This is a genomic window from Comamonas odontotermitis, from assembly GCF_014207855.1.
In the GTDB taxonomy this organism is placed as follows: Bacteria; Pseudomonadota; Gammaproteobacteria; order Burkholderiales; family Burkholderiaceae_C; genus Comamonas; species Comamonas odontotermitis_A.
In genome coordinates this window covers 226,012-278,727 of the sequence record NZ_JACHKZ010000002.1, presented here as the reverse complement: position 1 = coordinate 278,727, position 52,716 = coordinate 226,012, and the positions used below count along the sequence as shown (strand labels likewise).

Sequence of the window (52,716 nt, the reverse complement as noted above, 5' to 3'; positions counted from 1 at the left end):
GTCACGCAGCCTGAGGGCTGCGTGCTGCGCAGTTCCTTATCGACGCTATGAGGTGGGTTGAGAGGGGTCTAACACGGTCGGTCTGCGCCAACAGCCGATAGCGGCTCTGGTCCCTCACCCCGACACCTGTAAACATACAAGCGGCTCTATGCGCTAGATGCTATTAATTTTGTAGTAATTCAGGCGACCTTGCCCATCTGCTGCGCCAGCTGTGCGGCGGTGCCGAAGGCCAGGGTGAACCCGAGCGCGCCATGGCCGGTGTTGAGCCAGAGGTTGCTGGCACCGGCCTGTTTTGCAATGGGAACTGCCGTGGGCGTTGCAGGACGCAGGCCAGCCCAGGGGGCCACCGCGGCGAAATCGCTGCAGCCCGGGAAGACGGCCTGCGTGGAATCACACAGGCTTTGAATCTTGTCTTGCGGAATGCGCAGGTCGTTACCCACCAGCTCCACCATGCCTGCCACGCGCAGGCGATCACCAAGACGGGCAAAGACGACTTTGCGTGCGCTGTCGGTGATGCTGACGCGCGGCGCCTTGTCGCTGGCGGCAGCGACGTTCAAGGTCAGGCTATAGCCTTTGAGCGGATACACCGGCAGATCGATGCCCAGTGGCTTGCACAACGCCACGCTGTCAAAGGCGAGGGCGACCATGTAGTGGTCGGCGGTGATATCGCCCTGGCTTGTGCGTACGGCTACGATCTTGCCGCCTTCGCGGCGCAGGTTTTGAACAGCGGTGTTCATCACAAACTTCACCCCGTTGCGCTGCAGCCAGGCCTGCAGCTGCTGGGCCACCTGGTAGCAATCGGCAGCGCATTCGCTGGGCGTGTGCACGGCGCCTGCAAATTGCGGCTGGTAGGCGGCAAGGGCGGGCTCCAGCGCCACGGCCTCGTCGGGCGATACGATGAGCTGCGGCGCGCTGCCCAGCGTGCTTTGCACATCGAGCTGGCGGCGGGCCGATTCCACGGCTGCATGGGTGGGGTAGAGCACCAGCTTGCCAGTTGTGGAGTAATCCCAATCGCCTTGCACACGCTGCTGCATGGCTTCAAAGTGCTGGCGGCTGGTGGCGGCCAGCTGCAGCAGCTCGCGCGTGCTGATGGCCGAGCGCTCGGCATTGCAGGCAGCCAGAAACTGCAGGCCCCATTTCCACTGGTGTGGATCGGCCTGCAGGCGAAACTTGAGCGGCGAGTCTTCATTGAACAGCAGCTTGGGCAGCTGCTTCCAGATCGAGGGGTCGGCCAGGGGCTGCACGTAGCTGTAGCTCAGCTGCGCACCATTGCCCATGCTGGTGCCCATGCCAGCGTGCGGTGCCTTGTCGATGACGGTGACTTCGTGTCCCGCTTGTTGCAGCTCATACGCCGCTGCCAAACCCACAATACCCGCGCCGAGAATGCAAACGTGCATAGCCACCCCCTGAAAACCCTTAAATATAGGCGCTTGCATTGCGGCTGAGACATAGCAATATACGCATCAGGCATACCGTTTGCTTATAGGGGGTACGGGTACGCACAATCCCTGTGCACCTGGTGCCATAACCGGGCGTTATAGGTTTGTCCCAAAAAGGCATTGTTGGGACAAATCATCGGTTTCTACACTGTCAACATCGATTGATTCAAGGAGGTTTCGATATGAAGTTTGTTACGTCGCTGGTCTGTGCTGCCGCCGCCATTGCCTGCCTGCCTGCCGCGCACGCCGATGTGCTGGCCAAGGCCAAGGAATCGGGCGAGATCACCTTCGCCTACCGCGAATCGTCGGTGCCATTCAGCTACCTGGCCGGTGGCCAGAACGCCATTGGCTTCTCGGTCGATATCTCCAACGCCGTAGCCGATGTCGTGCGCAAGGAAATCGGCAAGCCCGACCTGAAGGTGAAGTGGCAGCCTGTCACCTCGGCCAATCGCATCCCTCTGATCCAGAACGGTACCGTGGCGCTGGAGTGCGGCTCTACCACCAACAACTCCGCACGCAACAAGGATGTGGATTTCGCCATCAACTATTTCTACACCGGTACCCGCGTGGCAGTGAAGAAGAGCTCTGGCATCAAGAACTGGGCTGACCTGAAGGGCAAGACGCTGGCGATCACCACCGGAACGACCAACCTGCCTGTGGTGCGCAAGTACAGCGCCGACCAGAAGCTGGACATCAACATCACCTTGGCCAAGGACCATGCGGACGGCTTCCTGCTGATGGAAAACGACCGTGCATCGGGCTTTGCAATGGATGACATTCTGCTGTTCGGCCTGAAGGCCAACTCCAAGGATCCTGCGGCCTACGATGTGGTGGCCGATGCTCTGCAAGTGGAGCCCTATGCCTGCATGCTGCCCAAGGGCGATGCGGCATTCAAGAAGATCGTCGATGGTGTGATCGGCGGCATGATGAAATCGGGAGAATTCACCAAGCTGTACGACAAGTGGTTCATGCAACCCATTCCGCCCAAGAACCAGGCGTTGGGCCTGCCCATGAACCAGGAGCTGAAGGATAATCTGGGCGCGCAAAGCGACAAGCCAGCTATTTAAAACATAGCTATCTGCGCTTTGGCATGGCCCGGAAACGGGCCATTTTCTATTGCTGCTGCGGTTTCCAGGGCGAAGGGGGCCGGCGCTGGCAGCGCCAGGTACACAATGTCCAGGCAAAGTTTTTTAAATCGGGAAATGGGTAATGAGCACGAAAACCGTAGGCATTCTGGGCGGCATGGGGCCGGCAGCAGGCGCTGATTTTGCACGCCTGTTTGTGCAGGCCTGTGCCGAGCAACTCAAGGCCAGCGGTGCGGTCGTGACCGACCAGGCCTACCCTGAGCACTGGCTGGCGCAACTGCCCATTGCTGATCGCAGTGCGGCATTGCTGGCACCAGAAGCTGCCGAGGATCCCTTTGCGATGATGTGCACCGGAATGGACAAATTGCAGGCCTTGGGCGCCACCGCCGTGGCCATGGCCTGCAATACCGCCCATGCCTGGCACGAGCGCCTGCAACAAGCCTACCCGCGCCTGCAGCTGCTCCACATTGCCCGCGTAGTGGCCGAGAGCCTGCAACAGCAAGGCCACCGCGCCTGCATGCTGCTGGCCACGCAAGGAACCTACCGCATTGGCCTGTACGACGAGGCGCTTGCTGCCTGCGGCATCACCGTGCACTTGCCGCAGGATGCCGAGCGCGAGTTGCTGATGCAAGGCATCTACCAGGGGGTGAAAGCGGACAGACTGAATTTGGCACGCACCTGTTTCTCTCAGGTGGCGCGCGCCATGCGGCTGCGCCATGGCGATGTACCGCTGATCATGGGATGCACCGAAATTCCGCTGGCACTGCCGGGCGCCCCGGAGGTGGAAGGTCTGCCCCTCGTGGATCCCGCTTGGGAGTTGGCCCGTGCTTTGGCGCGGGTGGCGTACAGCCAGTAAATGGAGAGAATAGACCACCAGCGCACGACCATCATGCGTTGATAGATTAAAAACAATAGCGTTTGAGCGTTGATCAGGGGAGTCAGGGCATCTTGTCCATGATCAGCAGACAGGCTTCACCCACCACCCTGCTGCGATGGGACATGCCAGGTTCTACACGATAGAACATCCCCGGTGTGAGTGTGACAGGGCCTGCCTCGGTATCCACCACCACTTCGCCGCTGAGCACAAGAAAGCACTCTGGCGAATCGTCATGCACATGAAAGGATGCAATGGTGTCGCGCATCACTCGGTAACGCAGGTTCACGCCATCGATGGAAGTCAGCGTCTGCGCGAACCATGGTTGCGGATGTGCGACCTTGATCGCGTTGGTATCTAATGCTTTGGGTGGAGTCATTGATGCGATGGAATGACGGATTGGAGAGGCTCAGCCTTCCTGCAGCATCGCCATGGTGATGCGCGACACGCAGGTCAGCTTGCCTTCGTCGTTCACCATGTCGATCTGCCAGACCTGGGTGGTGCGGCCTATATGCACCGGGCGCGCCGTGCCGGTGACCCAGCCGCTTTTCACGCCGCGGATATGGTTGGCGTTGATGTCAAGGCCCACGCAGCGCCAGTCGGGCGGTGAGGAGAACATGGCCCCCACGGAGCCCAGGGTTTCGGCCAGCACCACGCTCACGCCGCCATGCAGCAAGCCATAGGGCTGGTGGGTGCGGTGGTCTACAGGCACACGGCCTACGAGGTAGTCGTCACCAATTTCCAGGTATTCGATGCCCAGGTGCTCGATGGCGGTGTTGCGCGCAGCTGCACGCAGGGCGTCCAATGAGAAGGGCTTTTTCCAGATGGCAGTCATGGCAGGGCTTTCAGCGTTCATGCGAGGGATGAGGCACAGCATAGCGACGGCCAGCTGAGCTGGCTATCGCTTGCAGCACTGTGTTTTGATGGCTCACGCGCTTGCGACCAGATTGGCAGCTTTGGCAACGCGCAGGCATGATCTTCCCAGCGTGCCGCCATGATGCGCCGTCAGTTGCTGATGGGTATGTCGCTATCCGCGCCATCGGCATCGTCGGCCGCAGTGCCGTCTTCAACCAGCAGCTCCACCAGTTCACGGGCAAATGAGGGCAGCGATTCGAGGTTGCGCACCACAATCTGCATTTCGCGGTTGGACCATTCGTCGGACAGCTGGATGATGCGAATGTCCATGATCTTGGCGTGGCGCCGCGCGGCCGATTCCGGCAGGATGCCAATGCCCACGCCGGCTTCGATCATGCGGCAGGCCGCTTCAAAATTACCCACCTGGATGCGCTGCTTGATCGGGCGATGCAGCAAGTCGCTGTGCTGGCGCAGGAAGGCATGAATGGCGCTGGACTCATGCAGGCCCACGTAGTCGAAATCCAGCGTGTCGCCAAAGGCGACGGATTTTCGCTTGGCCAGCGGATGCTCGGGGTTGACGACGAGGATCAGGTGATCGCGGCGATAGGGCATGGAGACCAGGCTTTCGGTGCGCACCTGACCGGCCACGATGCCAATGTCGGTTTGGCCTTCGCCCACGGCACGGATGATGTCGTTGGACAGGCGCTCGCGCAGGTCGATATCCACATCCGGGTGCTTGCGCAGATAGGTGCGCAGCACCGGTGGCAAAAATTCGCCCAGCGCCGTGGTGTTGGCAAACACCCGCACATGGCCTTTGATGCCGCGCGCGTATTCCTGCATGTCGCCGCGCAGGTGCTCAATCTGGCCGAGCACGGTGCGGGCATGCTGCACAAAGGCCTGGCCGGGCAGGGTCAGGGTCACGCCCTGGCTGGTGCGGTAGAGCAGCTTCACGCCCATGCTCTCTTCGAGGTTCTTGATGCGGGTGCTGGCAGCGGGCAGGGAGATGAACGACAGCTCGGCCCCCCGCGTCATGCTGTTCGCGTCTGCCACGTGCACCATCAGGCGCAGGTCTACCAAATCAAAATGCATTGCCATGGCGGGGATTGTAGAGGGAAGGCTGCTTGCACATGGGCGCGGTGGCTCAGCACTCGACGATGTGCACGGCTAGCCCGCCCAGTGATGTTTCCTTGTACTTGCTCATCATGTCGGCGCCGGTGGCTCGCATGGTTTCGATCACCTTGTCCAGGCTCACCACATGCGATCCGTCACCGCGCAGCGCCATGCGGGCGGCGTTGATGGCCTTGACTGCGGCCAGTGCATTGCGCTCGATGCAGGGTACCTGCACCAGGCCTGCCACGGGGTCACAGGTCAGGCCCAGATGGTGCTCCATGCCAATCTCAGCGGCGTTTTCCACCTGTGCAGGGGTGCCGCCCAGCACCGCGCACAGGCCCGCAGCCGCCATGGAGCAGGCGACGCCCACCTCGCCCTGGCAGCCCACTTCGGCGCCGGAAATGGAAGCATTTTCCTTGTACAGAATGCCAATCGCTCCCGCCGTCAGCAGGAAGTCGACGATGCCCGCTTCGGTCGCGCCCGGCACGAAGCGCCAGTAGTAGTGCAGCACGGCGGGCACGATACCGGCCGCACCATTGGTGGGCGCAGTCACCACCCGCCCGCCTGCGGCGTTTTCTTCGTTGACGGCCAGTGCAAACAGGTTCACCCAGTCAATCACCTGCAGCGGATCGGTGCTGGGGCTGTCCGCATGCTGGGTGAGGCCCTCGTAGAAACCAGCGGCACGGCGTTTGACATTCAGGCCCCCCGGCAAGCGGCCTTGTGTGGTGCAGCCGCGTTGCACGCAGTCTTGCATGGCCTGCCAGATCTTGAGCAGGCCACTGTCTATTTCAGCATCGCTGCGCCAATGGCGCTCGTTGGTGCGCATGATCTGCGCAATGGGCTGCTGATGCTCCTGCGCCTGTTGCAAGAGTTGTGCTGCGCTGTGAAAGGGCAGGGGCAGCACCTCGGTGTCGGGTGCGATTGCCTGCTGGCGCTCGGTATCGTGGGCCGCCTCTTCGCTGACTATGAAGCCGCCGCCCACCGAGTAATAGGCTTGCGCGTCGAGCAGGTCATGCTGCGCATTCCAGGCTTCAAACCGCATGCCATTGGGGTGGAACGGCAGGCTCACATCGCCAATCAGCAGCAGGTCGGTAGCGGGCTCAAACACAATGGTGTGTTCACCATTCAGCAGTAGCTGGTGTGTATCGCGCACCTGGTTGATGATGGCATCAACGGCGTTCACATCCACCGTATCGGGCGCGTGGCCTGCCAGACCCAGCATGACTGCGCGGTCGCTGGCATGGCCAATACCGGTGGCTCCTAACGAGCCAAACAGCTGGCAGCGCAGGCGCGCCACTTGCACCAGCACGCCCTGCCGCTGCAGGCGTTGCACAAAGGCATGTGCAGCGCGCATCGGCCCCACGGTGTGCGAGCTACTGGGCCCGATACCGATCTTGAACAAATCAAACACGCTGACTGCCATGGCTGCCTCCCATTCATTCCTGCAAATGCAAACTGGCGCCGAGGATAGCGGCGATCTGTGCTTTGGCAAGGGGAGAAGCACCAACCACGCCCAGGCAGCCGTCCGGGCCGAGGCGGCTGGTCACAAAGGCATCGGCGCGGGTAGTGTCCGCATACCGCCGCATGAGACCCGCCTGTACCACCAGCACGAGTTGCTGCACCCATTGGCGCGCCTGCGCTTGCTGCGCCCAGGCGTCATGCTCGAAGGCTTGCCACTGCCGTTGCAGACGCTGCAAGGCCTGTTGAATTGGTGTATCGCCCGCCGCCATGGTCTGCAATGCATTCCATAGCGCATCGTGCAGATCGGGTTCCCGCTGCATGGCTTTGAGCACGTCCAGACACATCACATTGCCGGAGCCTTCCCAGATGGAATTGACCGGTGCTTCGCGGTAGAGCCGTGCCAGCGCGGAGCTTTCGATATAGCCATTGCCCCCCAGTACTTCCATGGCCTCTGCGCTGCAGGTGATGGCGCGCTTGCAGACCCAGAATTTGGCCGCTGGCGTCATGATGCGCTGCCAGGCCTGCGCGGCCAGCTTGTCGGGGGCGCTGCTGTCTTCAAATGCCTGCGCCAGTTGCATGGCCAGCAGCAGCGCGGCTTCGCTCTCCAGTGCCAGGTCTGCCAGCACCGATTGCATCAGCGGCTGCTCGATCAGCGCCGCGCCGAATGCCTGCCTGTGCCGGGCGGACCACAGCGCCTGTACGGTGGCCTGGCGCAGCAGAGCACTGCTGCCCAGAACGCAGCACAGGCGTGTGATGGTGGCCATCTCCATGATGGTGGCAATGCCGCGGCCCTCTTCGCCCACCAGTACTCCGTAGGCGTCGTCAAACACCACTTCGCTGCTTGCATTGCTGCGGTTGCCTACCTTGTCCTTGAGGCGTTGCACCAGCACGGTGTTGCGTGTGCCATCGGGCCGCCAGCGTGGTACCCAAAAGCAGGCCAGCGGCGCATGCAGTGCGTTCGCGTCGCCCGCTCTGCCCGCCATGCGCGCCACCACCAGATGCGCATCTGCCGTGGGTACCGAATAAAACCATTTGTGGCCTTGCAGCCGGTATGCTGTGCCACGCCCGCCGTGCCCTGAATCGCCCATGGGATAGGCCACCGTGGTGTTGCTGCGCACGTCCGACCCGCCTTGCTTTTCGGTCATGCCCATGCCCACCCACAGCGCGGTCTTGTCGGCCAGTGGCGCGTCGCGTTCATCATGGCGGGTGCTGGTGATGCCGTGCTCAATCTGCGCCCATAGCGCCGGTTCCTTGCGCAGCACGGGAATGGCGGCTGTCGTCATCGTGGCGGGGCACAGGCTGCCAGCCTCCGCTTGGCCCTGCAGGTAAAAACCGGCAGCCCAGGCGCTCCAGCGGCCGCGCGGCGCATCTGCGGACGACGCGCCGGAAAACGGCATATCGATCAGCCGCTGCGAGCGGTAGTGAGCCAGCACATGGTGCCACGCAGGGTGAAACTCCACCTGATCGATGCGTCGACCGCGTGCATCCCACTGCAGCAATTGCGGAGTATGGCGATTGGCCTGATCAGCCAATTGTGCAAACGCCGCGCTGCCCACGGTGCGTGCGTGCTGCTGCAGGCCTGGCAGCCAGGCCTGTGCTTGAGCGCGCGCCAGAGCCGCCTGCAAGGCTGGATCGCTGCCCAGCGGGTCGTAGCCGACCAACTCATCCACCAGGTTGTCCCTGTCGCGCTGTGCCATGGCTGCTCTCCAGATGCGATGGCTCCATTTTAGGAACCCCGTCGCCCTATGGCAAAGTGCAAAGCCAGTCAGGCGTTGGGGTGCAGGCGGTCCAGGCGCAGGCGCTGGCGGTCATCGCCCAGAGCGCGCGTGGCAATCAGCACGCTCCCGGCGGCAGCCAGACCGCCCGCAAAGGTCAGCAGAAACAGAAGCAAGATCTGGTACTTGGCGGCTTCCAGCGGGTCCATGCCGCCCAGGATCTGGCCCGTCATGATGCCAGGCAAGGTGATCAGGCCAGCAGCCGTCATCTGGTTGATGATGGGAATCAGCCCCCGGCGGATGGCAGCACGGGTATGTTGCGCCATGGCCCGGCGGAAAGGCACGCCCAGCGCGAGTTGCGCTTCAATGGCGGCACGGCCCTGGCGCACGCCATCGAAAAAGCTGTCCAGCCCCAGACTTGCCGCATTGAGTACGCTGCCCAGCACAATGCCCATCAGCGGAATGGCATAGCGCGCATCGAACCAGGGCTCGGGCCGCACGGCCGTGAGCAGCGCGAGGATGACGGTGGACAGGCTGGACAACGCCACCACAAGCCCGGCAATCTGGTAGTTGCCGCCTTCGGCCAGGCGCTGGTGCGGCCGCACTGCCACTTCACGCGCCGCTGCGGCAATCATCACGCAGACCACCACCAAGGTTGCAGCAGGCGATGCGTGCTGAAACACCAGGCGCAGCACGTAGCCCACCAGCAGCAATTGCACCACCATGCGCAGCGAGGCCCACAGCACCTGGCGCTGCAGTTGCAGCCGCATGGCCCAGGATGCACCGGCGGCCAGCAGCACCAGTAACGCGCCCACCAGCAGATCGGGGGCCTGCAAGTGGATAGCCTGGTTCATTGCGCAGCCTCCATGGGCGTCAGCTGCCGTTCGTGCAGTCGCAGGCATCGGCTTGCCACCCGTGACGCCTGGGGATGCGAATGGGTCACCCATAACAGGCTCAGGCCTTGCTGCTGGCGGCTGCGCAGCAGCTGCTCAACGGCGGAGACGGAGTCCTCGTCGAGCGCTGCCGTGGGCTCATCCAGCAGCAGCACCTGCGGTTTGCGCAGCAGACCACGCAGCAACGCCAGTCTTTGGCGTTCGCCGGTCGAGAGCTGCGCAACGGGAATGTCGATGAATCCGCTGCGCAGGCCGAGCTGCTCCCCCAGCTGCAGCAATTCTGACCTGGTATCTGGCAGAAAATGCGCCATCACTGAATCTGCCCACCAGGCCGGTTCTGCTGCCAGATACATCACCTGCTGGCGCCAAGCGGGCCCACTGAACTGGCTGCGAGGCCGGCCATTGAGCAGCACCTGCCCGCTACCAGGGTCCAGATCGGCAATCAGCCGCAGCAGGACGGACTTGCCAGCGCCCGAAGCACCCATGATGGCGACGCATTCTCCGGCCTGCAAATCCAGTGTGCAGGGGCCTGCAATGGGGCTTTGCAGACCTTTGATGGATAGGCGAGTCGGAACAGTGGGACGCATCGCTCTCAGTGTAATCCTGGGCCATCAGCGATAGTTGGTTGATGCCGATATGCTTTGCGCGCAAGCGCGGCGGATAATAAAAAATCCGGCAGTCCCATCCATTTTTGGGATCTGCCGGATATTGGCGGATGGTTTTCTTACTGGGCAATCTGCTCGAAAGCCTTGCGCAGCGCAGCAGGACTGGCGGGCTCTTGCGTGTCAGCGTTTTTCAGCACCACACCAGTTCCATCGTCGCTGCTGTTGGTCAGTCGGCGCACGATCAGCATGTCATCGATCGTGGTAGAAGTCACTCCAGTGAAGCCTTCTCCATCATTGACCGCATACTTGAAGAAATAACCGCGAGCAAGCTGGTTGGATGCATTCAGTTTTACGCACATGACCCAACCCGCATTCGGGCCGCGCACCAGGTTGTCGCAGCCAAAGCGGTTGTCCTTGGTTGCAACCATGCCATTACCGTACTCACTGGGTCCCAACTCTTCGACCAGATCCACGAAATCGGATTGGGGCGCACTGGAGATCAAGGGGGTCAGAAGCCACAGGCCCTTGAGGCTTTGCGGATTAGGGCCGTAGGCAAAATTGAAGCGGGTGATTTCCTTTTCCTGTTCACCCGGAAATTTCACATAACCCTTGGTACCTGATTCGAAGCGCATTGACACCGTGCCATCGTTGCCGTTGTCCTGTCCAGTCAGGTCACCGCTTCCCAAGTAGCGTCCTCCGCGATATTTATTGAGAGTGCCCGAATATTGGTTGTTGCTGAAGGTGCCGCTGGTCAGATAAAAGGTTGCATTGCCACTGGCGTCGTAGGCATACATTTGCATAACCAGGGTCTTGTCCTGCACATCAATGGCCAGACCTCGACCAGGTTTGCCATTGAGTTCAGAGGTCACTACCCAGGTACCAGATTGCGGGGCGAATGCGTGTGCTACCCCAACTGCTGCCAATAAACCCAATGCAGCCCATTTCTTGAACATATATTTTCTCCTGATGAATTTTTTGTTTAATAGTTTTTATTAAACTTGTAAATTAGAACACAGGCTCACAAAACAGAAACGCCAATTCTTGGTTGTTTGCACTGAATCAAGAGCTATTAATGCATCAGTTGTATTTAGACGGCACAGATCTTCAAAACGTCCTCACCATACGCCTCCAGTTTTTTCACGCCGATGCCGCTGATGCCCTGCAGTTCATCAAGGGATTGTGGGTTGCGCTGGGCGATGGCAGCCAAGGTGGCGTCAGCAAAGACGACGTAGGCCGGAACATTGTGTTCTTTGGCGATTTCAGTGCGCCAGGCTTTGAGATTGATGAAGCGGACCTGTTCATCTGGCCCCAGGTTCTGGGCTGCAGCGGCGGGTTTGTTGTTGCGCACGCGGCTTCGGCTGGTTTTGGCGGCACTGGCTTCGCGCAGTTGCACGGCTTGCTCGCCCCGCAGCACGGCGCGTGAGCCGTCGCACAGGGTCAGTGTTTCAAAGCTGTAGCCGGCTTCGGTGTGCACCTTCTGGGTGGCGAGGGCACCAACGGCCAGCAATTGGCGCAGCACACCCCGCAGCTGGCTTTCGCTGTACATGTCGCCCAGACCGTAGGTCGACAGTTTGTCGTGGCCGAACTGGCGCACCTTGTCGGTGTCCTTGCCACGCACGATGTCGATGATATGGCTCGTGCCGAAGGTGATGTCGCTGGCCTCGTGCGCGCGGTAGATGGTGGACAGGAGCTTGCGTGCGGCGTCGGTGCCGTCCCAGGTCTTGGGCGGATGGATGCAGTTGTCGCAGCTGCCGCATTGGTAACGCGGCGCCTTGCCGGCGGCTGCAGCGGCCAGCTCAGGGTGAGCGGAATCACGGTCACCGCCGGTGCCGTACTGTTCTCCAAAATAGGCGAGCAGGCGTACGCGGCGGCAGTCAGTGGCTTCGGCCAGTGCGAGCAGGGCATCAAGCTTGCCGCGCATTACCTGTTTGAAGGTGTCGTCCGCTGGGCTTTCGTCGATCATGCGGCGCTGGTTGACTACATCCTGCAGGCCATAGGCCATCCAGGCGTCGGCGGGCAGACCGTCACGGCCACCGCGACCGGTTTCCTGGTAATAGCTTTCGATGTTCTTGGGCATGTCCACGTGCGCCACAAAACGCACATCGGGTTTGTTGATGCCCATGCCGAAGGCGATGGTCGCCACCATGACGATGCTTTCTTCACGCAGAAAGCGGTTCTGGTGCAGTTGGCGAACCTCGGGCGGCAGGCCCGCGTGGTAAGGCAGGGCGCTGATGCCCGCCTGGTTCAATGCGTCCGCGAGCTCTTCGACCTTGCGGCGCGACTGGCAGTACACCACGCCGGCTTCTCCGTCATGCTCATGCTCGATGAAGCGCAGCAACTGCGTTGTCGCGTCCTTTTTTTCGACGATGGTGTAGCGGATGTTGGGCCGGTCAAAGCTGCTGATGAACTGCCGTGCGTCTTCGAGCTGCAGGCGCTCGACGATATCGGCACGCGTCAGCGCATCGGCAGTGGCGGTGAGGGCGATGCGTGGCACGCCGGCGTAGCGTTCGTGCAGTACGGTGAGTTCGCGGTATTCGGGGCGAAAGTCGTGGCCCCACTGGCTCACGCAATGCGCTTCGTCAATCGCAAACAGCGCGAGCTTGCCCATGGCGTGCAGCTCGTCCAGCAGTCCCAGGAAGCGCGGCGTGTTCAGGCGCTCGGGTGCGACGTACAGCAAGGTGTAGCCGCCCGACAGCAACTGCATCTCGACATCGCGTGTCTGGTCATAGTCGAGTGTGGAATTGAGGAAGGCAGCTTCCACACCCACTTCGTGCATGCTGCTGACCTGGTCTTGCATCAGAGCGATCAGCGGGGAGATGACGATGGTCGTGCCCTGGTCCTGTTGTTGGCGCACGATGGCCGGAATCTGGTAGCACAGGCTTTTGCCGCCGCCGGTGGGCATCAGCACCAGCGCATCGCCGCCACCGATCACATGCTCGACGATGGCCTGTTGTGATCCACGGAAATGCTCATAACCAAAGGCGTCCTGCAGGACGGTGTGGGCAAGGGACAAGGTATTCTCAAAAATGATAGCTAGTAGCGCTTGCCAGTTGCGCTCAAAGTGCTAAAAAGAGTCAAACTCTGGCACTCGGGCCAGCCACCGGCATTGTAGGTGCTTGGGCGTGGTGGCCTGCGGCGCGAGAAGGCCAACCGTACAATTGCCACCATGCAACAGCCTGCCTACACCCGCGCAAAAGAACTGCCCGCCACCCTTGCCAAGCGCCTTGTCATCCTTGACGGCGCTATGGGTACCATGATCCAGCGCTTCAAGCTTGGAGAAGCCCAATACCGGGGCGAAGGCTATCGCGGAGCGGATGGCGCAGGCGAGCGTTTCAAGGACTTTGCCCACGATGTGAAGGGCAACAACGAGTTGCTGTCGATCACCCGCCCCGATGTGATCCGCGATATCCATGAGAAGTACCTGGCCGCAGGCGCAGACCTGATCGAGACGAACACCTTTGGAGCCACCACGATTGCGCAAGAGGATTACCACATGGCCGATTTGGCCCATGAGATGAACCTCAAGAGCGCGCAACTGGCGCGAGCTGCCTGCGACAAATACAGCACGCCAGACCATCCGCGCTATGTGGCTGGCGCCCTGGGCCCCACGCCCAAGACCGCATCGATCAGCCCCGATGTGAACGACCCTGGTGCGCGCAACGTCACCTTTGAAGCCCTGCGCCAGGCATATCTTGAGCAGACGCTGGCGCTGATCGAGGGTGGTGCCGATGTGATTCTGGTGGAGACGATTTTCGACACCCTGAACGCCAAGGCCGCGCTGTTTGCGGTGGACGAGGCATTCGAGCAGACCGGCGAGCGCCTGCCCATCATGATCAGCGGTACGGTGACCGATGCATCGGGCCGCATCCTGTCGGGGCAGACCGTGACGGCCTTCTGGCACAGCGTGCGCCACGCCAATCCGCTCTCGGTGGGTCTGAACTGCGCATTGGGCGCCACCTTGATGCGCCCTTACGTGCAAGAGCTAGCCAAGGCAGCGCCTGATACCTTCATCAGCTGCTACCCCAATGCAGGCCTGCCCAACCCGATGAGCGATACCGGCTTTGATGAAACGCCGGAGATCACGAGCCGCCTGGTGCACGAGTTTGCCGCCGAAGGCCTGGTCAACATCGTGGGCGGCTGCTGCGGCACCACGCCCGACCACATTGGTGCCATTGCCAAGGCGGTACAGGCAACGGCCACGCGCCGCCTGTTCTACCCCGCAGAAGCCTGATCAGCGTGCGCTGTTCTTGATGGGGGTGTACTCCGCTGGTACCCAGCGGTAGGCCTTGCCTTCACGGCCCACGTGTCCCATTCCGGGAAAAGGCAGGTGCGCACCTGCCAGCCACCAGTGATGTGAGGCAGCCTGCTCCAGCAACTGGCGGCGGGTGCGCACGGACTGCGCGTAATTCTGGTCAGGCTCGTAAGTGGCCTTGGGATCGGCGAATTGCACCGCATGGTAGTGCATCACATCTCCCCACAGCAGCAGTTGCAGGCGAGGATCGGCTTCGCCGTTGGCGTTGCCATCCACCAAAAATGCACTGTGCCCTATGGTGTGGCCAGCAGCAGGCAGATAACGTACACCATCGGGCAGTGCATCGCTGCTGCCAAAGGGGTGGATGCGGCCCGCCTGCTGGTATGGTGCCAGCGCGCGATGCGCCATGCCGAACAAGGGTTTGAAGAAGTCCGTGGCTTTGGCCTCAACCGCAGGATCCTGCCAGTAGGCCAGTTCTTCCTGCTGGATCCAGACCCGGGCATTGGGGTAGGCCATCTGGCCATCGGCATCCAACAGACCGCACAGGTGGTCGGGGTGCGCATGCGTCAGCAGAACGTCTTGCACCGCAGCGGGAGAGACGCCTGCAGCTTTCAAATGGGTCAGCACCTGGCCCAGTTGAGGCCCGAAGCATTGCGCGGTGCCGGTATCTACCAGCAAGGTTTGCGTGCCGCGTTGCACAAGATAGGCGTTGACGGCAGTCTGCAGGCCTTCGGGGGTTTGTGGCACATAGTGCTGCTGCAGCAAGCGGTTCGCCCGCGCCGGCGCAATCTGCTTGAGTTGCTGCTGGGGCAGCGAGACGACCCCGTCGAACAGCGCCAGCACCTGCATCTGGCCGATGTTCTGCACATAGTAGCCCGGTGCCTGTGCAAGAGGCGATGCGGCCTGGGCCCATGCACAGACGCTGCTACCGGCCAAGGCAGCCCATAGAGCGGCGCTGCGCATGGAGCGAGAAATGAGAGAAGGGTTTGGCATCAATGGCTCCTGATAAGCCTTGATGGTGCCTGGGGCGGCGTATTTCAGGCGCTCAAGCTGTGGCGTATGGCGCTCACACCGATCAGTCTTGGAAAGCCTCTGCAGAGCGTGCTTGGGTAAGCCAAGCGCTTACAACACCTCAGTGGTTGCCGATATCGGCGGGGCGCAGCTGGTAGCGTGCCTCAAATTGGCGGTTGAAGCTTTGCACGGACTGGTAGCCCGCGCGCGCCGCCACGGCTTTGATGGGCAAGGCTGTGGTGTAGAGCAACTCCAATGCATGGCCCATGCGTGCATCGCGCAGTACCTGCGACAGCGAGGTTCCTTCGGCTGCCAGATGGCGGCGCAGGCTGGCGCCGCTGAGGTGAAGCGCGGCCTCCACGTCTCTGGAGAGCCAGGGGCGAGCTGGAGCCGCAGCGATCAGCTGTCGCACGCTATCGGCCAGGCGAGGCGGTGGTGGTGCCAGCAACGCATGGTGGCCCTGACGGCACAGCCAGATCACCATCTGCACCAGGGCGGCGCGGGCCTGTTCATAGTGGCCCTGTAGAAGCGCGCTGCTCCATGTATGCAGCGCATCAGCGAGCGAGCCCGCTGGCAGCGCAATCAGCTGTGTATCGTCTGGCAGCAAAGGCTGTGCCCACAGAATACGGGCCGCGTGCAGCACCTCGTCGCACAGGTTCAAGGTGATGGCCAGATAGCGCTGGCTGACCGGGTCTGGTGCATTATGGGCATCGATGTGGCAGCGGCCCGTCACCAGAAACACATCGCCAGCGCGCAATTGCACAGCTTGCTGGCCGGTTGACAGGCGCTTGGTGCCGTGCAGTACCAGCCCGAAGAGGGGGCGCTCAACCTGCACGGATTTCACCGTGTGTGGCAACTGGGCTTTGATATGCAGGCATTCACCGGCGAGCGGGCAGTCGGCCAAAGCCTCCAACTGAGCCATCAGGGCGGTAGACGCTGCTGCGCTATCCATGATGGGCTTACAGTTCCATCCCTGCGTCGCTCATGCGCCGTGCATACACGCTCAGCACCACGCGCTCGGAATGGGTGAGGTAGTCGTGCATCATTTCAGCGGCCCGTTTCATATCACCAGCTTCAAAGCGCTCCAGCATGGAGGCGTTCATGTCGATGTAGGGGGCGTGCAGAAACTCGGCATCGCTCAGCATGCCGAAAGCCAGGCGCAGCTCCACCAGCAGGTGCGAGAACAGTGTGTTGAGCCGCTCGCTGTCGGCAAGGGCCACCACGCCTTTGTGAAAGCGCATGTTTGCAGTGCCTACCTCCACCCACTTGCCCGCGGCGCGCAGCGCGCGCTGTGCATCCACCGCCTCGCGCATTTCCTTGCGTGCCGGGTGCTGCGGAATCGCCTGTGCCAATGCCTGGCATTCGATCATGCGGCGCACGCGGTAAATGTCCATGATCGATGCCATGGAGGGAATGGCCACGAACACGCCCCGGTTGGGCACGTGGCGCAGCAGCCCTTCCTTGCTCAGCAGGCGGAAGACTTCGCGCAAGGTATTGCGCGAGATGTCCAGGCTTTCGCTCAGCGCCACCTCGGACAGTCTGGCGCCGGGCTGGAACTCGCCACGCACGATGCGTTCGCGGATCTGGTCCGCAACGCGGTCGTTGAGCGACAGGGTGGGCGCAGCAGTAGTCATGGCAGGGTGTGGGTTGGTAGAAGTCGTTGCCGACGATGATAGCGGGGCCACGGTCGGCGCAACGGCTGGCAAGGAACTGCGTTGATCGGTACTGACCGCCACCGTCGAGTGAAAGCCATGCCCGATGCCCCTTGTTTGTCACACAAAGATACGGGTTTACCCGGTCATTGATCTGCGTTTTGTTTGGCTAAACTTTTAAATTGTTCAACAAACATAAATTTGACACTGTCCTTATCCATTGGTTGTTGAACAAAAAAGTGGTGCTCACCCGATGCTTTGGGTGACGTGCCGAACACATAACAAACCTGTGGGTTCTCTATGGACAGCACTATCGTCAACCTTTGGCCCCTTGTCGGGGTGGCCGTCATCATCGTGGGATTCATCCTGCGGTTCAATCCCTTTGTCGTGGTCGTGGTGACCGCGCTGGTCACGGCCGCAGTGGCCGGATTTCCAGTGCAGAAAATCCTGGCGGCACTGGGTTCGGGTTTCGTCAAAACCCGCAATCTGCCGCTCATTCTGGTGTTGCCGCTGGCGGTGATCGGTCTGCTGGAACGCCATGGCCTGCGCCAACACGCGCAGAACTGGATCAGCCGCATCAAGTCGGCCACTGCAGGCCGACTGCTGATCGTCTACCTGGCTGCGCGTGAATTGACGGCTGCCGCAGGTTTGACAAGCCTGGGCGGACACCCGCAGATGGTGCGCCCGTTGCTGGCGCCTATGGCTGAAGGCGCAACCGAGACGCGCTATGGCAAGCTGCCCGAAACCCTGCGCCACCGTTTGCGCGCCTTCAGCGCGGCGACGGACAACGTCGGGCTGTTCTTCGGCGAAGACATTTTCGTGGCCTTTGGCGCGATCGTGCTGATGACCACGTTCCTCCATGAAGCCGGTATCGATGTGGAGCCCATCCACGTGGCGCTGTGGGGCATTCCTACCGCCATCTGCGCATTCATCATCCACTCCTACCGTCTGTACCGTCTGGATCATTCGATTGCCAAGGAAATGGCCGGTGCAGATGCTGCCCAGACTGGCAAAGCCCAGTCGCAAGGAGGTGCAGCATGATTTTCAGCATCACCCAGGTGTACTGGCTGGCAGGCCTCATCATGGCCTGCGCCGCTGTCTTCAATTTTCTCGATGCCACCAACCCCAAGCGCTGGACGACAGGTCTGTTCTGGGGCGTGTATGCCATCATGTTCCTGCTGGGCGACAAGATGCCGCCCGAGGTGGTGGGCGTTGGCGTGATCGTGCTGGCGCTGATCGTGCTGGTCAAGGGCGTGGGCGGCGGCAAGCCGCAGATGCGCACCGAGGCGCAGAACCAGGAAAGCGCATTGCGTCTGGGCAACAAGCTTTTTGTTCCGGCCCTGGCAATCCCTATCGTCACGGTGATCGGCAGTGTGCTGCTCAAGGACTTCAAGATCGCCGGTGATTTTCTGATTGATCCCAAAAACGCCACGCTGGTGAGCCTGGCGCTGGGCTGCATCATCGGCCTGGCGCTGGTGTGCTGGATGACGCGGGAGACGCCTGCCCAGGGCCTGCGCGAATCGCGGCGCCTGATCGACGCCATGGGCTGGGCTCTGGTGCTGCCGCAGATGCTGGGCATGTTGGGCCTGGTGTTCTCTGACGCAGGCGTGGGCAAGGCCGTGGCACATGTCACCACCACCTACATCAACATGGATCTGCGCTTTGTGGCCGTGGCGGTGTACGTGCTGGGCATGGCCTTGTTCACCATCATCATGGGCAACGGATTTGCCGCCTTCCCGGTGATGACAGGAGGCGTTGGCGTTCCGATCCTGGTGAACGTGTACCACGGTGATCCTGCCGTGATGGCGGCCATCGGCATGTTCTCGGGCTACTGCGGCACCTTGATGACGCCAATGGCAGCCAACTTCAACATCGTGCCTGCTGCGCTGCTGGAGCTGCCCGATCGTAATGCCGTGATCAAGGCCCAAATTCCTACCGCCTTGGGCATTCTGATTTGCAACGTCTTCTTGCTCAATTTCCTGATGTTCCGTTAAAAGAGCATGGTTTTACAGAACCTGGCGCATGATCCCCACGAGGAGCACCTGCAGCTCGGCGCCGGTTCACCTTCTACAAAAGACTGAAAGGAAACGCGATGTCCCTGACCATGGATTTGAACAGTGACCTGGGAGAGAGCCTTGGCGCCTGGACCATGGGCGACGATGCCGCCATGCTCTCCATTGTCAGCAGTGCCAATGTGGCCTGTGGTTTTCATGCAGGCGATGCCGCCGGCATTCTGGAAACCCTGAAAAAGGCCAAGGCCAACAACGTGGTGGTGGGTGCGCATGTTGCCTACCGCGACCTGGTCGGCTTTGGCCGCCGCAACATGGATGTGGCCCATGCCGATCTGGTGGCAGATGTGATCTACCAGATTGGCGCCCTGCAAGGCATGGCAGCCGCCGCAGGCACCACGGTGCGCTACGTCAAGCCCCACGGCGCGCTCTACAACACCATTGCGCAGGACAGGAAGCAGGCTGCAGCCGTCATCGAAGCCATGCAAGCCGTCGGCGGTCATCTGGCGCTGGTGGTACTGGCGGGATCGCCCCTGACACAGTGGGCGCAGGACGCTGGGCTGACCACCATTGCCGAAGCCTTCGCCGACCGTGGCTATACGCCGCAAGGCACCCTGGTGTCTCGCCGCGAACCGGGCGCAGTGCTGCACGACCCTGAGCTGGTGGCGCAACGCATGCTGCAATTGGTGCAGCAAGGCACTGTGCAGGCCAACGATGGCTCGGTGGTGCGGGTGCAGGCGGATTCGATCTGTGTGCATGGCGACAGCCCGGGCGCGGTGGCCATGGCGCGCGCGGTGCGCGAGCGCCTGGAGGCTTCCGGCGTGCAGATTCGCTCCTTCATGGACAAGGCGGCCGCATGAGCGTGGCCGCCTCTACAACGCGCAGTATGCGCTTTCTGCCGGTGAGCGACCAGAGCCTGCTGGTGGAGTTGCAGGATCTGGCGCACACCCTTGATCTGCTGTCAGCGCTGCAGGCCCAGGTGCCAGCGGGTGTGCGCGAGCTGGTGCCCGCGGCACGTACCATCCTGATCGAATTCGACCGTTGGCAGACCAGCGCCGCTGCGCTGCGCCGCCATATCGATGCGCTCCAGCTGGGCCAGCAGGATCTGGTGGCGGGCCAGCGCGTTGAAATCCCCGTGCATTACGACGGTGAAGACCTCACCGAAGTCGCCCAATTGCTGGGCATTGACGTGCCCGAGCTGATTCGCCGCCACAGCGGTGAAGACTACAGCGTGGCCTTTTGCGGTTTTGCCCCCGGCTTTGCCTACCTGACGGGTGGCGATGCGAGCCTTCAGGTTCCGCGCCGCAGCACGCCCCGCACCAAGGTGCCTGCAGGCTCGGTGGCCATTGCGGGCACGTTCAGCGCCGTCTATCCCAACGACACACCAGGCGGCTGGCAATTGCTGGGCCGCACCGATGTGCCCATGTGGGATTTGCAGCGCGATCCACCCGCGCTTCTCCAGCCGGGCATGCGTGTGCGCTTTGTCGATGCTGCGGCACAAAAAGAAATCGCTGGTGCCCGATCCGCAAACAACGCAGACAAATGCCCTTCTGAGATTGGCGCGGGCAAAGCACCAGCCACCAGCAAAACCAACGTTGCCATGCAGGTGCGCGCAGCAGGGTTGCAGACCCTGGTGCAAGATGCGGGCCGCGCTGGCCAGGCGGGCCAGGGCGTGTCGGCCGCAGGTGCTCTGGACCAGGGGGCAATGCGCCGTGCCAACCGCTTGCTGGGCAACGATGCCCGCTTGCCCGTGCTCGAATCCGTGGCCGGGGGCCTGCAGCTGCAGAGCGTAGGCGCCACCGTGGTAGCCGTAACGGGTGCCACCGGCCCGCTCACCGTCAAGACCAGCGACGGCTCGGCATGGCAGGCTGCGCGCAATGCGGCCATTGCATTGAACGATGGCGATCTGATCCAACTGGGCGAGCCCGAGACCGGCTTGCGCAGTTACGTTGCCGTGCGCGGCGGCTGGCTGGTGGAGCAGGTGCTGGGCAGTGCCAGTACAGACACCCTGGCCCGTATTGGCCCACCCGCGCTGGTCCCCGGCATGCAACTGGCCATTGGCGATGCGCAGCACAACGGCGCTGTGCAGGCTCCAGATATGGCGCCTCCCGTGCTGCCCAGGGGTGGCGACACCGTGGTGCTGGATGTGGTGATGGGCCCGCGTACCGACTGGTTCACCTCCGAGTCGGTAGCGCGCTTTGCAGCGCAACGCTGGCAGGTCACACCGCAGTCCAACCGCGTGGGTCTGCGTTTAGCTGGCGATGAAGCATTGGCCCGCAGCATCACGCAGGAGCTGCCCAGCGAAGGCACGGCACTCGGTGCCATCCAGGTACCCGCCAGCGGCCAGCCGGTGCTGTTTCTGGCAGACCACCCGCTGACGGGCGGCTACCCCGTGATCGCCTGCGTTGCCTCGCACCACCTCGACCTGGCAGGCCAGGTGCCTGTGGGCGCATGGCTGCAGTTCAATGTGCTGCAGCCTTTTGCAGATATTCAAGGATAGAAGCCATGAAAAAAGTTTTGATTGCCAACCGTAGCGAAATCGCCGTCCGCATCATCCGTGCCTGTGCCGACCATGGCCTGCAGAGTGTGGCCGTGTATGCCGACGACGATATCGACGCGCTGCATGTACGCATGGCTGATGAGGCCTATGCGCTGCAGGGCCAGCGCCCGGCCGATACCTACCTCGACATCGCCAAGCTCATCGCCGTGGCGCGCCAAAGCGGGGCAGACGCGGTACATCCTGGCTATGGCTTTCTGTCCGAAAACGCCAGCTTTGCCCGCGCTGTGATCGACGCGGGCCTGACCTGGGTGGGCCCACCCCCTTCGGCCATCGAGCAGTTGGGCGACAAGGTGCAAGCCCGCAAGCTGGCGCTCAGCGTGGGCGCTCCTCTGGTGGCCGGCACGCCGGAGCCCGTCAAGGATGTGGCTGAAGTCCATGCCTTTGCGCGCGAACACGGCTTGCCGATAGCCATCAAGGCTGCTTTTGGCGGCGGTGGCCGAGGCCTCAAGGTGGTGTGGAAGGCCGACGATATTGATGAGCTGTACGGCGCTGCCGTGCGTGAGGCGGTCACCGCTTTTGGCCGTGGCGAATGCTTTGTCGAGCAGTTTCTCGACAAGCCGCGCCATATCGAAGCGCAGGTGATGGCCGATCAGCATGGCAATGTGCGGGTGCTGGGTACGCGCGATTGCTCGCTGCAGCGCCGCAACCAGAAGCTGGTGGAAGAGGCGCCTGCGCCGTTTCTGACCGATGTGCAACGTGAGCGCATCCACCAGTCAGCACGCGAGATCTGCCAGGCCGCAGGTTATGTGGGCGCGGGCACGGTGGAATACCTGCTCAGCCAGAGCGGCGCCATCTCCTTCCTCGAAGTCAACACCCGACTGCAGGTGGAGCACCCCGTGACGGAGGAGACCACCGGCACCGATCTGGTGCGCCTGCAATTCCGCGTGGCTGAAGGCGAGGTGCTGGCGGACACGAGCGTGCCCGCTCCCTATGGCCATGCGTTTGAGTTCCGCATCAACGCTGAAGACGTGGGCCGTGGCTTCTTGCCTGCGCCTGGCCTGGTGACGCGCTTTGATGCGCCGTCAGGCCCCGGGGTGCGGGTGGACAGTGGTGTGCAAAGCGGATCGATGGTGGCAGGCCAGTTTGATTCGATGCTGGCCAAGCTCATTGTCTGGGGGCCGACGCGCGAAGTGGCCGTACAGCGTGCGCGCCGCGCGCTCAAGGAGTTCAAGATCGAGGGCGTGCCCACAGTGCTGCCTTTCCATGAGGCGGTGATGGCGCACGACGATTTCGTGAACGGTCTGCACATGGGCGTGCACACCCGCTGGATTGAAACCCAGCTGATGCCACAGTGGGATGCCCAGCCCGAGAACCGTCCGCAGCCCGTGCAAAGCAGCGGCCTGCAACGCATGGCGATTGAGCTGGATGGTCGCCGCGTGATGCTGGGGCTGCCCGCATCGCTGTTGTCGGGCCTGTCTGTTGCTGGCCATGCCGCAGCCGCCTATGCGGCCCCACAGGAAGAGGCGGATGCCAATGCAGTGACCGCCGTATCGGCAGGCACCTTGACCGCCTGGAAGGTAACCGATGGAGCCACCGTGCAGCAAGGCGATCTGATCGCCGTGATGGAGGCCATGAAGATGGAAATGCAGGTCAACGCGCCTCGCGCGGGCCGCATCAGCTTCAAGGCCGAGGCTGGAAGCTACCAGGCGGCAGGCGCGGTGATTGCACGTATCGACTGAGCCTTGTCTGGGCCGACGGGCCTGTTCACGCAGAACGTGTGAACAGGCCCTTGCTTTTGCTTTTGGAAAGTGCCTGCGGCAGACGTGTTGAAGGGCGCAGCGCGCATTGCTATCTCATGAGGAATGCCCGGTTGGCAAGATCGACGCGCTGTCGTTTGGTAAGAATGGCTGCACCCTTATCGTAAACGCTGTAGCAGCTGTGCCTTGACGGAGGAGGTGTAGGTGCGACCCACCCGCACCATGGCGCCATCGGAAAGCACGATGGTCAGCGATGAAAATGCGCCCACTCCCACGCGGGTGACCGCATCCACGCGCACCAAGGTGCTGCGGTGAACGCGGATGAATTCCTGCTGCGGCAATTCGCGCTCCAGCTCGGACAGGCTGGCGTTGTACAGAAACTCCCGCCCATCCGCATGGATGCGAGCGTAGTCGCGTTCGGCCTGTACGCGCAGAATGCTGGCAACTGCAATCCGCACATACTGCCCCTGGGTTTTGACCCACAGTTCGGTCAGGCCCGGCAGGGGCGGGGTCGCCGCACGGCGGAGATTGGCGACGACCTCTTCGAGTTCTGCAATCCTCTGCGCGCTGCTGCGCAATTCGCTCGCCGAGCGGGCGCGCTCCATCGCGAGGAGAAAGCGCCCTGGCTCAATGGGTTTGGTGATGTAGTCGACTGCGCTGGCGTCAAAGGCGCGGCGTGCCTGGTCGTCAAAGGCGGTGACAAAGACAACCGCTGGCAGTGGCTCGGTCTCGGGCAACTGCCGCAGCAGGTCGAACCCACTGCCGCCCGGCATCTGGATGTCGAGCAGCAAGACATGCGCCTGTGACTGCGAAAGCCATTGCAGGGCTTGGGTGACGGAGGCCGCTTCACCGATGGTTCCAACCCATGGCAGCTGGCGCAGCATGCGTTGGAGCCGACGCCGGGCCAGCGGCTCATCATCGACCACCAGCACATCAAACTGCTTCATGCGATTGTCCAGGGCGGCCGATATCGACGCGGAAAGCGCCTTGCTTGCCAGAACTTTCTCTCTGCCGGTTTGCCAGGTTCATGTCTGTCCTTTGCACAAGTATGACAAGTCGGTGCAACGAGGTATCCAAGGCGCTAAGAACGAGAAAGCATTCTGCAAGCGCTTTGGGGGAAGTGGAGTCACACTAAAGATTGCCATGGTGTGAATGTCAAGCGGTGGGCGGATGGCGCCTTCGGCAGCACCAAGGCCTGACGAACCTGCAGGCTGACAGGGGCGGGGTCATTCAGGACATGAAATTAGAAGATACGCCCAATGGCGCTCGTCGGCTTTTTTCAGTCATCCGTCGAAATCACTGCACTTCATCCCCCTGTGCCAGCGGCTCGCATATCGGGTGCGCCATGCACCAGGAAAAGCCTCCTATGCTTTCGGAGATCACCCATTTTCGAGTCTTTTGGAGACAGCTTGTGCGCCTTTCGATTCTCTCTTCTCGACCCCTTTGCGTCGTCGTGCAGCCCCGTGCGAAATCTACGGCGCATTCCGCTGAAAAAAAGGCAGCCGGGCTGCTCGGCCCCGTGATCAATATTCCGGTGGTCTGCAGCGCAATTGCACGCCGCTTTGCTGCCAAGGGGCTGCTTCTTGTTCAAGCAGTGTTACCGGTACTCGCCATTGCGGCGACCACACCGTCTGTCACCATTCCCGGCTCGCCCCTGCAGATCAGGGTGGGCGAGGACAATTCGTTCCAGATCACCGCCAGCGATGTACATGACAGAGGCCTGGTTCAGCCATACACTGTGGTGGATGGCACTGCCGACATGGGCTTCATCGTTGCATGGCCCGGGGCGCTGTTCAAGCCGGATTTTGCGCAACATATCGGCTCGCACATTACCGATTTCACGCTCACGGGTACGCCTTACACACCGCGCTCGCTGAGCGCCGTCTCGGGCAGCGGTACCGCTGCTGATCCATTCACGGTGACGGTGAAGAGTGACCTAGGCAATACCGGGGTCAGTGCAACACTCACGGTGCAGTATGTCAATGGCACTCGCCATTTCACCAAGGCGCTGACGCTCGCCAATGCGGCGGGCATTGGCACCACGCGGGCGGCCCAGATCATGCTGGGCGCGGCGCTGGCATCACCCATCGGCGAGGGCAAGACACGGCCTTATCTGGATGCCGCCACCACGAGCCCTGGAGGGCAGGGCGCAAGCACGTCCGGTGGCACCAGTGGCTGCCCCGCCCCTGATGATGTGGCGCCGCACACCATCTTGTTGGCACCGCAGACTCCTCCTGACGCCTATTTCGCGGGCTACTTCAACTCCATATGGCGACAGATCGACCGCGCGCAGCTCGAAAACCGTGTGGATACCAATTGCGATGAAAACGGGGGCGCGCTGCAATGGACACGAACCTTGGCGCCCGGTGATTCAGTCACTGTCAGTACCCGCATGTCGGTCAGCGAAACGGCTGCACCAAGCCGCTACACCGTGGGTGGTACCGTATCGGGCCTGACTGGCACAGGCCTGGTGCTGGGCGAGAGCCACAGTGCGGAGACGCTGCCCGTCAGCGCCAACGGCAGCGTCACCTTTCCAGCGCCGCTTGCCAATGCGGCGGCCTATGCGGTCACCGTGCTGGCGCAACCCACTTCGCCAGCGCAGACATGCAGCGTAGCCCAGGGCAGCGGCACGATCAGCGGCGCGAATGTCACGAATATCGCGGTGTCATGCTCGTCTGCGGAACAGGTGCCCACCCTGTTGACGCTGGCAGCCACACCCAACCCCATCGTCGCGGGCAGGCCCTTGACTTTGCGCGCCACAGTGGCCACCAAGCCCAAGAGCGCCCAGGTTCCCGAAAGCAAGGCATTGGAAGCCAAGGCGGTCGCCACAGGCATAGTCACCTTCAGTGACAATGGCACGCCCGTTGGCAGTGCGCCGCTCGGGGTCGATGGTTCGGCTTCCCTGGCGGTCAGCAGTCTGGCAGTAGGCACCCATGCGCTTACCGCACGCTACACCGGTGATGCCGAGAATGCCCCCAGTGAAACGCTGACGCCCTTGAGCGTGGTGGTGCAGGATGGCTCTGCACCGTCAGCGCCCGTGGGCGTTCCGGTGTTGTCGGCGGGAGCCCTCGCTTTGCTGAGCGTGCTGGCAGGCTTGCTGGGCATGGCATGGCGCCGCAGAACCTGAGTATTTGAGCAAGCTATGGCCGATTGCTGACACAGTGGAGTGGGGCCGCCGCGTCAGAATCGGGGGATGCATGATTCGCCACAACCGGCCTGGCAGCGATTGACCAGGCGCTTACATCCGCTTGAACCCTTTTACAACGCGACCCAGCTGTGGCTCGGGGCCGATGGCTTGCGCATGAGCGCAGCCATGTCGTTTTACGGCATGCTCAGCCTGGCACCGCTTCTGCTGCTGATTGTGGGGCTGCTGGGCTGGTGGCTGGACCGTTCATACATCGAATCCACGCTGATCCACCAGGTGGAATCCGTCATGGGCACGCAAGTGGCGGGCGTGGTGCGCGGCGCGCTGCAGAGTGCGCAGACCAAATCACAGGGCCTCATTGCCTCGGCGGTAGGTTTTGTGATGCTGCTTTCTGGTGCTACCGGCGTGTTTGTGGAGTTGCAGACGTCGCTGGAGCGGCTGTGGAACCATGGGCAGGATGTGGACAAGAGCGGCACGCCCTGGTGGTACTCACTGATGCAGCGGTTGCGCGGTCTGGGCTACATCCTGGTGCTGGGCTTTTTGATGCTCATCTCTCTGGTGATCACCACGATGCTCAGCGTCACCACCAAATGGGCCGGAACGGTGCTGCACATGCAGGCACCCAGCCTGTTGATGGGAGTGGTCAACGAGGCGGTCTCATTCGTCATCACGGTGACCCTGTTCGTTGGCATGATGCGCATCGGCACGGGCGACAAGCCACGGTTGCGCTATCTGATTGCCGGCGCTGGTATTGGCGCGTTCCTGTTCACCATTGGCAAGCAGGTGCTGGCCTGGTATCTGTCCACCGCAGCCGTGGTGTCTGCCTACGGGGCGGCGGGTTCGCTGGTGGTTCTTTTGATGTGGATCTATTTCTCATCCGCGATTCTGCTATTCGGCGCTAGTTGCGCGCGCGCCTTGGACAATGCCGATATTGCACTGCATGGCAAGGCAGACCCGGCTGCCGATGCCGCAGATACATCGCGGCCACCCGCCGGGCAGGCTGCGACGGTGGATTTTCAGATTTAGAGCCGCTAACACAACCCTTGATACGTCGTTGCTTCGTCGGGGGCGCCTAGCCGGGGGTGCCCAGCCGGGGGCGCCCAGCCTTGTCGTACGTCTGTACTGCCTGCAGCTTCGCCTGACGCGGCCTGGCGCCTCGTCTCAACCGCAAATCTACGATTTGCTGGGTTGTGTTGGCGGCTCTTCGTGCGCCAGTGGCCAATGAAAGCGCCCGAAGGCGCATGGCAGGAACGCTGGGGGTGAGCCGGGTTAGCGGGGCTGGGCCGTGATTTCAAAACCTTCCGCACGAGAGTCATGTCGCATGAAGAGCACTAGCAGGAACGCCACCACAGCCAGCGATGCGAGGAACATCACGGCATACACATCATTGCCCATCTTGTCCTTGAGGCTGCCGAAAATGGTGGGGCCGATGTAGCCTCCCAGATTGCCAATGGAGTTGATCCAGGCGATCCCGGCGGCTGCGGCGGTGCCACTCAGAAATGCAGTAGGCAAGGTCCAGAAGGTGGGCAGCGCACTGAAGATTCCAAAGGCGGCCAAGGTGACGGCCGCCATCTTGGGCACGGGCGCGGAGGTGTTGGCTGCGATCAACAGGCCAGCAACGATGCAGAGCAGAGGGATTTGCACAAACCATTTGCGCTCCTTCATTCTGTCGGAGCCGCGCGTCCAGAAGATCATCGCGATGGCGCCAACCAGATAAGGGAAGGCGTTGATGAAGCCGATCTGCACATTGGACAGGCCGCCAAAGCCCTTGATGATCTGCGGCAGGAAAAAGCCCAGGCCGTACAGCGGCACGGTGATGCCCATGTAGACAAAACCCAGCGCGATCACCTTGGGGTTGAGCAAGGTCTGCTTCCAGGAGATGTGGTGGATGGATTCACGGTTCTGGCGCTCGGCGGTCAGGGTCTTGTCCAGCCAGGCGCGCTCGTCGGCAGACAGCCATTTGGCATCTTGCGGACCATCTGGCAGGTAGAACAGAACGACAAACGTCAACAGGACGGCGGGCAGCGCCTCCAGAATGAATAGCCACTGCCAGCCATGCATGCCGCCCAAGCCATCCATGTCCAGGATGAAGCCGGAAATCGGGGCGCCGATCACGGTGGAGATGGGGATGGCAAACATGAACCAGCCCACAATGCGCGCGCGATAGGCGGCGGGAAACCAGAGGGTGATGTAGAAGATCACCCCAGGGAAGAAGCCTGCTTCGGCAATGCCCAGCAGAAAGCGAACCACGTTGAAACTGGTGGCGCCCCCCACCCAGGCCTGCGCTGCGGACAGAATGCCCCAGGTGAACATGATGCGGGCGATCCATTTGCGAGCGCCAAACTTCTCGAGTGCCAGATTGCTGGGCACTTCACACAAGAAGTATGACAGGAAGAATATGCCCGCTGCGCTGCCGAAGACTGCGGCGGTAAACCCCAGATCCTTGGACATGCTGGCCCCGGCAAAGCCGATGTTGACGCGATCGAGATAGGCGATGAAGTAGCAGACCATGAGCAGTGGCAGTAACCGCCAACTCATCTTGGAGATGGTGCGCTGTTCCAGGGTGTCCATGTTGGTCTCCGATGCTGTTATATATGAGGAATTCGGATAAATTGCTACGATTTTCATAGCTGCATGCGCAGATATAACATACGTAGATGCTGGTTTCCATGATTCATAATCATGGAACGCCGCCATTTTGCACCTCGCCCACTGGTGCTGCAATTGCCTCGGAGACAGATAGAAAAAGCCCCGCGCAGCAGAGACTGGCGGGGCGGGGGTGCGTAGTGTCTGATCAGGCGGTTTTCATGGAGCCGCTATCCAGATAGCGCTGGTGCCACGACAGGGCCTCGGTCAGGATATGTGGCGTGTGCAGTCCGGCCGATTGCTTCATTGCGCGATCAAGGTAGTCGTGCAGCATCGGGCGGTAATCCGGGTGGGCACATTGGTTGATGATGACCTTGGCGCGTTGCTTGGGCGAGAGGCCGCGCAGATCGGCCAGGCCCTGTTCGGTAACGATGATCTGCGTATCGTGCTCGGTGTGGTCCACGTGAGAGCACATGGGGACGATGCAGGAGATGCTGCCGCCCTTGGCGACCGAAGGTGTCACGAAGAACGACAGATAGCCGTTGCGGGCAAAGTCGCCGCTGCCGCCAATCCCGTTCATCATGCTCGAACCCATCACATGGGTCGAGTTGATGTTGCCATAGATATCGGCCTCGATCATCGAGTTCATGGCAATCACCCCCAGGCGGCGCACAAGCTCGGGATGGTTGGAGATTTCCTGCGGGCGCAGGATGATGCGGTCCCGGTAGAAATCGATGTTGTCCTCGAAATCCTGGTACGCACGGTTTGACAGCGAAATCGCGGTGGCGGAAGCCCGGCTCATCTTGCCCGAGCGCAGAAGATCCAGCATGCCGTCCTGCAGCACCTCGGTAAAGCCCAGCAGGTTGTCGAAAGGCCCGGTCAGCAGGCCTGCCAGCACCGCATTGGCCACATTGCCAACCCCGGACTGGATAGGCAGCATTTCCTTGGGAAGGCGGCCCATCTTCATCTCCTGCGAGAGGAAATCGATGATCGACGCGGCAATGGTGTTGGAGTTGGCATCGGGCGCGGCAAACACGTTGTCGCGGTCTCCCTTGTGCGTTTCCACCACCGCAATCACCTTGTTCAGGTCTACCTGCAGATAGGGCTGGCCGATACGGTCGTCGGCGTGGGTCATGTTGATTGGCACGCGGCGTGGCGGAATGGCCGTGCCGTAATAGATATCGTGCATGCCTTCCATCTTGGCGGACGGCTTGGTGTTCACTTCCAGGATCACCTTGTCGGCAATCTCCAGCCAGGTCTTGTTGTTGCCCACGGCGGTAGATGGAATCAGCAAGCCATCGGCGGTGACGCCCAGCACTTCGACCACAGCGACATCCATGTGGCCCAGAAAGCCGAACCACGCATGCTGCGCCACATGCGAAAGATGCATGTCGATGAAGTCGATTTCACCGGCATTGATCGCCTTGCGCGCGACTGGATCGGTGTTGAACGGCAGGCGCTGCCCCATGGCATGCGCCTGGGCCAGTGCGCCATCGCATTCGGCTGCGGTGGAGGCGCCTGTCCAGACATTGATCTTGTAAGGCCTGCCTGCGGCATGTTCGGCCTGCGCGTGGGCTGCAATGGCCTGCGGCAGGGCTTTGGGATAGCCTGCGCCGGTAAAGCCGCTCATGCCCACATTGGCTCCTGCCGGTATCAGGGCGGCTGCCTGTTCGGCCGACATGATGCGGGCATGCAAGGCGCTGTAGCGCACACGGTCATTCAACGACATGGGGATCCAATACGGAGTTTTTGTTTTCTGGGGGTATCACGGCATGGTGCCGCAAAAGCGCGCAAATCTTAGCAGTCGTTGCCTATGAAACGATTGTCTTTTGACAAATACCCGACTGGTGAAAATGCGCTATCAGGGATGTGGCGATCATGACCATCCCAGGCATGCCCGCAGACTATGCCGGCAGCTCCCGCGGTGTCAATGCATGCGGTCCAAAAAAAAGCCCGGGGGTGTCCGGGCTTTCTGGAAAAATTTTTAAAACCGTGATGAATCAGCGTTTGTCACCCAGGTTGAGCAGTTGGTAGAGGATGATGGCGCCAAAGGTTGCGGTGCCGATGCCACCCAGGGCAAAGCTGCCGAACTTGAGCGTGAAGTCGCCGGTACCGATGATCAAGGTGATGGCCGCCACGATCAGGTTTTTGTTTTGCGAGAAATCGACCCGGTTGTCGACCCAGATCTTGGCACCGGCCACTGCAATCAGGCCGAACACCACAATTGATACCCCACCCATGATCGGCAGCGGAATGGCCTGAATGAGCGCGCCGAACTTGGGCGAAAAGCCCAGCAAGAGGGCAATGATGCCAGCGACCATGAAGACGGCCGTCGAGTAGATGCGGGTCGCGGCCATCACGCCGATGTTCTCCGCATAGGTAGTGACGCCAGTGCCGCCCACGCTGCCGCTCACCATGGTGGCAACACCGTCACCGATGAAGGCGCGGCCCATGTAACGGTCCAGATCCTTGCCGGTCATGGCGGTCACGGCCTTGATATGGCCCAGGTTCTCCACCACCAGGATGATGACGACAGGAACGATCATGAAAGCGGCTTGCGCGCTGAACTGCGGCGCTGCGAAGTTGGGCATGCCTACCCATGCCGCGTTGGCGACGCCGGACAGATCGACAGGCTTGCCCAACCCCATGCCATTGGTGAGCACGGCATAGATGATGGATGCTGCAATCAGCCCCACCAGAATCAACAGGCGCTGCACCATGCCGCGCGTCACCACAGCCACCATGCCGACGCAGACAAAGGTCAGCGCCTGCATCCAGCTTTCAAAGTTGTTGGATGCCATGTTCTTGATGGGGACGCCCGCGAGGTTCAGACCAATCACCGCAACGATGGCACCGGTGACGACCGGGGGCATGAAATGCTCGATCCACCGCGTGCCGATGGCCTGCACCAGAAAGCCGACCAAGGTGTAGACCAGGCCACAGGCAATGATGCCGCCCAGGGCGACGCCAATGTTGGCATTGGCGCCAGAGCCTCCGTAACCGGTGGCGGCAATCACCACGCCGATGAAGGCAAAGCTGGAGCCCAGATAGCTGGGAACCCGTCCGCCAGTCAACAGAAAAAAGATGAGCGTGCCTACGCCGCTCATCAGAACCGCCACGTTCGGATCAAACCCCATCAGGATCGGCGCCAGGATGGTGGAGCCGAACATGGCGATGACGTGCTGCACCCCCATGACCGAGGTTTGGGGCCAGGCAAGACGCTCATCGGGCGCAACAACATCATCGGTGCCAGGGCGTACTTCGCGCCAGCGGGGGAAAAAGGATTCGGACATGGTGGATGAAGAGGCAGCCCCGCGCGCACGACGCCAGCGAGCTGCCGGAAGTAAAAAAGGGTGCTGCATCATAGTGAATTTGGCAGCGCCTGTAGAGAGAGGGAAACTCTTTAAGTGGGGCAGCCGTGCATGAGCGGCGGCAGGCTGGCGCAGCCACTGCAGCGGCGGATTAATCCCAATAGCAAGCCCTGCTATTGCCCGTTTGCACGGCCTCTGCTGGCATCATGCGGGTTGTGAATGGATAATAAAAGTGACATTGATAACTAATATGGTGTGCTGTTTGCGACGGCATGCCGGTTTTGGAGGGCATACCCATGAACTGTGTGCAATGTGGAGAAGCGTTGCCGGAAAGCGCCAAATTCTGCAAAAAATGCGGCTGCAAAGTAGGTGCGGCAGTACCCGCCACGCCTGTGGCGGTGAACAAAGGCATGCCAGCCGCCCCTGCTCCGGCGTACACCACTTGCCCTGATTGCGGGGCATTGTGCAAGGGCAATGCCCGCTTTTGCGGCAAGTGCGGCTGCCGGTTTGAACAGAATTCCGGCTTCGAAGATACCCGGCGCGATGCTGAAGACCCTTTGTCGCCCGAAGAAGAAAAAGCCATTTTGGTATTTGGCAACGTGCAGGACAGCAGCGAGCCTGCACCTGACCGCAATGGTGAGCGCATCGACACGAGCCCGGCAATGGTGATTGGCGGCAGCGCCGCCAGCGCGGTGGCCGCTGCACCCAGCCTGCGCACGGCTGCATCCGAAGAGGGCAAGCGTGGGAATGACTGGTTGACGTCTGGCAAGACCGCGGCGCCTGTGCCGCCTGTTGTTGCTGCGCCACCAATGCAGCCCGCCCAACGGCCCGCAAAACCCGCTGCCAGCAGTACGCCCGAGCCCAAGCCCCGCAAGAGCGCGACAGAACGCAACCCCATGCCACAGGCCCCCGAAAACTCAGGCGGTCCAGGCAAATGGATTGCACTGGGAGTGCTGGCGCTGGCCTTGCTCGCAGGCGGTGGTGTATGGTGGTGGAAGGGTAAGCATCAGCGCCAGGCAGTACCTGCCCCTGCGCCAACGGTCAGCGTGCCCGCTGCGCCTGTCGAGGCCCCTGCTGCCCCGGCGGCGCTGCCTGCCGAGGCCGTACTGGCCCCGAACGAGACGATTGCCCCGCCCCCGGTTGAAGCGGTGCCTGCTGCAGATGCTGTTGTCGCTGCGCCGACCGAGGCTGCGGCCATTCCCGCAGCCGAGTCGGCTCCTGCTCGCACGGCCCCGCGCAAGCCGGCACGCAAGCAGACCTTGGATGATTTGTTGAATTGAAGGAGAGTGTTGTGAAGTCCATGTTGAAAATATCCGCATTGATGTCGGCCGTGCTGCTGGCAGGTTGCGTGGCCCCGCCCCAGGAAGTGGCTCCGCCCCCTGCGCAAGGCGCCGTTCAGGTGGAGTGCGGCGTGGCATCGCCCCCTGGTTGCCGTCAGCCTGCTGTGCCGCCGGCATTCAACGAGTGGGAGCAAAAGATGCAGGCAGAGACCGCGAGCGCCGACGAACTGCGCCAGCGCGCGGTCGACGCCATGGCCACCTTGCCAGTCAAGCAGCGTATTGGTGCGAGCGAGACAGTGACCACCGAGCAGGTGTTCAAGTCCAACCAAGCCAATGGCACGCGCAACATCAAGGTGCTCGATTCGGTTGTGTTAGATCTGCCCTGGACCGCCAAAGCAACCCAGGAACACAAGAATGCAATGACCGCCATCAAGGACATTGCCACTCTGATGGCTGACAACCGTGGCGGCGCCACGATCTATGTCACCGTCTCGCCCCGCGACCTGCGCGCAAAGAAGGTCAACCTGAAATCTGGCACTGCGCCAACCGAAGCAGGTAACCCGGTAGAAGTGAAAAAGTCTGCCGACAAGAATGTGCCCGCTGGCATCGAGCACTTTGTGATCCAGGCCAGGCCCTGGGTCAGCACGATTAACTGAGACTCGCTTTATTGGAATGGCCTGGCTGTGCGTGCGCAGCAGGCCATGGACACCGTCCACAGCAGCGCTGCATGGCCAGGGTCCAGAGTGCCCCGCAAGGCGGCCGCTTACGTAGAAATAGGAGAATTGCATGTCTTCCACCAAATCCATGCTCAAGTCGATTGACTTTGGCCAATTGATGCGGGCGGCCGAGGGGCTGACGCAATGGCGCGTGCTCGGCCTGTCGTTTCTGACCTGGCTGGCCGGCGGGCTGGTGCTGATGGGGGGCCAGATGCTTGCCACGCGCATGGGCAGCGTTTTTCTCGCTTTCCTGTTTTTCGTTGCCGCCCTCATCGTGTTCTGGGCAGGTACGTCGGCGGTGGGCATCCTTCTGCAGGACAGGGCCAAGGATGTGGAAGAGCGCAGCATGGCCGACGCCTTGAAGGCCGGACTGCTGTGCGTGCCCAAGTTCATCCTGTTCGGTCTGCTGGTGCTGGCGCTGGTGGTGGCTCTGTGTCTGGTGGGGGCCCTGGTCTACTTCATCTGCAAGATTCCGTTCATCGGGCCGATCCTGCTGTTTTTTGCCCATCCGGCAATGGTCATCATCGCATCCGTGTTCTTCATTGCCCTGTACTGGGTGGCCGCACCCTTGCTGGCTCCGGCCATCTGGGATGGCCGCAGCCTCAGAAGCGCGGTGTCGCTGGTCGTGTCGGTGGTGCGCACGCGCCTGGTGCCGCTGGTGCTGATGCTGCTGGCACTGTACGTGGTGGTGGGCATCATTGCGCTGGTGCTGTTCACCGGCTTCATGCCGGGCTTTGCCTATATGACGGCCTTGGCCAGCGGCATCATCGGCCCGGCCATGCTGGGCGGTTTTGGTGGCGGCGCCTTTGGGCCGATGGCATTCAATGGCCACCTGGTGGCGGGAACGCTGTCCACCGTCATTCTGTTTGCAGTGCTGATGGCGTTGACCATGCAGGTCATGATCATGGGCATGAACATCATCTACCTGATGGTGACCGATGGCCTGGATGAAAAGGCAACCGAAGAAAGCCTGCAGGCCGGCATTGCGCTCGCGCGCGAAAAAGCCCGCCAGGCGCAGGACATGGCCCGCGAGGCCGCCGACAAGGTGCGCCATGCCACCCATACCAATACGGCAGAAACACATGCTTCTCCATCAGGTGCGGCCTCCGCAGGGGTACCAAGCGCCACTGGCCAGAACCACGCCCAGACATCAGCGGTGAACCCAGCAGATCTTTTTGCTGGCAGCCCGGCAGCTGCGCCAGCAGCAACTGCTGCTGTTACTGCTGCCGGTCTGGGGGCCTCTGTTGCTACGGCTGCCGGTTTGCCAGCGCACGCTCCGGCGGAACAAGGCTCGGGTGCTGCGCCTGCCATGCCTGCGGCAGGGGGGGCCGCTCCCGCAACAGCTCCGGCGGTACAGACTGCTCAGGGGGCAGCCAAGGTGTCGGAGGTTGCTGCGGCCTCTGTACCGGCAGCTCCTGTGCTGGCACCCGCACCTGCGGCGCCTGTGCCTGTTGTACCGCCAGCCCCAGTGACGGCGTCTCCTGCGGTGGTTTCCAGCCCTGTACCTGCAGCAAGCCCTGCGCAGGCAACCAACCAGGCGCCATTGCCGCGCTGCAGCAGTTGCTTTGAAGTGGTCGCCGCCGACGATGTGTTCTGCGGACACTGCGGGCACAAGCTGCATTGAATGTGAAAAACGCTGCAAAGAGGCGCCAAGGCGCCTCTTTTTTTATTCAAATGCTGGTAATTAGCAGTAATTAGCCGTGCTTGCCCTGCTGGATTGGTAAAAGAGTGTTGCCACAGTGGCGCTTTGGCCCTAAAACCGGCGGCCCGCAGCAGCGATTCGCTGCGGGGCAGGTTACACTTTGCCGATTCATGTCCAGTCCATAGATCGGCTACTACATCCATGTCAGGTGAAACGACGCAGCGCAGCGGTTTTGATATGAAAAGCGCCCAGTTGCCGGTGGTCGCATTTGCGTTGCGGTCGACGGATGCTGAACAGTTAGCGCGCGAGTTTTCGGAGCGCTTTGGCAATGATTCGGAGCTGTTCGACAACGATCCTGTGCTCATTGACCTGGTGCAAGTGCGCGATGCAGAAACGCCCATCGATTTTGCGGCGCTGACCGCGTTGCTGCGCCAGTACCGCACCATGCCGGTGGCCGTGCGCGGTGGCAATGCGCAGCAGATGCAGGCAGCCCGTGAGGCGGGCCTTATCGCTGCCCCCGAGGCTCCCCCTGCGCGCGCAGCGGCTGCGGAAAAACCCGCGGTGCGCGAGGTGATCCACGAAGTGGAAGTGGTCAAGGAAGTGCAATTGCCCGCCAAGACCACGGTGCGGGTGGACAAACCCATGCGTTCGGGCCAGCAGGTGTATGCGGCAGGCAGCGATGTGGTGGTCAATGCCGTTGTCAGCTTTGGCGCGGAAGTAATTGCTGACGGCAATGTACACGTCTATGGCCCTTTGCGCGGACGGGCTGTGGCCGGTGCGCGGGGCGATACGTCAGCCCGCATCTATTGCACCTGTTTTGAGCCGCAACTGGTATCGATTGCCGGTATCTACCGTACGGTTGAATCAGACTTGCCGCCGGATGTGGCGGGCAAGCCTGCAATGGTGCGCCTGGATGGTGAAAAGCTGCTGATTGAGCCGCTGTAGGCGGCCCCTGGGATGCTGAGCTGAGGAGAGGGCCCACCCGGGCATTGAACAATTGAGGACGTAAAGAGAACGGATCAAAAGATGGCAAAAATCGTCGTTGTAACTTCCGGCAAAGGCGGAGTTGGCAAAACCACCACCAGTGCAAGCTTTGCGGCCGGACTGGCATTGCAGGGCCACAAAACGGCCGTGATCGACTTTGACGTCGGCCTGCGCAATCTCGATCTGATCATGGGTTGTGAGCGCCGTGTGGTGTACGACCTGATCAATGTGATCCAGGGTGAGGCCAATCTGAATCAGGCATTGATCAAAGACAAGCAGCTGGACAATCTCTATATCCTCGCGGCGTCGCAGACCCGTGACAAGGATGCGCTGACGCAAGACGGCGTCGAGAAGATCCTCAAGGATCTGGCGGAGATGGATTTTGACTACATCGTCTGCGATTCGCCCGCCGGTATCGAAAGCGGCGCCTTGATGGCGATGCATTTTGCCGACGAGGCGCTGGTGGTGACCAACCCCGAAGTCTCATCCGTGCGCGACTCGGACCGCATCCTGGGCATGCTCAGCTCCAAGACCAAGCGCGCCATCGACGGAGGCGAACCGATCAAGGAACACCTGCTCATCACCCGCTACAACCCCAATCGCGTACAGGATGGCCAGATGCTGTCGCTGGAGGACATCCAGGACATTCTGCGTATCAAGCTGATCGGCGTGATTCCCGAGTCCGAATCGGTGCTGCAGGCATCCAACCAGGGTACGCCTGCGATCAACCTGCCTGAAACGGATGTGTCGGAAGCCTACAAGGATGTGGTGTCGCGCTTTCTGGGCGAAGACAAGCCGATGCGCTTTATCGAGGCGCAAAAACCCGGCTTCTTCAAACGCATCTTCGGGAGGTAAGCGCCATGTCCTTGCTGTCCCTGTTTCTGGGTGAAAAGAAGAAGACGGCCTCGGTTGCCAAAGAGCGTCTGCAGATCATTCTGGCGCATGAGCGCACCGGCCGCAGCAACAACCAGCCCGATTACCTGCCTGCGCTGCAAAAGGAGCTGATGGCCGTGATCGCCAAGTACGTTTCGGTCAATCCAGACGATGTCCGCGTCAATCTGGAGCGCCAGGACAATCTGGAAGTGCTGGAAGTCAAGATCGAGCTGCCGGACGCCAAGTAAGCCAGGCGCCAGTAGGTAGCCTGTGAATAAATGAACGCGACCGAAGGGTCGCGTTTTTCATGTGGATAACGATGATTTCAATAGCTGCTTGCGCAGCATGAATAAGCAATGCAGGCTGGTTTATCCACAAATTCTTGCTTTATGCACCGCCTTATGCACTGCCTTCGGAGGGCTTGTCGTAGGCGTGAGCCTTCCAGTACTTGAAGGTGCCCTGCGCGGTGGCCAGAATGCGGCGCTCCGCATCGTAGATGTTGGCTTGGCAAGTGCACAGCGAGCGGCCTTGGTTGATGACCCAGCCTTCGGCTACCAGTGGACCGCGCCCCGGGTAGATGAAGCGCGAGGACATCTCCACCGTTACCGCCGTGCTTGATGGCGCGCCCGGTGCCAGCACGGCCGCGCGCGACATGGCCACATCCAGCAAGGTCATCAGAATGCCGCCGTGCGCCGCAGGCAGCTGGTTGCACAGGTCTTCGCGCAGATCGGGCAGGTGCACGCGCACAATGCCGTCTTCAAAGTTCGGATCCTGCCTGGCGCCGATGAGGCGCAGAAACGGCACGCGGCTGTTCATGTCCTCGATGCTCATGTGCTGGCGATCTACCGTGCTCATCGGGCAGTCTCCACGCTTTGCGCCACAAAGTGCGGCTCGAACTCGCGGGTCATGCGTTGGCCTTCGCTTCGCGCACCATGTTGCGTGCAATGATGATCTGCTGGATCTGCGTGGTGCCTTCGTACAGGCGGAACAGCCGCACATCGCGGTAAAAGCGCTCGATGCCGTATTCGGCCATATAGCCCGAGCCTCCCAATATCTGCACGGCCCGGTCGGCCACGCGGCCGCACATTTCGGTGGCAAACATCTTGGCGCTGGATGCTTCGGTGGACACGTTCTGGCCGTCATCGCGCCGACGGGCGGCGTCGATGGTCATGCACTCGGCGGCATACAGCTCTGCCTGGCTGTCGGCCAGCATGGCCTGCACCAGTTGAAAATCGCAAATGGCCTGGCCGAACTGCTTGCGCTCCAGCGAGTATTGCAGCGCATCGCGCAGAATGCGCTTGGCGCAGCCCACGGCCACGGCGGCAATGTGGATGCGGCCCTTTTCCAACACCTTCATTGCGGTCTTGAAGCCCCGGCCCTCCTGCAGACCGATCAGGTTTGCGGCGGGTACCTTCACGTTGTCAAAGATCACGTCACAGGTATGCGCGCCGCGCTGGCCCATCTTCTTGTCGTATTTACCAAAGCTGATGCCGGGCGTCTTTGCATCCACGATGAAGGACGACACGCCGCCAGCGCCCTTGTCGGCCGGGTTGGTGCGCGCCATCAGCGTGAACATGCCGGCGTGTGGTGCATTGGTGATGAAGCGTTTGGTGCCGTTGACGACGTAGTGGTCGCCTTGCCTGATGGCCGTGGTGCGCAGCGATGCGGCATCCGACCCCGCTTCGGGTTCGGTCAGCGCAAAGGAAGCAATTACCTCGCCGGTGGCCAGCTTGGGCAGCCACTGGGCCTTTTGCTCATCGGTGCCGTCCATCAGAATGCCTTGCGAGCCGATGCCCACGGTGGTGCCAATCACCGAGCGGAACGCGGGCGAAGTCTGGCATAGCTCCAGCAGCACGTGTACTTCCTCTTCCATCGTCAGCTCCAGGCCGCCGAACTCTTCGGGGATGGTGAGGCCGAACAGCCCCAGGTCGCGCATCTCCTGCACGATGGATTCGGGAATCTCATCGGTCTCGGCCACTTCGTTCTCGGCCGGTACCAGGCGTTCACGCACAAAGCGGCGTACGCTGTCGAGCAGTGCTTCCAGGGTTTCGTTATCGCGGATCATGTCTTCAGTCCTGTCACAAGGTTGCGGCTGTGCCGAGGATCGCCGTGGCCTGGCTGGACAGCGTGCCACCGTTGCCGTGGGCCAGAGCCAGCTGGGCGCCTGCAATCTGGCGTTCGCCACAGTTGCCGCGTAACTGGCGAACGGCTTCGATCAATGCAAAGATGCCATACATACCGGGGTGTACGCACGACAGGCCCCCGCCGTTGGTGTTGACAGGCAGGGTACCACCGGGAGCAATCGCACCACTGGCGACAAAGGCCCCCGCCTCGCCTTTCTTCACAAAGCCCAGGTCTTCCAGAAAGAGCAGGGTGTTGATCGTGAAAGCGTCATACAGCTCCACCACATCCATGTCTGCAGCCTGCAATCCGGCCATTGCAAAGGCCTGCGCGCCCGATTGGCTGGCGGCAGTCACGGTCAGGTCGGGCATGGATGAGATCTGGCGGTTCCAGCAGGCCGTGGCATTGCCCAGCACATAGATGGGGGCGTTGGGGCCGCTCTTGGCGTCTTCGGCGCGGCTCAGCACAAAGGCCCCGGCGCCATCGGTCACCAGGCAGCAATCGCGGACGGTGAAGGGGTCTGCAACCATGCGGGCGCCCAATACCTCTTCAATGGTCAACGGGTCGCGCATGAAGGCCTCGGGGTTCTTCTGCGCCCACTGGCGGGCTGACACCGCCACGGCCGCCAACTGCTCGCGTGTGGTGCCGTACTGGTGCATATGGCGTGCAGCGGCCATGGCATAGGCAGCCACCGGCATCACGGGCTCGAAGGGGTGTTCGAACGGCTGCGGATCCATGAATTTGCGTGCGGCAGTCGATTCCTTGCGGCCAAAGGCGGCCGAGCGCTGGGCGCTGCCGTAGCACACCAGCACATGCCTGCACTGGCCAGCTTCGAGCGCCATGATCGAGGGCAGCAGGTGGGCGATGAAGCTGGAGCCGCCTACCATGGTGCCATTGATGTAGTTGGGGTTGATGCCCAGGTGTTCGATCACCGGCATGGGCCACATGGTGGCATTGACGCTGCAGGTCGCCAGGCCGTCGATATCCTGCATGGTCAGGCCCGCATCGGCCACGGCGGCGTGCGCCGCGCGAGCCAGCAGCATCATGTCGTCGGAGCCTGGAGCCTCCCCGCAGCCATAGGTGGCAACGCCGGTGATGGCGACCTTGCCGCGCAGCGCGCGCAGGCCGGAGCTGGTGTGTACTTGTGCCATGTGCTTGTCCCTTTTCGTTCTTATGCGGCCTTGAATACCACCAAGCCCTTGCCATTGTGCTGCACCACCTGTGCGCGCACTGCCATGCCAATCTTCACATCGGTTGGCGCCATGCCTTCCACGCGGCTCATCATGCGGGGGCCTTCGGCCAGATCGACCAGTGTCACGTTGTAGTCGCCACCGGCATCGGCCTTGCGGCGGATGACTGTGGTGGAGTAGACCGTGCCTTGCCCAGAGGGCTGTTCCCAGGTCAGCTGGTCACTGCCGCAATGCGGACACAGTTCACGAGGATAGAAGATGGCCTTGTGGCAGGCCGCGCAGCGCTGGATCTGGAAGTTGCCTGCATCGAGCGCGGCCTGGTATTGGCTTGACATCGAAGGTGTCATTGCGGTGTCTTTCTCGGTATTGCGGTATCGGGCGGATGGTGGAGCATGGGTGATTTCACCCTCGCGTGCAATTATTGGTTGCGGAAGAGGGGGTTTGGCGCGACTTGATCAACGCAGGCGACAGCTCCGAACAGGTGCCGGATCGCAAACAGGTTCTTAGGGTTTTCAGGGCTTTGGCACAGGCTAAGGCACGGCTTTGCAAAGGCAAAAGCTGCTGCGCCATAAAGCTCTAGCATCAGGAGCTCAATATAAGAATCGGAGACAAGAACATGAGGAAAACCACACTGGGGCTGGCCGCCGCATTGGCGAGCCTTGCAGCGCAGGCGCAGGGCGTCTCTGGGGACGTTGTGAAGATCGCAGTGCTCAGCGACATGTCGAGCCTGTATGCCGACACGGCGGGCAAAGGCTCGGTGGAAGCCGCCAGGATGGCCATTGCCGATTTTGGCGGCACCGTGCTGGGCAAGAAGATCGAACTGGTCTCTGCCGATCACCAGAACAAGGCCGACGTGGCGGCGACCAAGGCGCGCCAGTGGTTCGACAACGACGGAGTGGACATGGTCATGAACATGAACAACTCCGCAGTCGCCATCGCGGTCAACGGCCTGGCGCGTGAGCGGAACAAGATGGTGATGAACACCGGCGCCGTCTCCACCGCATTGACCAACGAGCACTGCGGCGTCACCCTGGTGCACTACACCTATGACACCTACGCCATGACCAACGCCGCGGTCAAGGGCGTGCTGGCACAAGGCAAGAAGGACTGGTTCATCATCTCGGTCGATTACGCAGCGGGCAAGGCCATGGCGGCCACGGCGACAGAGTTTGTGGAAGCGGGTGGCGGCAGGATCACTGGCCAGGTGGCGCACCCGCTCAATGCCAGCGATTTCTCGTCCTACGTCACGCAGGCACAGGCCTCCAAGGCGCAGGTGGTGACGCTGGCCAATGCAACCAATGACACCGTCAACACCATCAAGGCTGCGTATGACTTTGGCCTGACGAAGAACCAGGTGCTGGTGCCGCAGCTGATGTTCATCAACGATATCCATGGCCTGGGCCTCAAGTATGGCCAGGGCATGACCTTCGCCACGGCCTTCTATTGGGACCGAACGCCCGAATCGCGCGCGTGGGCCAAGCGTTATTTCGAACGCATGAAGAAGATGCCGTCGATGGTGCAGGCGGGCGACTATTCCGCTGTGATGACTTACCTGCAGGCTATCAAGGAAGCTGGCACCGACGATGGGCCTGCCGTGGCGGCGCAGCTCAGGAAGATGAAGATCAACGACGCCTTCTCACAGAACGGCTATGTGCGTGAGGACGGCCGCATGGTGCACGACATGTATGTGGTGCAGGTGAAAAAGCCCGAGGAATCGAAAGCGCCCTGGGATTACTACAAGGTCGTGTCCACCATTCCCGGCGATGAGGCCTTTCGTCCGCTGTCCAAGAGCACCTGCCCGCTGGTGAAGAAATCCTGATCACAGACTGCCGATTCATTCCCTACATCAAGGAGACTAGCCATGAAACGTTTGACAGCCATCGCCGCGCTCGCGGCCTCTGTTGCCGCTGCCGTCTTGCCCGTCCAGGCCCAAGGCATATCGGGGGATGTGGTGAAGATCGCGGTGCTCAGTGACATGTCAGGGCCCTATGCCGATACGGCCGGGCGTGGATCGGTCGAGGCCACGAAAATGGCGGTCGAGGACTTTGGCGGTACGGTGGACGGCAAGAAGATCGAGGTGGTCTTTGCCGACCACCAGGGCAAGGCCGACGTGGGGGCGAGCCGCGCGCGCACCTGGTTCGACACCGAAGGTGTGGACGTGGTGGTGGACTTGAACAATTCTGCCGTTGCCATGGCGGTCTACAACTTGGCCAAGGAACGCAACAAGCTCATCCTTACCTCCGGTGGTGCATCGGACGCGCTGACCAGCGAGGCCTGCATTCCCACTGCCATTCACTACACCTATGACACCTACGCGATGGCCAGCGGCGTGGCGCATGCCATGTTGGAAAAGGGCAAGAAGGACTGGTACATCATGGCGGTGGACTATGCCTTTGGCAAAGCAGGGGCTGAGACCGTGACGAATATCGTCAGCAAAGGCGGCGGCAAGATTGTGGGGCGCACCAATTTCCCGCTCAACGCCAGCGATTTCTCTTCCTTTGTGTTGCAGGCGCAGGAGTCCAAGGCACCGGTGGTCACTTTGGTGAGTGCGGGCAACGACACCATCAATGCAATCAAGTCGGCCAACCAGTTTGGTTTGATGAAGAACCAGACCGTGGCGCCGCAGTTCATGTTCATCCAGGATGTGCACTCGCTGGGCCTCAAGACCGCCCAGGGCCTGACATTTGCCACAGCCTTCTACTGGGACCGCACACCCGAGACGCGCGCCTTCTCGCAACGCTTTTTTGAGCGCATGGGCAAGAAAACCATGCCGTCGATGGTGCATGCAGGCACGTATTCGGCAGTTACCCAGTACCTGAAAGCGGTGGCTGCCATCCATTCAGATGATGGCCCCGCAGTCACCAGGTACCTCAAGTCCAACAAGCTCGAAGACTTCTTCAGTCAGAACGGTCATGTGCGCGAAGACGGCCGCATGGTGCACGACCTGTACCTGGCCCAGGTCAAGTCGCCAGAAGAATCCAAGGGCCCATGGGATTACTACAAGATCCTTGCCACCATCCCCGGCGACAAGGCGTTCCGCCCCATGACCGATGGCAAATGCGCATTGGTGAAGAAATAGGCACAGATTTATCCACAGCATGCAACGGCCTTCGTTTCCGACAGGCCGATCCATGCACGCAAAACACTCGTAGGAGCCGACCATGTCCCATGCTTATCCACAATTGCAGCTGTTTATCAACGGCCAATGGCTGTCCTCCGAGGGGCGCAAGAGCGAGCCGGTGTTCAATCCGGTGGATGAATCCGTACTGGGCGATCTCCCCCACGCCAGCCAGGCCGACCTGCAAGCCGCATTGCAGGCTGCCAACGGCGCTTTTGAAAGCTGGAAGCGCACGTCACCGCTTGCGCGCTCGGACATCCTGCGCAAGGCGGCCAGCCTGATCCGCGAACGTGCCACCCACATTGCCACCTGCATGACGCTGGAGCAGGGCAAGCCCTTGCGCGAGTCCAGGCTCGAAGTGCTGGCCGCTGCCGACACCTATGACTGGTATGCCGAAGAAGGCCGTCGTAACTATGGCCGCCTGGTTCCTGGCAAGACGCCGACCCAGCGCATCGCCGTACACCATGAGCCGGTAGGCGTCTGCGCTGCCTTTGCACCGTGGAATTTTCCCGCCATCACACCTGCCCGCAAGATTGCCGGTGCACTGGCTGCGGGCTGTACGCTGATTCTGAAGCCCGCAGAAGAAACCCCGGCCACTGCGCAGGAGCTGGTGCGGGTACTGCACGACGCCGGGCTGCCCGCTGGCGTGCTGAACATGGTGTTTGGCGTGCCAGCGGAAGTATCGGGCTACCTGCTTGACCAGCCCGAGATTGCCAAGTTTTCGTTCACCGGCTCTACTGCGGTGGGTAAGATGCTTGCCGCGCAGGCCGCCAGGAGCATGAAGCGCGCCACGCTGGAGTTGGGCGGTCACGCGCCTGTCATCGTCTGGAAGGACGCCGATGTGGCCAAGGTCGCAGACGCGCTGGTTGCGGGCAAGTTCCGCAATGCGGGGCAGGTCTGCATTTCGCCCACGCGCTTTTATGTGCACCGCGAGGTGTTCGACCGCTTTGTAGCGGCATTTGTGGAGCGCACAAGGCAGCTCAAGGTGGGCAATGGCCTGGAAGAGGCCAGCAACATGGGGCCTTTGGCCAACCCGCGCCGCATTGAAGCCTTGACGCGCCTGATCGCCGATGCGCAAAAGCGCGGTGCCACCTTGCATACGGGCGGCAAGCGCATGCCGGGCGCGGGCTTCTTTTGGGAGCCTACGGTGCTCAGCCATGTCGATGAAGACGCAGGCCTGATGAACGAGGAACCGTTTGGCCCTGTTGCATTGATCAATCCGGTGGACGACATGGAAGAAGCACTGCGCCGCGCCAACCGCCTGCAGTATGGTCTGGCCGCCTATGCCTTCACGCAGGACAGCGGCGTGCGCCAGCAATTGGCCAATGGCGTGCAAACCGGCATGTTGGGTATCAATACCTTGAACATCTCGATGGCCGAGGCGCCGTTTGGCGGCGTCAAGGAAAGCGGCTGGGGATCCGAGTGCGGCATTGAAGGGCTGCAGGCGTATTGCAACATCAAGCTGGTGAGCGAAGACCAGTAAGCCCGCTGCCATTGAAGGATGACTTGGTGGTGCTTGGGAAGGCTTTACCCGGGCACCATCACAGGGCTACCCGGCGGCCGATGCTCTCAAGGCTGCATTGAAGCGGTTCAACGCGGTTTCACAAATTGAGCGATCCGGACTCTGTGCGACATCCATCTGCATTCCGTCAGTGGTGGTCAGTCTGATGGAGTAGTACAGATCGCCCTCTGAATCCTTGGTCTCCACAAGCGTTGCTCCGGCAAGGTCTGCAGCGTCAATGGTTTGGGATTCGGTTCTGAACGGATAACGCCTGAGAATGTGCACGGACCCGGAGGCGTCAAGCCCCGCCTCCACACAAGGGATGCCCGTCAGATACCAGGCAACGCCAAGCCCGGCTGCCCAGAACACGGCAAGTACAGCAGGCATGAGCCATGGCATGGCGTAGCCGGAAGCGGATGGCGGATTGGTCTGCGCATGTGAGAAGCCGTCGCGGATGAGGATGTACGTAAACACTGCGCACATCAGCAAAAAGCATGCAGAGAACCACCATCCAAATCGGGGCGCCTTGTTGCTGAGCTTCATGGTTTCTTGGCTCCATTCAATGGCCGATGGGGGTTCATCCATTCAAAGCACTTGCCTGCTGTATTGGCAAATACAGGTCTGCACACTATATACGGCCGCCGAACATGGAGAAATCCAGAGGCAGCGCTTGCTCACGCTGCCCTGCAGGGAACCAATGGAGAGCTGGGCACTCCGACAGTGGATACACAGGTGCTGCAGATGGCCTCTGCAGCCCTTTTTCATATGGGAAAGAGAGCATTCATGAGCGCCAGTTTGCAGGTTGGGCCATTTGCGCTGCCCTGGAGTTTGCTGGTCTTGCTGCTGGCGTTTCTGGCGGCTGATCAGTTGTATACGCGTTGGGCACGCAAGCAAGGGTTGATCGTCGCACCCCACATCTGGCTGTTGCCGTTGTTGGCCCTGGTGGCTGCGCGCCTAGGTTTTGTGGCGCGGTATGCCGATGAGTACCTGGCGCAGCCCCTGTCCATCATCAATATCCGTGATGGCGGGTGGGAGCCCTGGGCTGCGCTGGCGGTGGTGGTCGTATATATCTGGTGGCTATGGCTGCGCAAGCAGGCCGTCTTTCAGCCACTGGCCGGGGCTGTGGTGCTTTTTGGCGCAGTTTGGCTGGGTGGCAATGCAATGGTGCAGCAATTGTCGGGCAGCGACAAGGCCCTGCCAGCGCTGCAATTGGTAGCGCTGGATGCGAAGACCCATGCGTTGGATCAGCTCAAGGGCAAGCCCGTAGTGATCAATCTGTGGGCCAGCTGGTGCACGCCTTGCGTGCGCGAAATGCCTGCGCTGCGCGAAGCACAGCAGCGTTATCCTCAGGTGCATTTTCTGTGGATCAACCAGCAGGAAAAGCCCGAGGTGGCGCTGACCGCCGCACGCGGCTTCGGCTTGCCCGAAGCGCAGGTGCTGCTGGATCCGAGGAATGCAATGACCGAAGTGGCTGGCAGCCGCGCCTTGCCGACGACCCTGTTCTACGATGCCAATGGCCAGTTGCAGGGCATGCGTGTGGGCGAACTGTCAACGGCGAGCCTGAATGAATTCATGGAAAAAATAGCACCTGCGCCTCATTGAAAGCGCGGGCCGCGATGGTCCTCATCGTGTCAAGATGATTCCAGGCGAGCCTGCAGCTCGCGCTTCATGACCTTGCCGTTGGCATTGACGGGCAGATCATCGATAGCAATGATGCGAGCAGGGCGCTTGTAGGGCGCCAGGTGTTCGCGCAGGTGTGCCTGCAGGGCATCGGCATCTGGCGGGTGCGCGGTGTCCTGCACGATGAAGGCGATCACTGCTTCGTTGCCGTCGGCCTCTTTCTGGCCCACCACGGCTGCGCGCTGGATACCCGGGAAGCTGTGCAGCGCATGCTCGACCTCGCTGGGGTAGACGTTGAAGCCCGAACGGATGATCATCTCCTTGAGGCGCCCCACCACAAACAGCGCTCCATCGGCGTGCAGCTCGCCCAGGTCGCCGGTGGCATACCAGCCGCCGTCGCGCAGTGCGGTTGCTGTGGCCTCGGCATCGCGGAAATAACCGGGCATCAGGCCTGTGCCGCGAACCCATATTTCGCCACGCTCGCCACATGGTAGGGCAGCACCAGTGTTCGGGTCCACAATCTTCAGCTCCGCCCCTTCGATGCAATAGCCGGCGCTGGTATCGCTGCGTGCTTCTTCGAGTCGAGTCAGATGCAGCGATCCCGCGTATTCACTCATGGCGTAGCCATGGTGCAGCGTCTGGCCGAACAGCGCTTCCACTTTCTGCTTGAGCACTAGATCGAGCGGCCCCGCGCCGGTGTACAGATAGCGCAGTTGGGGGGCTGCGGGGCGGCTGATTCCCTGCTGTTCGCAGTACTGCAGCAGGCGTGCAAACAGGGTAGGCGGGCCTTGCAGCTGGGTGATACCGTGGTGGGCCAGTGCGTCGATCAGGTCGGCGGGCTCGAACTGGCTGCGCATCTCTAGCGCCGCACCCGCATGCAGTGATGCCAGCAGCACGGTGCCCAGGCCAAAGATATGGGTCATCGGCACAAAGGCGTAGACCTTGTCCTGCGGACCCAGCTGGCGCGATTGCGCCGACACGCGCGCAAAGTGCGCCACGCCTCGGTGGCTCATCATCACGCCCTTGGGCGCACCCGTGGTGCCGGACGTGAAGATGATGGCCGCCACCGGATTGCCCATGGGCTCGGGCTCGGGCCGAGCATTGGCAAACACGGCGCTGTGCGCCAGACCCGGCACGCACGAAGGCGTGACGCCAAAGCGTTCGCCATGCGCAGCTGCGGCTTTGGAGACGCGGTCGGTGAAGTAGATGATGCGGGCATCGGCCTTGTCGGCAAAGGCGCGCACCTCACCCGGCGCCATACGCGCATTCACGCCGCAGGCCCAGGCGCCCACGCGGCTGGTGGCCAGCAGCAGGGCGGCATGCTCAGGGCAGTTTTCGGCGACGACCAGCACGCGGTCGCCGGGGCGCACCTGTTGGCTGCGCAGCTCGGCTTCCAGCGCATCCACCAACCGCCCGAGATCGGAATAGCTCAGGGTGCGATTGGGCAGATGGATGAAGGGACGGTCAGGCGCCTCCTGCAGCCAGCGGTCCAGCAGTTCATGAATACGGTCTACCATCGGTTCTACTCTTTTCTCTCAACACCTTCCTCAGGCAGGCGGCCTATCCGTGACACCAGACGAATACACCGCCGCGCCGCCGGTCACGCTTCAGTCAATCACAATGCCCTGGGTCACGGTGGACCACATCTGCCGCTCCTGGGCGGCGCGCTCGGCCAGCTTTTCGGGGCCGCCTACCCATTCGTCATAGCCCAGATCCTTGTACTTGGCCTTGAGCTCGGGCTGCGCCAGCGCGGCATTGGTGGCCTTGTTGAGCTTGGCGGTCAGATCGGCGGGCATGTTCTTGGGGCCATACACTCCGTACCAGCCGCCCACATCAAAGCCTTTGAGGCCCTCGATACCGCTTTCGGCAAACGTGGGAACGTTGGGGAGCGAAGGGTTGCGCTGTGGTGAGGTGACGGCAATGGCGCGCACCTTGCCGCTGTGGATGTAGGTGCTGGCCGTGCTGATGATGTCGAGCATCATGTTGATCTGGCCGCCGATGACATCGGTCATCGCCGGGGCATTGCCTTTGTAGGGCACATGGTTCATCTCGATGCCGCTGCGCTTGGCAAACAGCAGCGCGCCCAGGTGGTTGGAGCCACCGACGCCGGCTGACGCATAGTTGAGCTTGCCGGGGTGGGCCTTGGCGTACGCGACCAGCTCCTGCGTATTCTTGAAAGGCTGATCGTTGTTGACGACGAGCACGTTGTAGTAGCTCAGGATCGGCGCAATCGGCGTCAGATCCTTGGCAGGGTCGAACTGCATCTTGCTCATCACATTGGGGCTGATGGTGATGGTGGGGCTGGCGGCAAACCACAGTGTCAGGCCGTCAGGCTTGGCGCGCACCACTTCGCTGCCCGCCAGGGTGGCGTTGGCGCCAGTCTTGTTCTCGACGACCACGGTCTGGCCGAGTTCCTTGGACAGCGCAATGGCAAAAAGGCGTGCTCCCTGGTCCACCGGGCCGCCCGCAGAGTAGCCCACGAGCAGGCGCACAGGCGCCCCCGAGCCTTGGGCATGCGCAGCGCCGCTGACGGCAAATGCAGCACAGGCAATGGCGGTAGCAGCCAGCAGGCTGCGGCGAGAGAGGGTAGTCATGTTTTGTCTCCTTAAATCTGCTCGATCACGCAAGGCGGGTACTGCACCGGGCCTTGAATGCGGGTGGGTTTTGTGCAACAGGTGCGCTGCACCATAGGGCTCAATACCGCTCGAAGACTGCGGCAATCCCCTGGCCGCCGCCGATGCACATGGTCTCAAGCCCGTAGCGGCCCTTGCGGCGTTCCAGCTCATGCAGCAAGGTGGCAAGAATGCGTACGCCAGTTGCCCCGATGGGGTGACCCAGCGATATGCCCGATCCATTCACGTTCAGGCGATCGTGGTCATCCCATTCCAGGCCCTGCAGCACAGCCAGCACCTGGCAGGCAAAGGCCTCATTGATTTCGACCAGATCCATGTCTTGCATGGACAGGCCCAGCTTGGCCAGCAGCTTTTTGACGGCAGGCACCGGGCCAATGCCCATGCGTGATGGCTCGCAGCCCGCAACGGCCCAACCCACCAGACTGGCCATGGGGGTCAGGTTCAGCTCCTGGAGCTTGTCTTCCGCCACGATCAGGCAGGCCGCCGAGGCGTCGTTCTGCTGGCTGGCATTGCCCGCAGTGACGGTGCCGCCCTTCATCAGCGCGCGCAGTTTGCCCAGGCTGTCCATCGATGCGTCTGCGCGGAAGCCTTCATCGCATTCAAACAGCTTGGGGTCGCCTTTTTTTTGCGGAACGCTCACGGGTACCACCTCAGCGTTGAAGCGGCCCGATTCCCAGGCGGCAGCAGCGCGCTGGTGGCTGCGCACAGCAAACGCATCGGCAGCCTCCCGGCTGATGCCATAGTCGCGCGCCAGATTCTCTGCCGTTTCGATCATGCCGGAGATGGCGCCAAAGCGCTCCACCGGCTGCGAGCGCTCGCGGCCCCGGTCGAGTCGGTCGTACATGGTCACATTGCCGGCACGCTTGCCCCAGCGCAGGTCGGTGGTGTAGTACTCGATGTTGCTCATGCTTTCCACGCCGCCCGCAATCACCACATCGGCAGCGCCACTCTGCACCATCATGCAGGCGGTTACCACGGCCTGTAGACCGCCGCCGCAGCGGCGGTCCAGCTGCATGCCGGGTACCTCCACCGGCAGGCCTGCCTGCAATGCGGCCCAGCGGCCCACGCATGGCGTTTCACTGCTGGCGTACGATTGGGCAAACACCACATCGTCGATACGGCTGGGGTCGATGCCGCTTCTGTCCAACACGGCGCGTACCGTGGTGGCGGCCAGTTCTTCCACCGATACGGGGCGCAGACTACCGCCGTAGGTGCCTACGGGGGTTCGCAATGGGGTCACGATGGCTGCTTTGCGCATGCTTGTCTCCTCGATTCTGATAGCGTTAGGCGAAATACTGTCGAGCGCTGGCGCTCAATGTGTCTCTGTGTTCTGGCGCTGCAATGGCCAGCATGGCCTGCATGCGCCCGGAAAGGCTCAGGCCACGCAGGTCGGCCACGCCGTGTTCGGTAACGATCAGGCCGGCATCGGCGCGCGGCGTCGATACCGGGCCGGACAGCCGAGCGACAATGCGCGACTGCCCCCGTGCGGTGGCAGGCAGCGCCACGATCGGCAGCCCGCCGGGGCTGATGGCGGCAGCGCGTAGAAAATCCATGGCGCCGCCCACGGCACCCAGGTACTGGCCAGCTACCACCTCGGCGTTGATCTGACCGGTCAGGTCCACCTCGATCGCGGCGTTGATGGCCACCAGCTTGTTGATCTGCCCCAGCACGCGGGCACTGTGGGTGTAGTCGGTGCTGGCAATGCGTAGTGCGGGGTTGCGATGGGCCCAGCGACGGGTGCGCGCGGTTCCCATCAACAGCCCGGTCACGCTCACGCCGGCGTCGATGCCCTTGTGGGTGTTGGTAATGACGCCAGCCTCGGCCAGATCTGCAACCCTGTCACCGATGGTGCCGCTGTGCAGGCCCAGGTTGCGGTGTCCGTGCAGCGCCTGCAGCACCGCATCGGGCAGGTTGCCAATGCCAAGCTGCAGGGTAGCTCCGTCCTCAATGCGGCTGGCGATATGCCGGGCAATGGCGGTTTCGGCGTCACCGGATTTGCCTGCGGGCACGTCCACCACGGGCTGGTCGCTCTGAACCCAGGCATCGACCTTATCGAGGCGCAACGTTGCGCCATGCACCCAGGGTACATCGACATTGACCTCGGCAATCACGCAGCGAGCACTGCGCATGGCTGCAGCCATGTAGTCGTGTGCCAGGCCCAGACTGCACTCGCCAGCATCATTGGGGGGTGATACCTGCACAAACACGACGTCCACCGCAATACTGCGGCTGGCGATCAGAAGCGGAATCTGCGAATAGTGGCAGGGCACGGGATCGAGCACTCCCGCCATGCCCAGAGTGCGGTGCGAGCCACCTGCGGCATAGCCTGTCATGTCGATGGCATCAGCATGCTCGGGCTGCAGGGTGGCACTGCCGCCAATGCCCAGAAAAACGCATGTTCTGGCAAAGCGATGGCGTTGCGCCACATAAGCCTGCATCAGCGACAGCGGCTCGGCTGCCGATTGTCCCCAGACGATGGAGTCGCCCGCGCGGATGAATTGCGCCAAGTCCAAATCTGCCAGCGCGATCTGGCGGCCTGGGGCGGGCATCAGGCCACGCTGCCGTTGCCGTGGCTGAGCACAACGATATTGCGCTCCACCACCAGCGCGCGGAACTGCAGTGATTTGCCGCTCTGCCAGATTTCGGTGCGCAGTGTCTCGCCCGGATAGACGGGGGATGAGAAGCGTGCATGGATGCTGCGCAGTTGGCTGGCATCGCCGCCGCAAGCGGTCATCACCAAGGCATGGCCGACCATCCCGTAGGTGGCCAGGCCGTGCA

Annotated in this window: 47 protein-coding genes and 1 pseudogene (1 of these 48 only partly in view); 21 read left to right on the top strand and 27 right to left on the bottom strand. The window is 61.6% G+C overall.

Features of this window, described 5'->3' with window-relative positions:
• Nucleotides 1-179: 179 nt before the first annotated feature.
• Nucleotides 180-1,397 (bottom strand): D-amino acid dehydrogenase, encoded by a 1,218-nt coding sequence (locus HNP33_RS03275; RefSeq protein ID WP_184705215.1) that lies wholly within the window; start codon nt 1,395-1,397, stop codon nt 180-182.
• Between the two features lie 224 nt (nt 1,398-1,621).
• On the opposite strand from HNP33_RS03275, the gene HNP33_RS03270 reads away from it, so the two are divergent.
• Nucleotides 1,622-2,506, top strand: coding sequence for an amino acid ABC transporter substrate-binding protein (locus HNP33_RS03270; RefSeq protein ID WP_184705213.1), 885 nt, complete (start codon nt 1,622-1,624; stop codon nt 2,504-2,506).
• A 142-nt stretch (nt 2,507-2,648) separates the two neighbouring features.
• Nucleotides 2,649-3,380: an aspartate/glutamate racemase family protein gene (locus HNP33_RS03265; protein WP_184705211.1), complete on the top strand. Its 732-nt coding sequence runs from the start codon at nt 2,649-2,651 to the stop codon at nt 3,378-3,380.
• Nucleotides 3,381-3,462: 82 nt separating this feature from the next.
• Here HNP33_RS03265 and HNP33_RS03260 read toward each other — a convergent pair whose 3' ends face one another.
• The 9 genes from HNP33_RS03260 to HNP33_RS03220 form a co-directional block, all read right to left on the bottom strand.
• Nucleotides 3,463-3,777, bottom strand: coding sequence for a cupin domain-containing protein (locus HNP33_RS03260; RefSeq protein ID WP_184705209.1), 315 nt, complete (start codon nt 3,775-3,777; stop codon nt 3,463-3,465).
• A gap of 30 nt (nt 3,778-3,807) precedes the next feature.
• The gene (locus tag HNP33_RS03255; protein WP_184705208.1) at nt 3,808-4,233 is read right to left on the bottom strand and encodes a hotdog fold thioesterase; all 426 of its coding nucleotides are present in this window, start codon (nt 4,231-4,233) and stop codon (nt 3,808-3,810) included.
• 170 nt (nt 4,234-4,403) lie between these two features.
• Nucleotides 4,404-5,348, bottom strand: a complete 945-nt coding sequence (locus HNP33_RS03250) for a LysR family transcriptional regulator (protein WP_184705206.1) — start codon at nt 5,346-5,348, stop codon at nt 4,404-4,406.
• Between the two features lie 46 nt (nt 5,349-5,394).
• Nucleotides 5,395-6,786, bottom strand: a complete 1,392-nt coding sequence (locus HNP33_RS03245) for an L-serine ammonia-lyase (RefSeq protein ID WP_184705204.1) — start codon at nt 6,784-6,786, stop codon at nt 5,395-5,397.
• 13 nt (nt 6,787-6,799) lie between these two features.
• Nucleotides 6,800-8,521, bottom strand: a complete 1,722-nt coding sequence (locus HNP33_RS03240) for an acyl-CoA dehydrogenase family protein (protein WP_184705202.1) — start codon at nt 8,519-8,521, stop codon at nt 6,800-6,802.
• A 68-nt stretch (nt 8,522-8,589) separates the two neighbouring features.
• Nucleotides 8,590-9,393: an ABC transporter permease gene (locus tag HNP33_RS03235; protein WP_184705200.1), complete on the bottom strand. Its 804-nt coding sequence runs from the start codon at nt 9,391-9,393 to the stop codon at nt 8,590-8,592.
• Nucleotides 9,390-10,019, bottom strand: coding sequence for an ABC transporter ATP-binding protein (locus HNP33_RS03230; protein WP_184705198.1), 630 nt, complete (start codon nt 10,017-10,019; stop codon nt 9,390-9,392). Before HNP33_RS03230 ends, HNP33_RS03235 begins: the two co-directional genes overlap by 4 nt.
• Nucleotides 10,020-10,156: 137 nt before the next feature.
• A complete protein-coding gene (locus HNP33_RS03225; RefSeq protein ID WP_184705196.1) occupies nt 10,157-10,990 on the bottom strand; it encodes a hypothetical protein in 834 nt (277 codons plus the stop codon).
• A gap of 134 nt (nt 10,991-11,124) precedes the next feature.
• Nucleotides 11,125-13,050, bottom strand: coding sequence for a RecQ family ATP-dependent DNA helicase (locus tag HNP33_RS03220; protein ID WP_184705194.1), 1,926 nt, complete (start codon nt 13,048-13,050; stop codon nt 11,125-11,127).
• Between the two features lie 153 nt (nt 13,051-13,203).
• Between HNP33_RS03220 and HNP33_RS03215 the strand changes: the two genes are divergently transcribed.
• A complete protein-coding gene (locus HNP33_RS03215; protein WP_184705192.1) occupies nt 13,204-14,268 on the top strand; it encodes a homocysteine S-methyltransferase family protein in 1,065 nt (354 codons plus the stop codon).
• Here HNP33_RS03215 and HNP33_RS03210 read toward each other — a convergent pair whose 3' ends face one another.
• From HNP33_RS03210 to HNP33_RS03200, 3 genes are all read right to left on the bottom strand, one after another.
• A complete protein-coding gene (locus HNP33_RS03210; RefSeq protein ID WP_184705190.1) occupies nt 14,269-15,282 on the bottom strand; it encodes an MBL fold metallo-hydrolase in 1,014 nt (337 codons plus the stop codon). It lies immediately after the preceding gene.
• 139 nt (nt 15,283-15,421) lie between these two features.
• On the bottom strand, nt 15,422-16,252 hold the full coding sequence (locus HNP33_RS03205) for a helix-turn-helix transcriptional regulator (protein ID WP_184705188.1): 831 nt from the start codon (nt 16,250-16,252) through the stop codon (nt 15,422-15,424).
• Nucleotides 16,253-16,259: 7 nt separating this feature from the next.
• Entirely contained in the window at nt 16,260-16,934 is a 675-nt protein-coding gene (locus HNP33_RS03200) for a GntR family transcriptional regulator (RefSeq protein WP_184705186.1), read from the bottom strand.
• Nucleotides 16,935-17,252: 318 nt separating this feature from the next.
• On the opposite strand from HNP33_RS03200, the gene HNP33_RS03195 reads away from it, so the two are divergent.
• From HNP33_RS03195 to HNP33_RS03175, 5 genes are all read left to right on the top strand, one after another.
• The gene (locus tag HNP33_RS03195; RefSeq protein ID WP_184705184.1) at nt 17,253-17,993 is read left to right on the top strand and encodes a DUF969 domain-containing protein; all 741 of its coding nucleotides are present in this window, start codon (nt 17,253-17,255) and stop codon (nt 17,991-17,993) included.
• Entirely contained in the window at nt 17,990-18,946 is a 957-nt protein-coding gene (locus HNP33_RS03190) for a DUF979 domain-containing protein (protein WP_184705182.1), read from the top strand. The genes HNP33_RS03195 and HNP33_RS03190 overlap by 4 nt, the downstream gene beginning before the upstream one ends.
• 104 nt (nt 18,947-19,050) lie before the next feature.
• Nucleotides 19,051-19,821 carry a LamB/YcsF family protein gene (locus HNP33_RS03185; protein ID WP_184705266.1) on the top strand — a complete coding sequence of 257 codons (771 nt, stop codon included), beginning with the start codon at nt 19,051-19,053 and terminating at the stop codon, nt 19,819-19,821.
• A 26-nt stretch (nt 19,822-19,847) separates the two neighbouring features.
• Nucleotides 19,848-21,461, top strand: a complete 1,614-nt coding sequence (locus tag HNP33_RS03180; protein ID WP_184705264.1) for a carboxyltransferase domain-containing protein — start codon at nt 19,848-19,850, stop codon at nt 21,459-21,461.
• Nucleotides 21,462-21,466: 5 nt separating this feature from the next.
• Nucleotides 21,467-23,200, top strand: a complete 1,734-nt coding sequence (locus HNP33_RS03175; RefSeq protein ID WP_184705180.1) for an acetyl/propionyl/methylcrotonyl-CoA carboxylase subunit alpha — start codon at nt 21,467-21,469, stop codon at nt 23,198-23,200.
• Between the two features lie 176 nt (nt 23,201-23,376).
• On the opposite strand, the gene HNP33_RS03170 is transcribed toward HNP33_RS03175, so the two are convergent.
• Nucleotides 23,377-24,165: a LytR/AlgR family response regulator transcription factor gene (locus HNP33_RS03170; RefSeq protein ID WP_184705178.1), complete on the bottom strand. Its 789-nt coding sequence runs from the start codon at nt 24,163-24,165 to the stop codon at nt 23,377-23,379.
• A 572-nt stretch (nt 24,166-24,737) separates the two neighbouring features.
• Here HNP33_RS03170 and HNP33_RS21265 point away from each other — a divergent pair.
• Both HNP33_RS21265 and HNP33_RS03160 read left to right on the top strand, forming a co-directional pair.
• Nucleotides 24,738-26,345: an Ig-like domain repeat protein gene (locus tag HNP33_RS21265; protein ID WP_184749438.1), complete on the top strand. Its 1,608-nt coding sequence runs from the start codon at nt 24,738-24,740 to the stop codon at nt 26,343-26,345.
• 66 nt (nt 26,346-26,411) lie between these two features.
• Nucleotides 26,412-27,389: a YihY/virulence factor BrkB family protein gene (locus HNP33_RS03160; RefSeq protein WP_184705174.1), complete on the top strand. Its 978-nt coding sequence runs from the start codon at nt 26,412-26,414 to the stop codon at nt 27,387-27,389.
• A gap of 243 nt (nt 27,390-27,632) precedes the next feature.
• On the opposite strand, the gene HNP33_RS03155 is transcribed toward HNP33_RS03160, so the two are convergent.
• The 3 genes from HNP33_RS03155 to HNP33_RS03145 all read right to left on the bottom strand — a co-directional run bounded on the left by HNP33_RS03155 (nt 27,633) and on the right by HNP33_RS03145 (nt 32,242).
• The gene (locus HNP33_RS03155) at nt 27,633-28,934 is read right to left on the bottom strand and encodes an MFS transporter (protein ID WP_184705172.1); all 1,302 of its coding nucleotides are present in this window, start codon (nt 28,932-28,934) and stop codon (nt 27,633-27,635) included.
• 223 nt (nt 28,935-29,157) lie between these two features.
• On the bottom strand, nt 29,158-30,678 hold the full coding sequence (locus tag HNP33_RS03150; RefSeq protein ID WP_184705170.1) for an acetyl-CoA hydrolase/transferase family protein: 1,521 nt from the start codon (nt 30,676-30,678) through the stop codon (nt 29,158-29,160).
• A 271-nt stretch (nt 30,679-30,949) separates the two neighbouring features.
• A complete protein-coding gene (locus HNP33_RS03145; protein WP_184705167.1) occupies nt 30,950-32,242 on the bottom strand; it encodes a solute carrier family 23 protein in 1,293 nt (430 codons plus the stop codon).
• A gap of 290 nt (nt 32,243-32,532) precedes the next feature.
• Between HNP33_RS03145 and HNP33_RS21320 the strand changes: the two are divergent.
• The 7 genes and pseudogenes from HNP33_RS21320 to minE form a co-directional block, all read left to right on the top strand.
• A pseudogene (locus HNP33_RS21320) lies at nt 32,533-32,700 on the top strand (zinc-ribbon domain-containing protein); the annotation flags it as partial.
• A gap of 117 nt (nt 32,701-32,817) precedes the next feature.
• On the top strand, nt 32,818-33,540 hold the full coding sequence (locus HNP33_RS03140) for a hypothetical protein (RefSeq protein ID WP_233464306.1): 723 nt from the start codon (nt 32,818-32,820) through the stop codon (nt 33,538-33,540).
• A gap of 20 nt (nt 33,541-33,560) precedes the next feature.
• Nucleotides 33,561-34,196: a hypothetical protein gene (locus HNP33_RS03135; RefSeq protein WP_184705163.1), complete on the top strand. Its 636-nt coding sequence runs from the start codon at nt 33,561-33,563 to the stop codon at nt 34,194-34,196.
• 130 nt (nt 34,197-34,326) lie between these two features.
• Nucleotides 34,327-35,880, top strand: coding sequence for a zinc ribbon domain-containing protein (locus tag HNP33_RS03130; protein ID WP_184705161.1), 1,554 nt, complete (start codon nt 34,327-34,329; stop codon nt 35,878-35,880).
• Nucleotides 35,881-36,099: 219 nt separating this feature from the next.
• Complete coding sequence (minC, locus tag HNP33_RS03125) at nt 36,100-36,843, top strand: septum site-determining protein MinC (protein ID WP_184705159.1); 744 nt, start codon at nt 36,100-36,102, stop codon at nt 36,841-36,843.
• 81 nt (nt 36,844-36,924) lie between these two features.
• Nucleotides 36,925-37,737 (top strand): septum site-determining protein MinD, encoded by an 813-nt coding sequence (minD, locus tag HNP33_RS03120; protein WP_184705156.1) that lies wholly within the window; start codon nt 36,925-36,927, stop codon nt 37,735-37,737.
• 5 nt (nt 37,738-37,742) lie between these two features.
• The gene (minE, locus tag HNP33_RS03115) at nt 37,743-38,003 is read left to right on the top strand and encodes a cell division topological specificity factor MinE (RefSeq protein ID WP_184705154.1); all 261 of its coding nucleotides are present in this window, start codon (nt 37,743-37,745) and stop codon (nt 38,001-38,003) included.
• A 151-nt stretch (nt 38,004-38,154) separates the two neighbouring features.
• Here the strand turns inward: minE and HNP33_RS03110 are convergent, their stop codons facing one another.
• From HNP33_RS03110 to HNP33_RS03095, 4 genes are read right to left on the bottom strand one after another with little or no spacing between them, the layout of a single operon-like run.
• Nucleotides 38,155-38,610 (bottom strand): PaaI family thioesterase, encoded by a 456-nt coding sequence (locus tag HNP33_RS03110; RefSeq protein WP_233464304.1) that lies wholly within the window; start codon nt 38,608-38,610, stop codon nt 38,155-38,157.
• A gap of 49 nt (nt 38,611-38,659) precedes the next feature.
• Entirely contained in the window at nt 38,660-39,820 is a 1,161-nt protein-coding gene (locus tag HNP33_RS03105) for an acyl-CoA dehydrogenase family protein (RefSeq protein ID WP_184705152.1), read from the bottom strand.
• A gap of 13 nt (nt 39,821-39,833) precedes the next feature.
• Nucleotides 39,834-41,027, bottom strand: coding sequence for a thiolase (locus tag HNP33_RS03100; protein WP_184705150.1), 1,194 nt, complete (start codon nt 41,025-41,027; stop codon nt 39,834-39,836).
• A 20-nt stretch (nt 41,028-41,047) separates the two neighbouring features.
• Complete coding sequence (locus HNP33_RS03095; protein ID WP_184705148.1) at nt 41,048-41,413, bottom strand: Zn-ribbon domain-containing OB-fold protein; 366 nt, start codon at nt 41,411-41,413, stop codon at nt 41,048-41,050.
• Between the two features lie 269 nt (nt 41,414-41,682).
• On the opposite strand from HNP33_RS03095, the gene HNP33_RS03090 reads away from it, so the two are divergent.
• From HNP33_RS03090 to HNP33_RS03080, 3 genes are all read left to right on the top strand, one after another.
• A complete protein-coding gene (locus HNP33_RS03090) occupies nt 41,683-42,885 on the top strand; it encodes an ABC transporter substrate-binding protein (protein WP_184705146.1) in 1,203 nt (400 codons plus the stop codon).
• Nucleotides 42,886-42,927: 42 nt separating this feature from the next.
• Nucleotides 42,928-44,145, top strand: coding sequence for an ABC transporter substrate-binding protein (locus HNP33_RS03085; protein ID WP_184705144.1), 1,218 nt, complete (start codon nt 42,928-42,930; stop codon nt 44,143-44,145).
• Between the two features lie 82 nt (nt 44,146-44,227).
• Nucleotides 44,228-45,667: an NAD-dependent succinate-semialdehyde dehydrogenase gene (locus HNP33_RS03080; RefSeq protein ID WP_184705142.1), complete on the top strand. Its 1,440-nt coding sequence runs from the start codon at nt 44,228-44,230 to the stop codon at nt 45,665-45,667.
• Between the two features lie 66 nt (nt 45,668-45,733).
• On the opposite strand, the gene HNP33_RS03075 is transcribed toward HNP33_RS03080, so the two are convergent.
• Nucleotides 45,734-46,270 (bottom strand): hypothetical protein, encoded by a 537-nt coding sequence (locus HNP33_RS03075; RefSeq protein WP_184749436.1) that lies wholly within the window; start codon nt 46,268-46,270, stop codon nt 45,734-45,736.
• 198 nt (nt 46,271-46,468) lie between these two features.
• Between HNP33_RS03075 and HNP33_RS03070 the strand changes: the two genes are divergently transcribed.
• Nucleotides 46,469-47,287, top strand: a complete 819-nt coding sequence (locus HNP33_RS03070) for a TlpA family protein disulfide reductase (protein WP_184705138.1) — start codon at nt 46,469-46,471, stop codon at nt 47,285-47,287.
• Nucleotides 47,288-47,316: 29 nt separating this feature from the next.
• Here the strand turns inward: HNP33_RS03070 and HNP33_RS03065 are convergent, their stop codons facing one another.
• From HNP33_RS03065 to HNP33_RS03045, 5 genes are all read right to left on the bottom strand, one after another.
• Nucleotides 47,317-48,822, bottom strand: a complete 1,506-nt coding sequence (locus HNP33_RS03065; protein ID WP_184705136.1) for a class I adenylate-forming enzyme family protein — start codon at nt 48,820-48,822, stop codon at nt 47,317-47,319.
• A gap of 90 nt (nt 48,823-48,912) precedes the next feature.
• Complete coding sequence (locus HNP33_RS03060; RefSeq protein WP_184705134.1) at nt 48,913-49,899, bottom strand: Bug family tripartite tricarboxylate transporter substrate binding protein; 987 nt, start codon at nt 49,897-49,899, stop codon at nt 48,913-48,915.
• A 100-nt stretch (nt 49,900-49,999) separates the two neighbouring features.
• A complete protein-coding gene (locus HNP33_RS03055; RefSeq protein ID WP_184705132.1) occupies nt 50,000-51,196 on the bottom strand; it encodes an acetyl-CoA C-acetyltransferase in 1,197 nt (398 codons plus the stop codon).
• Between the two features lie 25 nt (nt 51,197-51,221).
• On the bottom strand, nt 51,222-52,487 hold the full coding sequence (locus tag HNP33_RS03050) for an acetyl-CoA hydrolase/transferase family protein (RefSeq protein WP_184705130.1): 1,266 nt from the start codon (nt 52,485-52,487) through the stop codon (nt 51,222-51,224).
• On the bottom strand, nt 52,487-52,716 hold the final stretch of the coding sequence (locus tag HNP33_RS03045; RefSeq protein ID WP_184705128.1) for a MaoC/PaaZ C-terminal domain-containing protein. The gene runs 652 nt beyond the window's last position; only the last 230 of its 882 coding nucleotides appear in the window; its start codon lies beyond the right edge, outside the window — the gene reads right to left on this strand; it ends in the stop codon at nt 52,487-52,489. Before HNP33_RS03045 ends, HNP33_RS03050 begins: the two co-directional genes overlap by 1 nt.

Excerpts from the sequence above, each read along its gene's own strand:
- HNP33_RS03275 (WP_184705215.1), bottom strand. The coding sequence starts at position 1,397 with ATGCACGTTTGCATTCTCGGCGCGGGTATTGTGGGTTTGGCAGCGGCG.
- HNP33_RS03270 (WP_184705213.1), top strand. The coding sequence starts at position 1,622 with ATGAAGTTTGTTACGTCGCTGGTCTGTGCTGCCGCCGCCATTGCCTGC.
- HNP33_RS03265 (WP_184705211.1), top strand. The coding sequence starts at position 2,649 with ATGAGCACGAAAACCGTAGGCATTCTGGGCGGCATGGGGCCGGCAGCA.
- HNP33_RS03260 (WP_184705209.1), bottom strand. The coding sequence starts at position 3,777 with ATGACTCCACCCAAAGCATTAGATACCAACGCGATCAAGGTCGCACAT.
- HNP33_RS03255 (WP_184705208.1), bottom strand. The coding sequence starts at position 4,233 with ATGACTGCCATCTGGAAAAAGCCCTTCTCATTGGACGCCCTGCGTGCA.
- HNP33_RS03250 (WP_184705206.1), bottom strand. The coding sequence starts at position 5,348 with ATGGCAATGCATTTTGATTTGGTAGACCTGCGCCTGATGGTGCACGTG.
- HNP33_RS03245 (WP_184705204.1), bottom strand. The coding sequence starts at position 6,786 with ATGGCAGTCAGCGTGTTTGATTTGTTCAAGATCGGTATCGGGCCCAGT.
- HNP33_RS03240 (WP_184705202.1), bottom strand. The coding sequence starts at position 8,521 with ATGGCACAGCGCGACAGGGACAACCTGGTGGATGAGTTGGTCGGCTAC.
- HNP33_RS03235 (WP_184705200.1), bottom strand. The coding sequence starts at position 9,393 with ATGAACCAGGCTATCCACTTGCAGGCCCCCGATCTGCTGGTGGGCGCG.
- HNP33_RS03230 (WP_184705198.1), bottom strand. The coding sequence starts at position 10,019 with ATGCGTCCCACTGTTCCGACTCGCCTATCCATCAAAGGTCTGCAAAGC.
- HNP33_RS03225 (WP_184705196.1), bottom strand. The coding sequence starts at position 10,990 with ATGTTCAAGAAATGGGCTGCATTGGGTTTATTGGCAGCAGTTGGGGTA.
- HNP33_RS03215 (WP_184705192.1), top strand. The coding sequence starts at position 13,204 with ATGCAACAGCCTGCCTACACCCGCGCAAAAGAACTGCCCGCCACCCTT.
- HNP33_RS03210 (WP_184705190.1), bottom strand. The coding sequence starts at position 15,282 with ATGCCAAACCCTTCTCTCATTTCTCGCTCCATGCGCAGCGCCGCTCTA.
- HNP33_RS03205 (WP_184705188.1), bottom strand. The coding sequence starts at position 16,252 with ATGGATAGCGCAGCAGCGTCTACCGCCCTGATGGCTCAGTTGGAGGCT.
- HNP33_RS03200 (WP_184705186.1), bottom strand. The coding sequence starts at position 16,934 with ATGACTACTGCTGCGCCCACCCTGTCGCTCAACGACCGCGTTGCGGAC.
- HNP33_RS03195 (WP_184705184.1), top strand. The coding sequence starts at position 17,253 with ATGGACAGCACTATCGTCAACCTTTGGCCCCTTGTCGGGGTGGCCGTC.
- HNP33_RS03190 (WP_184705182.1), top strand. The coding sequence starts at position 17,990 with ATGATTTTCAGCATCACCCAGGTGTACTGGCTGGCAGGCCTCATCATG.
- HNP33_RS03180 (WP_184705264.1), top strand. The coding sequence starts at position 19,848 with ATGCGCTTTCTGCCGGTGAGCGACCAGAGCCTGCTGGTGGAGTTGCAG.
- HNP33_RS03175 (WP_184705180.1), top strand. The coding sequence starts at position 21,467 with ATGAAAAAAGTTTTGATTGCCAACCGTAGCGAAATCGCCGTCCGCATC.
- HNP33_RS03170 (WP_184705178.1), bottom strand. The coding sequence starts at position 24,165 with ATGAAGCAGTTTGATGTGCTGGTGGTCGATGATGAGCCGCTGGCCCGG.
- HNP33_RS03160 (WP_184705174.1), top strand. The coding sequence starts at position 26,412 with ATGCATGATTCGCCACAACCGGCCTGGCAGCGATTGACCAGGCGCTTA.
- HNP33_RS03155 (WP_184705172.1), bottom strand. The coding sequence starts at position 28,934 with ATGGACACCCTGGAACAGCGCACCATCTCCAAGATGAGTTGGCGGTTA.
- HNP33_RS03150 (WP_184705170.1), bottom strand. The coding sequence starts at position 30,678 with ATGTCGTTGAATGACCGTGTGCGCTACAGCGCCTTGCATGCCCGCATC.
- HNP33_RS03145 (WP_184705167.1), bottom strand. The coding sequence starts at position 32,242 with ATGTCCGAATCCTTTTTCCCCCGCTGGCGCGAAGTACGCCCTGGCACC.
- HNP33_RS03135 (WP_184705163.1), top strand. The coding sequence starts at position 33,561 with ATGTTGAAAATATCCGCATTGATGTCGGCCGTGCTGCTGGCAGGTTGC.
- HNP33_RS03130 (WP_184705161.1), top strand. The coding sequence starts at position 34,327 with ATGTCTTCCACCAAATCCATGCTCAAGTCGATTGACTTTGGCCAATTG.
- minC (WP_184705159.1), top strand. The coding sequence starts at position 36,100 with ATGTCAGGTGAAACGACGCAGCGCAGCGGTTTTGATATGAAAAGCGCC.
- minD (WP_184705156.1), top strand. The coding sequence starts at position 36,925 with ATGGCAAAAATCGTCGTTGTAACTTCCGGCAAAGGCGGAGTTGGCAAA.
- minE (WP_184705154.1), top strand. The coding sequence starts at position 37,743 with ATGTCCTTGCTGTCCCTGTTTCTGGGTGAAAAGAAGAAGACGGCCTCG.
- HNP33_RS03110 (WP_233464304.1), bottom strand. The coding sequence starts at position 38,610 with ATGAGCACGGTAGATCGCCAGCACATGAGCATCGAGGACATGAACAGC.
- HNP33_RS03105 (WP_184705152.1), bottom strand. The coding sequence starts at position 39,820 with ATGATCCGCGATAACGAAACCCTGGAAGCACTGCTCGACAGCGTACGC.
- HNP33_RS03100 (WP_184705150.1), bottom strand. The coding sequence starts at position 41,027 with ATGGCACAAGTACACACCAGCTCCGGCCTGCGCGCGCTGCGCGGCAAG.
- HNP33_RS03095 (WP_184705148.1), bottom strand. The coding sequence starts at position 41,413 with ATGACACCTTCGATGTCAAGCCAATACCAGGCCGCGCTCGATGCAGGC.
- HNP33_RS03090 (WP_184705146.1), top strand. The coding sequence starts at position 41,683 with ATGAGGAAAACCACACTGGGGCTGGCCGCCGCATTGGCGAGCCTTGCA.
- HNP33_RS03085 (WP_184705144.1), top strand. The coding sequence starts at position 42,928 with ATGAAACGTTTGACAGCCATCGCCGCGCTCGCGGCCTCTGTTGCCGCT.
- HNP33_RS03080 (WP_184705142.1), top strand. The coding sequence starts at position 44,228 with ATGTCCCATGCTTATCCACAATTGCAGCTGTTTATCAACGGCCAATGG.
- HNP33_RS03075 (WP_184749436.1), bottom strand. The coding sequence starts at position 46,270 with ATGGATGAACCCCCATCGGCCATTGAATGGAGCCAAGAAACCATGAAG.
- HNP33_RS03070 (WP_184705138.1), top strand. The coding sequence starts at position 46,469 with ATGAGCGCCAGTTTGCAGGTTGGGCCATTTGCGCTGCCCTGGAGTTTG.
- HNP33_RS03065 (WP_184705136.1), bottom strand. The coding sequence starts at position 48,822 with ATGGTAGACCGTATTCATGAACTGCTGGACCGCTGGCTGCAGGAGGCG.
- HNP33_RS03060 (WP_184705134.1), bottom strand. The coding sequence starts at position 49,899 with ATGACTACCCTCTCTCGCCGCAGCCTGCTGGCTGCTACCGCCATTGCC.
- HNP33_RS03055 (WP_184705132.1), bottom strand. The coding sequence starts at position 51,196 with ATGCGCAAAGCAGCCATCGTGACCCCATTGCGAACCCCCGTAGGCACC.
- HNP33_RS03050 (WP_184705130.1), bottom strand. The coding sequence starts at position 52,487 with ATGCCCGCCCCAGGCCGCCAGATCGCGCTGGCAGATTTGGACTTGGCG.